Origin of the sequence: Hydrogenophaga bisanensis (assembly GCF_042665135.1) — a bacterium.
In the GTDB taxonomy this organism is placed as follows: Bacteria; Pseudomonadota; Gammaproteobacteria; order Burkholderiales; family Burkholderiaceae_C; genus Hydrogenophaga; species Hydrogenophaga bisanensis.
Genome location: NZ_JBHTBX010000015.1, coordinates 1 through 54,321 on the forward strand (window position 1 = coordinate 1; position 54,321 = coordinate 54,321).

Below are 54,321 nucleotides of genomic sequence, written 5' to 3' on the forward strand. Positions count from 1 at the left end.
TCCCTTCGACTACACGAAGGCTCGCATCGTCGTTCCACGTCTGGTTCCTGATGGCACCGACCATACGCACAGCCGTCTGGTTCGTGCATTCGTGGCCGAAAAGGGCGTTCGGGCCCGGGAGCATGCTGGGGTGCTGGTCTACTTCACCAGCAAGCGCCTCATGCAGGAGTGCTACGACTACCTCACTCCAGAGGAGAGGGAACTGGTCTTGCTACAGGGAGAATGGCAACCATCCGCCCTGATCGCAGAGCTCCGCCGTCGCGTTGACGAGGGGCGCAGGTCGGTGGTGTTTGGAATGGACAGCATCGGTGAGGGTGTGGACCTGCCTGGCCGCTACTGCACCCTCGTCCTCATCTCACGGCTGCCCTTTCCCTCACCGGATGATCCGGTGGTGGCCACCCACGCCGAGCACCTCGCTGCCAAGGGCCTGGACTCCTTCCAGCTGCTGACCCTGCCCAAGGCTGGTCTGAAGTTCGCCCAGGTGTGCGGCCGGCTCATGCGCAGAGAGGGTGACTCTGGCGACGTGGTCGTGCTTGACCGGCGAATCGTGAGCAAGCGCTATGGCTCGCGGATGCTCAAGGGAACCGAGTTCAAGAGCATTCAGGCCAGCTGAGGCTGCTGGGACTCAGAACCTTCTGTCTTCTGATCTGGAAGCCGATCCATTCCTGCTTCTCCGATGAAGGCTGAAGTTGGCTTGGAGCCACTGGCCGAGACCATCAGATGAGCACGAGCGCGGGTCATCGCCACGAAAAACAGCCTTCTCTCTTCCTGAACGCTCGATCCCTCATCGGGGAATGCCCCCTCCTCGGCGCCAACGATCCAGACATGGTCCCATTCAAGACCCTTGGATCCGTGTGCTGTCATCAGGTACACCTTGGGCGTCTTGGGATCACCACCCTCCTCCTTGCCTGTGCTTCGTTTGTTCTGCAACGCCTTCACCCTTGCTCGCAGAGCAGTGTTCCCCGGATCGGTCCCCAATGACTTTGCGAACACCTCTCGAGCGATGGTCAGCGTCTTGACCGATGCCTTGTTCTCGCTCACCGGCGCCTTCAAGACTTCCAGAACTCCGTCCAGTACGAACTTGACACCAGCGGCCAGGATCGTGCGCCACTCCTCACGACGACGGGCCAGCATGGCAATCAGCTTTTTGGTGGTGGCTGACAGGGCTGCCTGTTCGAGCTGCTTGCGTGTGAGCGTGGCCAGACCGCGTTTGCCGATCACCTTGTGCAGGGAGCTGAGCTCTTCCTCGGTGCAACCACACCACGCCAGCACCTGATCAAGGTCGCAGGCCTCATCGTCGGTAATCACCGAGATCAAGGCCATGATCACGCCCATCTCGGGACTGTTGACAATGCTGCCCCCCTCCGCCCGAACGAAGGGAATATCCTCTTTCAGACAGATGGCCTCGATCTCGTCAAGGCGCTTGTTCGTCCGCGCCAGAATGCCAACCGTGCGGTTCTGCTCCAGGGCCTCTGCAGCCCACTTGACGCATCTCTTGGCCTCGGCCAGCCTGTCTGAGTACCGATCCCAGTAGACAGACCCACCCGGGCCCTTGAAGGACACGAGGTCCTTGTCCATCCGGTCATCGTTGATGCGGATGAGTTGGCGGGCAGGGTTGAGTACCTCTGCATGGGAGCGGTAGTTGGTCCCCAAAATGATGCGCTGCGCCCCCAGTTCGCTGACAAAGTCCACCATACCCTTGTAGCCCAACGCGCGGCGAAATCCATAGATCGACTGGTCATCGTCACCCACGGCTGTGAGGACGGAGCCCCCTTTGGCGTGCAGCATCGCCCACTCGTACTGAGGCAGGTCGGTGTCCTGGAACTCATCGATCATCAGGTGCGCCGTCTGCAGCGGCGAGATCTTTCCGGACTTGATCGCACGGTTGGTCTCCAACAGGATGTCCTGAAAGTCGATCACGCCATGTCGCTGGAGCAAGGCGGTGTAGGTCTGCACCAGGGCATGCTCCTGTTCGTTGGCCGCCGCCCTGTGGCCCGCCTTGATGGCCTCAATGTCGGCCGTGGCCTGATCGACTTCGATACCCAACTCAGATTGCTTGATGCTTCGCTCGACAATGGACCGGCGCATCGATTCCTTGACGATCTCCCACTTACGGTCAAGCCGTGAGTACCCGGCCGCGAGGATGTCGCGTCCCATGCCGGTCTTGCTTCGCCCCGGAAAGGCCATGAGCATATCGATCGAGTGGAATGTCCCGACCAGCAGGCGCGTGATCTTGTCAGCGCCGGCCAGATCGATGATGCGATCACGCAACTCCAGCGCAGCGTCTCTGGTGAAGGTGACCGCGGTGACGGTCTGGCCTGTGGTCAACAGCCTTGCCGCCTTGACCGCCAGCGTCTTGGTTTTGCCCGACCCCGGTGCAGCCACCGCCAGGCAATGGGTATCGCACAAGGCGACTTCCTTCTGTTCTTGGTTCAGGGAGGCAATCTGGGCGTCGATCATCGTCTTCAAGTGGCGTCACACCATGAAAAAAGGCAGCCGGAGGGACTGCCTTGGGGAACATGCCGGCTGCTTCAGGCCGTCGCTTCGGCTGGCTCGGTCGCAGTGACTTGCTGCTCTTCGGCCTTGGCCTTGTTGATGCGCTTCTGGGCAGCTTCCGCCCGGCGACGGTTGAATGCCTTGACAGCCCGGATGCATTGGCGGTTGACCTGCATGAACAGGGTGCGTTCACGCACACGCATCGTATCGATCTGGCCCAGCGAAGCGCCGTCGTTGAACTCCAGGGACGCGAACTGCAGGATGGCCTCGTCCCACTGACGCAATGCCCGAACCAGGGTCATGGTGTCACGGGCCTTGACGGCAAATCCCGCTTCCAGCGTGGAGCTGGTGTAGGAAGGGGTAAGCCAGTCATCGCGATTGCCACGGGTCTTCTCCACCAGCAGCTGGCCCTGCTCCAGCGACTGCCGAGCTTCCAGCGCGTATTGCTCGATGAGCTCGCGAATACTCGCGCGTGTGGTCTCCACCTCGGAATCCGTCATGAAACGCGAGCCAAAGCGGTTGATCAGGTACAGCGTCCGGTCGGTCAGTCCCAGAAAGCGGGCTGCGGAACTGGCAATGTTCGGGTCATTGACCTTGAGGTCGACGTTGACGACGATGGCACTGGGATAGAGCCGCTCCAGTTCTGCCGTACCCATCTGGCGCTGACGCTTGGCAATCTGGCGCGAGACAGCAGCACGCTCTTCGGGAGTGAGTTCGGTACGCACCAAAGGAGCTTCCTCACCACCGTGCTCACCCGTAGCCTGGGCAGCCTCGGCGTACTTACTGGCCTCTGCGATGGCTGCGTCAGCCGCGTTGAGTTCGGCGTCCGCTGCCGCAAGGGCGGTTGTGTTGTCTTGGACTTGATCCTTGGCTGCTGCTTTGGGCATGAATGGCTCCGTTGTGTGGGAAGTTGCTGGGCTCATTCTGTGACCCTGGCCGCGCGCAGTGACTGCGAATGCGTGCCAGTTTGCCGAGTCTTTCGGATCTCCGCCAGGCGTCAAGGCGACCCGCCGAATCAGATTGAGAAACTAGGGTTTACCCTATGTTTGTGCATATTTGAATACCGATAACTTACAAAAAAGGGACCGGACAAATTTGTCCGGTCCTTAGTTGGCCGAGTTATCCACAGGCTGCAGGAAATACTGCTTGCCAAATCTCAACATTCAAAGTTGTGTCGGGCCTGTCGAATGTGATCATGGGGAATGACCCTTCCTCAGCACGACTACCTCCAGGAAATCGCCCTGGCGGCACGCAAGCACACTGCCTCGACAGCGCTGCACCATGCCCGCTCGCTCTTCAGAAAGGCCCTTCGCACACCGAGGCTTGCACCCGATGAAGGCCTGGGAGTTCGGCATCTTGTTGTGACCCGTGCCGGGCTTGACGACCACCTCGACACGATCACCCCTTCTGGCCTATTGCATTGAGCACGATGGACACACCGCCACCTTTGCACCCCTGCATCTTCTTCATCGGCCTGCATGGCGTGGGCAAGACAACCCTCGGCCGCCATCTCCATCAGCATCATGGATGGATGCACATCAGCCTGGGCGACCTCGGGCGCCTGGCTCGCTCGCGCAGACTGCCTCGCGAGCACAGTACCCGCTTCATGGGTCATCTGGCCGCACAGCTTCCCGGTGACCGCCTCAGTCGACCGCTGATCGAGTCCCTACTGGGCGAAATTGAGCGGCATCGACAAGCAGGTCCGGTATCGGTTGACGGCTTTCCGGCCGAGCCGTTTCACATGGGCCTGCTTCCCCCAGGCTCGCAAGTGTTCCACCTGGAGGTCCCTGATGCCCAACGAGAGGAGCGCTTGCTCGCTCGTGGAGAGCACACCGTTCGCCAGTGGACAGGCAAGCCGCAGGGCAGCAACCGCGACAAGGACCTCCCTCTTCTGCTGGAGCTTCACCGAGAGCTGATCACCTCCATAGACGCCAGCTTTCCGGTTGCGTCGGTGGCCAGCCTTGTACTCTCTCACCTACCCAGCAATCAAGTCGCCTGACAAAGGTCATTGCATCCATATCGGACGCCAGAAAAAAGTAAACCCCCGCTCAGCCCAAGAGGGCCGGCGGGGGTTGTTTTTTGGTCAGAGGATCTTCAGACGAAGAAGGTCTTGATCACCAGCGAAAGCACACCAGCCAGGACGGTGGCCTGCATCCACTTCAGCAGTTTGATTTCGGACCTCACATCGACCATGTCTAACTTCAGACTGGTGACATCGTCCTTGGTCGCGTACACACCCGAAGATGACTCAGCGAGAGCGACAGCCAGCGCCTCAGCTTCGGCTTTGGCATGCGCTTCGGGAACGCCTGCATGCTTCAGGCGCTCGACGAATCGCAAGGTGTCGAACTGTATTGCCATGCTCATCTTCAATCTTCCGTTTTTGCATGGTAGCAGGAAGCTACCGTTTGTGTATCTTCAGCGCCCCAACCTGTTTCCAGATTGGGGGCCTTCCTTGCTTCGAGGCCTCAGCCCGCATTCTCCAGCGCAGCGTGCATCAACTCAGTGGCCACGGATGCTCCGTCAGCACACAGACCCTTGAGCTCGTCGATGTAGCGTGGGATCACACTGCCATCCTTTAGCGCTCCGACCTTGAGCTTCATGTACCGCAGCACCAGTTCCTGCTCCAGGTTCAGCCTGAGCACTTCGCAGTTGAACTGCAGCCACTTGCCAGTCATTGCGCCCAGACGCGTCACCATCCCCGACCAGGTCTCGATCACCTTTGACGGCTCCTGCTCCCATCCCTGGCCGAAGCGGGCGTTGGCCCACTGCGTCAGGTCGGCTGCATAGCCACCATCGCGGGCATGGTCGAGCATGCTCTGGAGCGACGTGCCTTGCTGCCCATGGGCGCCTTCTTGACGATGCGTCGTGACCGAAGCCGACTGTTGGCCGGTTGCTTCAATGACCTGAACCGGACTGCTCGACACCGAAGGGGTCGCATCGACCACCATGCTGGCGTCATTGCTGGTGCTCTCGATCCAAGCCGTGGGCACCACCGCCTGAGTCGATCCGGCTGCGGGTGCTGTGGCCGCAGCAGGCAGCAACATGGCTTCCTGCTGCTTGAGCCACATCACCTTGGGCAACTCGATCTCCATGTCCAGCTGGGGAACCCACTGCTCACCGAGCTTCGCCTGCCCGTTCTCATCGAAGTAGGGGCGAGTCACCTTGGCCTTGCTGATCCAGAAGACTGGCCGACCATCAGGGGTGAAGTTCGGCAAGCGACCTCGGCAGGTCTTCATGGCCTGGCTGAGGCGCAAGTAGATCTGAGATGCGGCTTCCGTGGAACCGGTGTGCAGCTCGAAGACACCAGCGCCGGCAATGCCGGGGATGTAGAAGCGCAGCGTGCCGCTGAACTTGCACATGCCAAAGCTGTACTCCTCGCATTCCTCCGGCACGCAAGGACCACGCACCACCGGCTTGCGAGGCACGTGCTGCACAACCTTGCGCTTGGTCTGCTCGGTACGTACCACCTCAGGGAGGTAGACGCAGACTCTGCTGCCATCAGGCTCGTAGCGGGAACGATAGCGAACCGTCTCCGGACCTCCACCCTGCACTGTCAGGCCGCCACCCACGAGTGTGTCGAGGTCGTAGTCCTGGACGTCGGGAAAGACCACTGGGAAGCGATACAGCTTGGGAGCTGTATCGCGGCCCTTGATCTCGCCGTAGAGGTCCAGGATGTGCTTTGCCGTGGCCATGCCGCCCGTCGTCATGTCCCAGGGATGGGCATGAAATTCCTGCGTATTGCGCGGGTAGAACGGGTTGCTGATGCTGCAGCTCTTGTAGATCTCCTTCTCAGCCTCTCGGAAGCTGATCAGGCCATTGAGAGCCTTCTGGTACAGCGCAGCGGCTGTGGGGTTCTCTGCAGCTTTCTTGCTGATCGCCTTGGTACCGACGCGGATCTTGCCACCCACGCTGAACTGGACATCACGGGTTGCCACCCGGTCAGCCAAAAACGAATTTGCCATTTCCTATCTCCTTCGAAGCAGGTTCCCGCTCCTTTGGTTGTCAATGCAGACATTGCACAGACCTTCGTTGCCATATTCACGGCGTATGAAGACTGCTGGCCACGGGAGATGAACGTCGCCATTGAGATCGCCTCGACTGTGATCTTGCACGTCAACGCGATTTCAATGACCTCTGCCCGTCCGGTTTTCGAACTTGCAAGTGACTTTGGTGCTGCTAGCCTGAGTTCATGGGAAAAGACGCACACGCCCCAATCCTCCAGAGCTTGGCCCTGCCTACTCTGTCGCATGTCCTGCTTTGCCTGCCTCATCAGTATGTGGACCGCAAGCGGGCGTTCGACAGCCTTTCCCAGGCGCCGCTGAACAGACCGGTGATGCTTCGCGTCCACTTCCGTTCGTTTCGGGCACTGGATCGGGAGGGCAACGCCACACGCAACCGCTTTCCCACATCCATCGAATGGCAGCTCTCTTCCCGATAGCAGCTCAGTGAGTACCCGGATGTTCGGCATGACCGTAGACCAGGCCGAGACTATCGAGGGAAAGAACGGCACGATCGAAGCTCAGATCATCCAGAGTATGGGCGGACGCTATCTCCGGGGTGCTCGACCACAGCGCATGACCCGTCGTGTCGATGCGCTCTACACGGGCATCCCCGGAAAGCTCTCGGGCGAGCTGATCGCCGCCGGCATCGAGGAGCAATGGTCCAGTGAGCAGGCAATCAGTGAAGCCGCCGAGGCCTTGATGCTCTCCCCTGTCATCCGTCAGTCGCTGGCGGCCCGCTCGCGCAGCCCTGTGGCCCTGCTGCGTGCCATTCACCGGCCCGATACCGTTGAGCAGGGTGAGCGCGCTTTGGCATTCGCCCGACAGTGCGCGATCGACGAAGTGCGCCATGGTGCGCGAGCGAGCGTGAAGGCCACAATGGGCCCGGCCCGCTTCAGCATCGACACGCCATTGATCGAGGCGGTTGCGGCACAGCCGGAGACGCTCAGCGAATCCCAGCGCCAAGCCCTGAATACCATCCGCAAGGCGATCAACCTCCAGCAGAGCGCCAGGGTCCTGCTCAACGGCGATGTCGGCAGCGGCAAAACACTGGTCTTCTGTCTGGCTGCCGTGGCTGTGGCGAGGGCCTCAAAAGGACTTGCCGCCATCCTGGTACCCAACGAGATCGTTGCGCGTCAAATCCATGAGCTGACCGCCGCGCGCTTTCCCGATCTCAAGCCCCAGCTGTGCACGGCTGAAGCTGGGGACATTGATCCAGAGGCCCGCCTGCTGGTGGGCACCCAGGCGCTACTGCACCGTGAGCTGACGCAGCCCTTGAGCATCCTTGTGATCGACGAGCAACACAAGTTCTCGGTTGACCAGCGCATGCAGCTCGTTGGCGAAAGCACCCATGTAATTGAGGCAAGTGCGACACCAATACCGCGTTCTCTGGCGCTGGCACTTTTTGACGGCTGGACTCAAGCTCGGATCGCAGGCTCACCGGTGGAGAAGTCAATCCAGACGCACATCCTGCGCGAGAGCGAGCGCAACGCGGCCATCGATCTGGTGCGTCATCACCTCCAGGAAGGACGACGCTGCATCTTTCTCTACCCCCGGGTCAAAGGGAAGGGATCGGTCACTGAGAGAGCCAAGGCGTTGAACGAGCGCTTCCCCAACAGGGTAGCGGTCATCCACGGCAAGCTAAAACCGGCAGAGAAAGAGGCAGCCTTGCAGCAGTTCCGTTCGGGTCAGGCGCCGATCGCCGTCGCGTCAACGGCGGTTGAAGTGGGCGTCGATGTACCCGACGTAGGCATGATGGTCATCAGCGAGGCCGAGCGATTTGGTCTGACGCAGCTGCACCAGTTGCGTGGCCGTCTCGTTCGTAACGGCGGACGAGGTGACTTCGTGATGATGACGGCAGAGACGACCAAGCGGGCAACGCTGGAGCGGCTGCAGGCATTGCGCAAGCATTCCAACGGGTTTGATCTCGCAGAGGCGGACCTGAAACTGCGCGGCTTTGGCGATGTCTTGGGCGACATGCAAACCGGCAAGGCCCTGGGGACCTTCAAGCTGACCCGTCTGGTCGCTGAAGACTTCCTCTGATCTTTGAGCAGTGGCCCTTCCGCAACAGCGGTTTGATGGGACGAATCGATTGTATCGATCTGCTGGCGCTTGTACAGCGCGGAAATGCCGCAGACCCAGCCCATGCTTTCGCATGAGACTGGGCCTCTGGAGGGTTACGCGGCCAGCCGGAGCATCGCATCGATCTTGTCGATGATCTGCGTCGGCTGCGTGGCTGCCAGGTCGGGGTTCGCTTGCGCACCCGATCCACCCTTGCAGGCAGACCAGAAGCACATTCCTTCTCCAGTCCTCAACCGTGCAACGGTGAAGCCACGGTAGAGGAAGCGCACAGGGATACCGTGCCGGAGCTCGTTCCTGGAAGTGATTTCAATGGTCGGTTTGAACATGGTCTGCATCTCCTACTTTCCGCAGTTGCGGTGTTGAAAAGGCGATGTGTGGGCTTTCTGCTGCACTGGTGACAGCGCAGTAGGAAGCCCGCATTGAAGCGGGCTGGGGTTGTGCCTATCGGGATGCCTGTCGGAACTCCCAGGGCGCAATGGCCTTGAGATCACTCCAGACGCCCCTCCTGGCGTTCTTTGCCTGTTGCTGCAATTGGTACAGGGACTTGTCGGTGACATACTGGTCATAGACCCATGCCATACCGGCTTGAACCATGTGACTTTGAGCGTCCACGCCCGCGCAACTTACGCGGGCGATGGTGCGGCCGTAGCGATCTTCACCCTCGACATCGAGCACTGCGGACTTGCCAAAGCAGATCCGCCCCAGCTCCTGCTTGGCTCTGTTTCCAAAAGCCTGTGTCGACTCGGGAGCGTCGATCTGGGAAAGACGCACCTTCACCTGCTGGCGGTCCGAGGTGAGGACCTTGAGCGTGTCTCCGTCACTGATGCCAATCACCTTGCCGGCCAACTGGCCGGCCATGGAAGGCGCGGACAGCAGCGCGCAGAGGATCAGTGTCAGTGCTTTCATGGTGGTTGTGATGCGCATATCTTCAGGCCGCAAGGGCAAGTTGTTGTCGAGGAATGAACACCGGTGGCGCAATCTCGTCAGTGGCTTTGTTCACCTGGAGGCTCCAGGTCAGCAACCGAGTGACGCAGCCCGGGTCCATGAGGCTCCCAGCGTAAAGCAGCAAATCGGTCTCCAGCGTCTTGAGTGAGTGATAGACACCCACCTTTTTCGCCAGAGCGGTCATGCAGCTTCGCCGGATGCCTCCTGCGCGAACATTGGCAGCGATGGCCAGAAAGAGCCGCTGGCGGCGAACCGACGGAGTTTGCAGACGTCGCTTCATCTGTGCCTCCGTGGTCAAACCGCGACCTCGGTCAGAAGACCGAGCTCCATCTTGGCCTGATCGTCCCACCGCGCCAGCGCGGCTTTCGGATCGGCCTCGACCTTATAGGCCCAGGCACTGGCCTGCTCACAGACAGGGTTGAACGCCACTTCCACCTCGCGGTAGGTACCGAACTCGTGGGGGTTGCAGCAGATTCGAACCCCCGCGTGATCGACGCCCGCCGGAACGGGGTAGTGACGCAGGATCTGGCGCTTGAAGGCCTCGGTTTCATTTCGCGAGCGAAGGGGGTACTCGCTGCACCCGACCATCGCACAATCTTCGTTCCACGGCGCAGGGCCAATGGTCAGACTGTCAAGTTTCATGCTTTGCTCCTATCCCGCATACAGCGGTTGTTGATGAGGAGCACGTCGTTCAAAACGACTTTCGTATGCGAGTCCGGTGACCCCATGCGAAAGCGCTCTGATGCGCAAAAGGAGCCCCCTCCCATGCCATTGGCACAGAAGGGGGTTTGAAATTACTCAGCGCAGGCCAGGGCGCTGGCATCGTCGGTGTTGATCTCCAGCATGCTGTCGATCTCTGCCTGACGCTCCAGCAAGGCTTGCAGCTTTTCCTCGTGAGCGAAGGGCCTTTCGGCCTGCTGCCTTTCGACCAGGCTCGCCTGCAGGTCCCTCAGCCTGGTCTCGGTCTTTGTCAGCTGGTAGGTGATCTCCTCCTCAAACCACGATGGCTTGAAGCACTCGATCAGGTCCTCCAGATTCCTTGGCAGCGACCTGAGCCTCATGGTGAAGGCTTGACCATCCAGCCTCACCTGCTCAAAGGGGCCAGCGCTCCAGCTCTCCTCAATCTCGATCGCCACGTTGCCCATCTCAAGCAGGACACGCGGTTCATGAGCGCTGCGCCGATCTCTGTGGTCCTTGAAGAACTTGCGAATCTTCTGGCCCCGCTTGAGGACAGCTTCTGCGCATGCATCAAAGTCGGCGTACCGCTTTCCATCGACCACATACCCACGGCCATCCACCTTTGCGCTTTCGCGCAGGGCTTTGACGTTGTGCAGATGATCGCGGGCGGATGCAATTGCTGCCTCCAGATGGACCACCTCTCTTCGGTTTTTGTACTGATCGCTGTCATGGACCGACTTGAGCGCCTGCAGTCTTGCGACCTCGGCGTCCACGCCAGCCTTTTCGATCACCATGGGATTTCCGCTGGCCAGCGCCTTGACCTCTGCAAACGACAGTGCTTGCATGGAGACGTCCTCCACCGTGCGCACACTACCGTTGTTCTCCATCACTTGCGCAATGAAGCTTGCCTTGCGCTCCAGCCCCTGCCACATGTAGACGTCGAAAGTGGACTCAGTTGCATACCGGTAGATCCACACCTCTTCGTTCATGTTGCCTTGCCGGATGATGCGCCCGTCGCGCTGCTCGACGTCTCGCGGCCTCCAGGGTGCGTCCAGATCGTGCTTGGCGACCAGTCGGTCCTGCACGTTGGTCCCAAACCCCATCAGCTCTGTAGACCCAATCAGGACCCGCTTCTTGCCCGCCCGCACCATGCGATGCAGCTGGGCCTTCTGCCTGTCCGTCTTGAAGTCTTGTGCGAACGCGATTTCTTCTGCCGGAACACCCTTGGCGATCAGTGCAGCCTTGATGTGCTCATAGACCGAGAAGCTGTTGCCTGGCACGCTCAGGTCACAGAACACCAGTTGCGTCAGACGCTCCTGGATGCTTTGCTCCCAATGTGCGTACACACGCTCGATGCATGCCTCGACCTTGGTACCCGGCTCAGCCGCCAGCGTGGGGTTCACACATCGCATATCCAGCGCAGCCTTTCGGCCATCGTTGGTGATGCACAGCATGTTGTCCACTTCCGGTTTGACTTCACCCGTTCTTACCCTCTCGGCTCTTTCCACCAGCGACCGCACGTAACGCCGCTGACCTTCTGTCGGTGGCACGGTGACCACCGTGTGCCTTCCCCCCACCAGCTTGGGCTCGGGAAGGTTCAGTTGCTTCTTGGTACGGATCTCGGCGACTTCGCGGAAGATTCTCATCAGCTCGGGCACGTTCACGAAGCTCGCAAAGCGGGTGTGCAATCGGTAGCCAGAGCCCTCAGGCTTGACTTCCACACACGTCACCTCACGGGCAAAGTTCGCCGCCCAGGCGTCAAAGCTGTCGATGGCCAATTCGCGCAGTCTTGCCTCCTGGAGGTAGGTCTGCATGATGAACATCTCGCCCAGGGTGTTTGAGATCGGTGTCGCCGTGGCAAAACATAGGCCGTAGCCGTCGTTTCCTCTCTTCTCAAAAATCACCCGGGACTTCAGGTACAGGTCCAGCGCCCGCGATGAGCAGCTGCTGGAGATGCCCGGGATTCGCTTCTTCTTGGTGAAGAAAAATAGGGCCTTGAACAGGTCGGCTTCATCGACGAGCACCGTGTCAATACCGAGCTTCTCGAACCCCAGCACACCCGAGTCCTTCTCATCGCTGATCAGGCTCTCCAGCTTCGTCTCGACCATCTTCGCCGCCCGCGATGCTTCACGCACCACGTTCTGATCCGTGACGCCCATGACCGCCTCGCGCGCCTTTCGCTTTTGCTCGCTGATGAACTCCTTGACCACCTCGTCGCTCAGGCCAATGCGACCAAACGTCGAGTGCGTGACGATCACGCAGTCCCAGTCGTTCGTTGCGATACGCATCAGCAGCTCGCGCCTCGCATCACCCACCAGGTCGTCCTTGCTTGCCGCCAGGACCTTCGCTCGGGGGAACGCACGCAGGTACTCAGACGAGAAGTTAAACAGCATGTGGTTTGGAACAACCAGCATCGGCTTCTTGGCAATTCCCAGCCGCTTGAGCTCTTGCGCCACACAAATCTGGATCAGCGTCTTGCCACCACCGACCGCCAGGGCGTACAGCGTGTTGCCGCTGACGATGCCCCGCCAGATCGAGTCCTTCTGAGCATCACGCAGCGTGATTGCCGCGCTCAGCCCAGGAATGACAAGATGGCGGCCGTCATAGCTGCGGTTGACATGCCCGTTGTAGAGCATGTTGTACTTCTCCTGCAGCGCTTGAACCCGGTCCTTGTCGGACATGAGCCAGTCAACGAACGACTTCTCGATGGTGCGCGCCATTTCCTGCGCGGCCAGCGACTCGTCCTTGTTGATCACCCGGCGCTCTTTTCCTTCCACTTCTATCGTGTCATACACCTCCGGTGTTTGTTGGTTCAGCAAGTTCCCCAGGATGTCCCAGAAGTTCTTGCGTGATGTCCCCCACTTGGTAGTGAAGGTCTCGTGCTTGGGATAGCCGAAGCTGACGACCCATGAGGCGGTTTCCACCACCTGTGTCACCTCCAAGGAGGTATGGGGAAAGCCCGAGTACTCGTTGAGGTAGCGACGTCCGATCTTGAACGTCTCCTCCAGCCACTGGCGAATGTGCTCCTCACCAATCCACGACACGCCCAGCTTGATGCCGACTTGCTCCAGTGGAATGTTGGGAGGCACTACCGCCTTGAGGGCGACCACGTTTCTCCCATAGATCTGGTCGCCCTTGGCTGCTGCTTCGGCGATCCTGAGCTTTTCCCTCACGGGCCCACTCAGGTACTCCATCGAGTCCACCCACTTGCCGCTTCGCGGATCCTGGTAGATCCGGTCACTGGCCAGCAGTCGCTCAATTACCTCCCCTTCGGGCACACCCATCGCTCCGGCCATCCACGACGTCTCCAGCCGCCCGAAGCGGTTGTAGGACAGCGCAATGGCGTCTTCGATGGTGTCCGCGCTGTCCTTGAGGACGGCGTTAGACACAGTGCTTTCCCGGAAGATGTCAGCTTTCAGAGCAGTTTCCTGCTCGTCGTCCCAGATCTCCAGTGACCACAGCAACGGCGCGTGGCTGTCGTTGCGGTACAGGCGCCGGTTGCCAGCATCCATGAGGAACCCATGGTGCTTGACGAAGCCGTCGTAGATCCGGTTGAGCTCAGCACGGTACTGCTCAGCTGCAGTGCTTTTGACCGAGTCGGCCTCCAGCAGTTGCAGCACACAGTCCCGGATGCGCGTCATTCCTTCGAGCCGCCGCAGCTGGTGAGCTGGGTAGTTCTCGGTGTCCGACACGCTGTTGTTGCCTTCAATGACCATCAGGCGCCCCTCCTCGTCGAAGAAGAACCCATGGGCCACGAAGCTCTTGATGGCCTTCGGATCAGCGATCTGCGCCCTTTGACCCTGAACCACATTGCGATCGCTGTCGAACACGCCCTGGATGCTGGCTTCCTCACAGAGTCCCGACAGCCGCTGCTGCCAGTCTTCATGTGCTTCAACACCCAGTCGCGATCCCCAGCGGTTGCTCGCCAGGGTGTACTTGCCAAGGACCCAGTGAGGGTTCTTCACGAAGATGGCGTTGACCTTGGAGGCTTCAGCCCAGTACGTGTAGTTGGCAGTGCAATTGGCCCTGTCCGCATTGGCCTTGTTGGGCAGCTCAAAGGTCTTGTCCCAGGGACCGACCTCGACCACCTTGTCGCGCCGCTGCAGGATGAGAACATCGGCAACCACGTCCGTGCCACCGAGCCTCGCGAACGCGGCCGAGGGCAGCCGGATGGCCATCTTCAGCTCAGCTCGTGAGCACAGGTGAGCCAGGAAATCCCGTGCGCCGTTCTCCAGCGTTGAGCTGGTGGTGATCAGCGCCACAATCCCCCCCGGTCGCACCAGTTCGATGGACTTGATCAGGAAGTAGTTGTGGATGTTCAGCTTGAGCTTGTCCAATCGAGCATCGCTCACCCGGTAGTTGCCGAATGGCGCATTGCCGATCACCAGATCAAAGGCGCCGTTTTCACGAATGCCCAGATCCTGAAGACCGATGGGCATGACGGTGGTCTGCCGGTCGGCATAGAGCTCATCTGCCAGCGCTGCCGTGATGGGATCGGGGTCGATCATCACCACGCGGCTGTCGTGCCGCAGATCCTCGGGCATGGCACCAATGAAGTTGCCTGTTCCGCAAGATGGCTCCAGCACCCGTCCACCTTTGAAGCCCATGCGTTGGACGATGCTCCAGATGGCCCGCACCACGAAGGGTTCCGTGTAGTAGGCAGAGAGCACCGATTCCTGCGCACCGTCGTACTCTGCCGGCGTCAGCAGCTCCCGTAGGCGCTCCTGTGCTTGCTGGTACTTGGTGTTGGTTGCGAAGACGTTGGAGAGCCCCCCCCAGCCGCTGTAGGCGACCATGGCACGCCGCTCCTCGTCTGTGGCGACCATCCGTCCTTCTGCACGCATGGTGCGCAGGGTTTCGATCGCCTTGATGTTGGCGTCGATCTTGGCGCCGTCGCTGCTCAGGTGGGCCAGCATCTCGTCCTGGAGGACAAAGAGGTTGCGCCTGGGCGTACGTGGGTGAACCACGTCTTCGACGGCGACCTGGATCTCGCTCTTGCAGGCCGGCACCTCTTGAACGGGCTCCTCCAGGACTGCGAGGTCCAGGAAGTCGAACAAGGAAGCTTGGCGTGCGTCGATTTTCAGTTTCATGTCGTTTTCCTTTCCCGAAGTCGGGTGGTTGTGAAAACGACGGCGCAGAGCCATGCATCAGGGTTCAAGCCCTCATGAATGGGTCCGGGTGGTGGTTGTGAAAGATGGTCACCGAACACGCACACCCTCATCGGATGTGCGTGCCAGGCGACTGCCCTCAGGTGGGTCCTGCCGATTCACCAAAAGCGCCCTTGGGCATCTCCCAGTTATCACCGACATAGATTTCCATCGTCATCTCCCGCGCGTTGGCTGCATCGATCCACTTCTGCTCGCACTCATAGGGTGTTCCCATGTCGGCCATCTGGCCGACCGAGTGCTTGCGCTGGATGGTCACGCCAAAGCGCTTCTCGTAGCTGTTGATGCTTTCGAAGGCTTGGGGTGCGACAAGCCTGATGGTTGCCCACTGGTTCTTGCTGCCAAAGATGCACTGCCTGCAGCTCAGACGTCCCCAGCCAAGGTGGTACCCAGGGTGGGCACGTATGCCATGACGCCGGATGATGTCCCAGACCTGTTCTTCCAGCCAGGCATGGATGGGGCGCCAATGGTCAATGTGCCGCTGGTGCTGGCGACCATGTCGCAGATCTGCGCGATGTGCCTCGCACGTCTTGTACTTGGCCCGTGCCGCACTCTCCTGGGCTCGCTCACCGGTTACTACCAGGGTTTTGCCTGATCGATACCGTTGGTCATGTCTCAGATACGTCGACCCAATGTCGATCTTGAGGTATGCCGAGCACCAGCGAGTCGACAGATCGGCACTGACCTGAGGGAACTTCAGGCGGGTTCCTTCAGGTCCCTGTCCACCATGAGCGACGTGGCCGCCTTTGCCGTCGGGGATCATCACCGCAGCCGTGGGACTGTTCTGACGCAGCATCTCTTGTTCAAAGCCGCCTACCCGCCAGCTCGTCTCAAGGGGCATGCCCAGATGGTCGGCCACCGCTTTGCAGTAAGCCTCCGTCACGGGCCAGTCCATGAGGTTCGAGCCTTCAGCGCCATCCACCAGGTGATGGTGCAGCACGATCTTCCGGGACGGTACACCGATCTCCAGGAGGTGCAGCACACAGGCCAGAGAGTCCTTTCCGCCTGAGAAGAACACGACGTAGCGGTCATAGCTCAGGGGATCGAAGGGGACCGCTGGTGACGGCTTGCTTTGCTCGTGGACGTATTCAGACGCCCACAAATCCTGTTGCACGTAGTCCATTGCTTTCTCCATTCCCCATGCGGGGTGTTCTGAAAGCGATGGCGTAGAGCCACTCTCATAGGGTCACGAACCACATGAGAGTGGCCCCGAGGGGCCAGTGGATGCAAGATCCTTCAAGCTCAGGATCGATCAGACCGGTGTCCCATGGTCATCCTTGTCCGCCAGGTAGATCCTGTCGCTGACCTTGAGCACACTCGCCTTGCCGCAGGACTGCATGAACGCATTGGCCTGGGCGGTTCCTTCGCGCGTGTTCGGGAAGTCGGCCAGCACTCCAAAACGCCTGCCATAGAGCGTGACGGTGCCTGGAGATGGAGTGTTCATGGCTCACTCCCTCCCAAAGGCGATCACACGCTGGCGACGCTCATGCCGGCGCTGCGCGGACAGCACGGGCGGCGTCTTCCACGGGAGCCAGTTCTCGACAATGCCGGCCCGGCGATTGATACGCTCGTGAATCGATCCCTGGGCGATGCTGGCCAGCCAACGGTAGCGGGCCGCGGTGTTGTAGACCATGCCCCTGCCGTCGAAGTGGCAGCGCTTGGGTGCACGAGCGAGGAAATCCCGAATCTCGTTGGTGTACATGCTCAGGCCTCCTCAATCCGCGTATCCGAGACGCAAACCGAGTTGATGAAGACCACTTGATCATGCTGCGAGAGGAGATCTGCACGGGCCTGCTCCGCCTGCTGCTCATTCATGCGATGACGCTGGACCTCCGCGTCCCACATCGCTTCTTCGAAGGCCGCAATCGCAGCGCGTCGATCCGGGAGGTGAAAGATCAGGATGCTGTCTTCCTCATCACCCGGGATTCGGCCAGTGATGGCCCAGTACCGGTTAGCAGGTATCTGCTCGCTGTGTGGTGTGTTCATGTGCTTGCCTTTCCCTCATTCGAGGTGGTTAAAAAGGCAGGAGGCCAAAGCCACACGGATGAACGCCCCTGCGTCCAGTCGTCTGGTCTTGCGCCAGTTGGAAGACCCGCCAGCGTGCGCTGGCAGGTTTCGGGATTGCACAGATAGGCGCCGTGATCAGGCATCGTCACCGGTCTGTGACCGGTAAAGCGCCTCGGCTGTGATGCACAGCAGTTCGTGGTCTTCCACCGTTGCCTCATCGAGCGGTCGATATCCCACGACCGACTCGTAGAGCTCATTCAAGCCCTGGCGCCCAACAACCGTGTGCTCAGAGAGCACTTGGTCATTGAAGTCCAGAACCGTTATGCGGATGTGATCCGTAGCGAAGTCGGCAATCTGCAGGTCGTTCCGATGTGGCGCGCTCACCTGGATGTCGCCCAACGGCAGCTTGACCGGGCAGACGAGTGGACCCTTAGGCTGACCATGCTCATCCACAGATGGTTGCAGCGTGATTCCACCCTCCCCGATGCGGGCAAGACGATAGTGCTGATCCATCAGCCCACTCACGCCGGCACTCGCCGCTGCACTTCAGCACCGATGCGTTCCATGATCGCCATGTGCCCAAGACTGGCCACGTCGATGAACTTCCAGTAGGTGCGACCCAGTCTCGCGTAGATCGTGGTCATTCGGCCGCTGTAGCGCTCCGAGAACGCAAAGCTCTCACCCGCCGGTGTGCGCACCCAGTTGTCTGGTGGCAGCATCTCGAGGGCGTCGTTGAACTGATCTTCGCTGATCATTTCCGGCGCCGTGCGAAGGTGTGCTTCCTGCTGCTCGATGACAGCGTCAAAGTCGCGCAACTCGATCTTGGGATAGCGCTGGCGAATTTCCTCGATCGTCTGCCCGCTGTAGAGCCCCTTGCCATCAGTGGTCATCTGGTCGATGACTTCCGGGTAGCCAGCGTCGTTGACATTGACGAACACCTGTTGCTTGAGTTCCATGTCCTGTTCTCCTTGGTGATGCCGAAATCTCGGCGTTGATGAAGGAGAAGCCAGTCGGCTTTCTTCAGCGGGTTCGCTCAAGAAAGCCTCCTGTGAGGGAGGCGTGAAGGGCTGACCAGCGGTTACCCGGTTGCCAGCGCGAGCTGATAGACCGGTGAAACGTGCTGAGTCTGGCCAGATGCCTGGTGATACCAGTTCAACAAGCTGATGCCAATGCGCTCGAACAGTGCCTTGACTGGCGTGAACAGAACGCTTTGCCCCAGCAGTTGGTGTGCCTTGCTCTGAGACATACCTTCGATCAGGTGCTCAGGGATCTCCTTGATCCTGGCGTGCTCGTTGGCGGTGAACAGCCGGTAGACCCCCTCGCGCTCTGGATGAGCCAGCAAGGGGTCGGTGCTGCCGCCCTTGGCATAGCCTTTTCGCAGAACCGGCACCTGGCTATCGCCGGGCTGGACGATCTGCATGGCGAACCCGTTCCCCTTTTCCTGGTCGCGCTCCTGTTTGACCTTGAGGTAGTTGAAGTCGCGCCAAGCAGGATCGTCTGAAGGTACCGGCTCCATGATCTCGGCCAGCGTTCGCACGGCAGTGCAGACGGGCGCGAGGTTCTCCAGCTCGATACCGACCCCTTGCGTGGCAGCCACGAGGAACCAGCGCTTGCGATGCTCAAGAACACCGAAGCTCTTGCCATCGAGCACCACCTCCTTGACCGCGTAGCCGCAGTCGCGCAGGTGCTGGCGCATGATCTGCGCCGATGCGCTTTGCTGGTACTCGGTGACGCATTCCACCACCACGATCGATGGTTGACTGCGCTGGACCACCATCAGAAAGCTGGCGACCAGATGCCCGACCTCCGGATGCTCCTCCATCATGCCCAGCTTGCGCTTGGACACGCCGGCACGCGACGCACCAGAACACGGGATACCCACTGCAAGGATGTCCACCTGAGGAATCTTGGACATGAGCCATTCATCCTGGACAACCTCCTGCATTGGCGCCCCCAGGCCTACCGTCTTGCCGTGCCAGACCTCGTTGTGCTCGGCCGCGTGCTCCAGCAAGTCGGTGTCAATCTCGTTGGCCATGGCCAGCTGAGAATCGATGCCTGCCTGCTTGAGCCCGGTATGAGCGGCGTTGTCCAGAATGCCGCCCCCGTGAGACAGGGAAGCCGTCGTCAGCTTCCCCTGGCTCAGGTTCTCACGCAAGCGTGCAAGCCGCCGTTGCGCGTTGAGTTCCGATGCCATGGGCATCATGCAGATCATGTTGTCCTGAATCACCAACCGCACGGCTGCCAACCCGTCCAACGGATCGAGAGCTGCCTTGCTGTTGATGTCGATGACGGGGAGGACCTGGCCATTGGCTTCCTTGCGGCTGACCCTGTACTGGCCCTGAGCATCGACGCGGAGGACCACCCGGCGGTTCTCGTGGTCGGTGTGTCGGGAGTACGAGGCTCCCGCCTCAAAGCCGGCATCTGCCAGCACCTTGGTGTCAAGGTAAATACGCGGCGAACCTCGGTGAATAGTGAGGCTGCGGACGATGTATCGCCTGATCATGTTGCTCTCCTTTCTGCATCAGCAGTGTTTGAAAGGAGAGAGCCCAAATGGGCATACCTGAGCCTTGGCGTGACTCAGGTTTACCCACTATGTCAGGGAAGCGCAAAAGCCCGCGATGACCGGCCTTGTTGGCCGCGCAGGCTGAGTGCTGAGTTTGTGTTCCCCGTCCATTCCGCAATTGCGACTGCGGACGGGTACGGCTCCGGCTCGATGAGCGAAACCTAAAGGGATTTTGGCAGAAACCTGGGCGCCTTTGCAAGCCCGAAAAGTAACTTGAATGCAGACTTGGGGACACGAGACGCTTTGTCCGCGCAGGAAGGCATATCAGCGCCCGCTCCAGGAGCGCAACCGTCCATCATCGACATGGACAAATCTGCGGTCGACATAGAGTCCAACCCCACCGCCGCGGAGGTACTTGGCTGCTTCAGACATGATGGCCGGCGACATACCGGGCATCCGACCGTCCCAAGCCCTACCCTCGATATGCAAGCTCGCTCTGGCGGCACCTTCGAGGCGACTGTTATGCCTGGCGGTGCGATGTCCAGACGTGGTCTCCAAGGGGGCCTCTACGCCATGCACCCGCGCAATCCCCTGCACACCGCACAGGATATCCAGCAGGACAGGCGACATCTGGACGGCCACGTCCTCGCGGACATCTCTCAGGATCCGGCAGATCTGGAGGTACGGCTCCAGCAACAACTTCCCATCCGCGAAATAGACGCCCCGAAATTCCTCAACACCACGCGCGGTCTTGCGCTGCAACCAGATCTGCCGCGGCATCGACCAGAAGTCGGGGGCCGCCTGAGCCAACGCGCTCGTTGCCAACAACCCCGGAACGCAGGCTGCACCGGTCATCTTCAGGAAAGCACGCCTGCTGCTCTGCCAGGTAGGCGATTGCGACTCATTGGAGAGCTCCTTTCCAACCTCGACAGCTTCTGGCATTGCCCAGAATCTCATCACAACGACTCCTTCCTCAGTGTTTCAGAGCAACCAGCAGATGATCAGCCACTCTCAGGATCCATTGACCAGTACACAACAAGCTGTCACTTGGCACTCGGACCCTGTTGTCAATCGACTTCTGGCTACCACCATCGAACGGGACTGGGGCGCCCTTGGCCAGAGCTTCCGACCGCCAAGGCAGCTTCGGCTCAGGAGGGATGGCCTGCCCTGTCCAGATGCTCAGCTCAAGTGTCTGCCCTCATCGGTTCGCGTCGCGCACGAATGCGACATCTGTTTCGGGTGAATTTGATGGCTGCATTGAATCTGCTCAACCTGGCTGAAGATGGCCACTTCTGTCTCGAACTGCGAACAAAGGGTTCGATGACGCTATGGCTTGCGGACCATCACACGAGCACAGCCGCTGGCGGTAAGGATCTGGTCTTCACGCCTGCAGAAGCTGCGCCAAACACGGCGGTTCTTGTCGACAACCAGTTGCAGGTCTACGCACTGTCGGATATGCGCTGGTACCACGCAAGGCTATTCAGTGTGGCGATCAACATTGACCGCTTCTTACTCAACACATCGCGGCCGAATCGCGCTGGAATTGCGCGCGTGCTCCCGTTTCAGCTCTGCCTGGCCAACGGATCGATGACTTGGTCTCCACAGCGTTGCCCGTCCGCAATTCCCCCTCTGGCGCCGACTCGGCACATCGGCACAGCAGCGCTTCAAAAGTACCTGGACAGTGCCATGGTGATGAGGAACATGTACGACCGCACAGAGTGGCAGATGCTCGCACGTCCGTCCTCACTGGGTCGCTCCCTCATGGTGAAAGCAGCATGAGTGAACTGCTCACACAGGACTTGGGGGGAACGCCCCTGTGGAACTGGCTGCTGCAAGCCATCGGACTGGCATCTTCATATGCCGGCGCCGAGCTCAATGCTCGGATGAAGGTCTCAGGTTTCTACATCTGGATAGGCAGCAACGTCTGCCTGGGGATACTTCACGCGACCTCTGGCCTGTGGGGACTGCTTGTGCTGGACCTGTTGTTCTTCAAGGTCAACTGTCAGGGAATTGCCCGCTGGAGGGAGCGGTCATCACAGCAGAAGACTCTGCAGCGTCTGGAACCGAACGCTTGAAGTTGGCCAGACGGCTGTTCCCCAGCCATCGACCGAGCTGGCGATAGGCGGAAATGTAGGATGTGAGCGTTCCTTCCTTGTATCCCTCATCCAACAGTGCCTGAACCAAGGCGCTCACATGCACCACATCGAGCCTGGCCACATCATCGAGATGGTAGCCAAGGGCCCAGATACGCTCAGCACCACGAACCAGTGTCCTCTCAAGGGACTCCTGCCGTTTGGCATTGATCTGGCGACCAATCCGCTGCTTGACCCTCCGCTTGATCAGTCGGCCGATCGAGCCAAGGAATCTTTCCCGGCGCTGGGCCGGGTTAGCCGCCAGATTGATATTCACACCGACTTTCGTGAGTTCCTGGGCAAGACCAGGGGCAGCCTTCGCCAGCGCTTCTCGATCAGAAAACGCAGCTCTGACGAGTCAGCAATCTCACTCGCTGGAAACAAGAGATATGACCCGTCCAACCGGTACGTCACATCGTTTCCATCTGTATTGACCACCTGGTCGATGACCACGCCTTTTTCGGGGACCACATACAAATCTCCACGGTCATTGAGCCAGGCCGTGGAAATGTCCACCGGTGCAGTCAGGAACGTCGCACCTTGGTAGACCTGCTCATGCGTGGCGCAGCCGGCCGACGCCAGCACCGCGCATAGACCCACGGCTTTGAGGAACTCGCGTGTTCGGATCATCGATATCCCCTTTGCGACGCCAGGTACGGCTCCATTTCGACATCTCTGGTCAGAGTCAGGGTGAACGGCGTTCCGATCTCGACCATGCCAGTGGGCGGAATCTGGATGTTGCGAGCTATCGTCGCCTGAATGACCTGGGACAGGGCTGAGCCCATGATGTTGCCCGCGGTCTGGCTTCCGCCCTCGGATCCGGTCACGATGCTGATGTTGCGATCACGTTGTGGCAGCAAGTACGAGCTGGCACCGACCACCAGAGCGGTTCCAAACATCTCCAAGAAGTGGTTGTCGATCTCGGCAGGAATGCCAGCAGAGCCCTGCTCGCTCCCTGCAGGTGTGCCACTGAGGGCGAACGACTTTCCATTGGGCAAGCGCAACCGAGTGCATGCAGCCAGGATGACCTTCTGCCCCTGCATGAGATTCGAGTCGTAGCTGCAGGTAACTTCGCTACCGCGAGGGACAAGCAGGATTCGCTGCGAGACTGAGTCATAGACGTCAGAACTCACACGAGCAGTGATCGTGCCCGGAAGATCCGAGTTCAAGGAACGGGTCAACACAGTCCGGATGATCGTACCTTCATAGAGGGTAGGCGCCATGCGAGCTGCCTGCAACTGTGTGGCCTGCCCAATATCGCCATTGCCAGCGTACTGGGCAAGGAACATGCTGTGCTCAGCACTTCGGGCCTGTCCAGCTGACATGGAGGGTGATCCACCGAACAACTGGCCACCAGAGCCACCCATGCCAACCCCTGGGCCACCGCCGGCCACAGACTCAACCAACTTGGCATGCCGGGCAAGAGCCTCGTTCTTGGCTTTGCGCTGCTCTTCGAGTAGCGCTTGGATCGACTCACGATCGGAATTTGCCGTGGGCTGTGCGGTCTGCCTCTGATTGACCTGACCAGCAGTGCGCAGCTCAACGTCCGTTGCCGCCATAGGAGAGATCAATGCCAATTCAATGCGCTCATCCACTGGTGGCGCAGCAGGCTGTGCGATAGGGGTGGGAATCGGCGTCTCGGGATACTCAGGCAGTGCAACAGGCGGAGGCACCTGCTGCAACTTGTCCACCAGATCGCCGACGATGTCGGTCTGCTGTGGCTCTGGGACCTCCTGCTTGACCTTCTGGCCGGAACTGGGCCAAAGTAAGAAGGCGGTCAGTCCAATGGCCATGACGCCGACTGCGATGTTGCGCAAGTTTCGAGCCGGCATGCCCGTCTGAAGGCGCGCGTCCTCAATGTCAGTGTCGGCCTCGAAAGTCGCTCCTGCTCGTCCCGGTTCAACGATACCGTCGTCGTCGTCCAGGGGATTCGTTTGCGCAGAGGGCATGCGCTTGCGTGTGCTCATGGCTCAGTCCTTGGTCACACGAACTTGGACGCGCTTGCCGATCTGCAGAACCCACGTCGGATGAACCCGATCGATGATGACCACATCCCGATCACGAATGCTCTTGCGGTCGGCAACCGTATAGTTCACCGGCATCAAGCTCTCGCTGCCACGCTCGTTGGCTTCAACCATAAAGACCGCCGGGAGGTCCTGGATCCCTGGAGGCATCCGCATCCACGTCCGGACACCATCGGTGTAAGCGTGAAGACGCTGTAAGTCGGGATCACTGCTGTGCACCTTGTAGAAGTGCAGCTGTGAGGGATCCAGAGCGTCCGCACTGAGGTTGTGAGATGCCTGCTCTTTTGCTGCCGCCTCGACTGCTGCAACCTCCGCCCTGACCTTGCTGTCTGTTCGAATGCGGAACTCCTCTTCCTGGTCTGAGTAGGAAAAGACTGCTTTTTGGATTCGCTCGGACGGCTTGGAGGTCGCACTGAGTTCGAATTGGTAGGTGCGCTTGTCCGTCACCAAACTCAAAGAGGTGACCGTATCAGCCACGGTGGCCTTGATGTACAGGTTCTTCTCGTTTCCTTCGATCCGCCAACGAACCTTGTCACCGATGCGAGGAACTTCAATCAGCTCCTCATCTGGTGCCAATGCAATGTGGGTATGCATGCCCACCGTGACATTGAGCCGATAGACGACGTCAGGGGTATAGGCAAACGTCACCACGCGGCTGTCGAGGTTCCCAGGAGTCGGCACGGTGATGGAGGCCACCTTCTGTGCGTGGGCAGTACACGAGAATGCGACCATAGCCGCAACCAGGGCATAGCGGATGTTTTTCACTTGTTGTCCTCGGAAATGCTGAAGTTCATGGCGGCGAGTCCTGCCGGATTACGGAAGACGTCATCGCGAGTCCTGTGGCCAACATTGGCCAGAGTGATCGTCATTGCGTAGGTCTTTACGATCGGCGCAACATTGGCGGCCGGCCGGGATGTCAGCTCATATCTGATCAGGTACGTGTTGTCCGCGACCTTGTTGACCGTGTAGCGCTTGTACTCACGCACAAACAAAGGAAAGCGCGAGAGCATCTGCGGCGGGTTGTTGTCTGCCTTCTGCAGGTAGTCCTTGACCTGATCAACGGCCACTCCCACGGAAAGCGCCTGCAGCCGCTCAACGTTGCGTTGCCAGATCGCTGGCGTGATCTCAGTCAGTAAGGCCGCATAACTGGATGCCCACGCCATTTTGGTGTCCTCGTCAGCCTGGAACGTCTGCGCTTCGCCAACGACCTGGAGAGAACCACTCGTGTCTTTGGCAACCTGCAGGACATGCACCTTCTGCTGCATGATCACGGCTACAAGCGCGCTGCACACCAGCGCCGATACGGTGATGCTCGCCAGTGCCGTGAGCTTCCAGGCGCCCTTCTCCACTGCAACCGCCGAGCCACGCGCGAAGTAGGCGCGCAAGGCCGCCTCCTCCATGGGTCCGGGGACATGATCTGTGCTGGGCTTTTTGACTGGCATGTCTCGATTCTCTGGATGCTTTGGCCATGACGCCTAACGAATAAACGCTCTCTACGGCGTTCATTCACTCGACGTACTGCAGGATTGATCGTTGGATGTGAGCAGGTCTCACCACATCTGGACGTACTCGCTCGGCACAATCTGAGATGCCGAACCTTCATCGCCGGTCCTATGCTGTTTGGTTTGAGGTTCCAAACGTGCACTCACCCTCCCTACCGATGCAGGCCCCTCGTTTCGTTGAGCGGCCTTCTGATAGACGGAAGGGTCGAAACGTGAACCCACGGCAGCAGCAGACGCTTCTGGGGCCTGGGTCGTAGGCACCACCACCTGGACGGGTGCGGGAGCGTTCATACGGCAGATTGAATTCGCCCGCTCGACGCCAAGTGTGTTCTGCCAGATCAATGCTGCCTGGTATTGACCGTCAGCAGCCAGCACACATTCAATCTTGCTCTGCGCCATGGTCAGTGTTGGCAACGCCACGGTAGCAGCAACGAGAAACAACATCTTCATATGCAAACCTCTCATCATCTATGTAGAAACTCAGGCCGATTCCATGGAACTCACACGCCAGCCAAGGGACAATCTCATCTGGTCATGAAGTTGGATACGGCGCTCGAAACACTCTTGACCTTGCTCACGCCAGTGCTTGCGCCGTTGTAGGCGGTCTTGACGTGGTTGGCTGGGTTGGCAGCAGCACCGATCGCCTTTGTGTTGATAGCGGACCCTGCCCCGGTTCGACCCGGAAAGATCGCATCGGTAATGTTCGGGATGGCCTCGAACAGCTTGCTCAAACCGGCTGCGATCATGGCAATGCCTAGAGCCACAGCCGAGGACTTGCCACCACCCAGGGCCGTGAAGGCGGTCTCAAAAACCCCCGTGAGTAACTTCATGACCACAACGGAGGTAACAGTCAGGAATGAGGCGCCAACCAGGAAGTTCAGCCACTGAGAGAACCACTGCCGCGTATACGCGCTGGCCAACGTAGCGCACATGACCGGTCCGACCACTATGCCGACCCCTACGAAGATCGGGCCCATGATGAAGACACCCATCATGGATGAAGCTGCCTGGATCAAGAACCAGGCTGCTACGAGGAGGATGAGCATCGCAAAGATTGCGTCACCCAGCATGCTCATGAAAGACCACGACCACTCCGCTTGATCAGCGATTGCCTTGAAAATCTTGCCAACCGGGTCAAAGATTGACTTGATAAAGTTGACGAATGTCTCGCCAACGTTGAGCCCAACAGCGTTCAACACAGCCATAGCCAAGTCGTAGACTGTATTGGCAAGAAGTGCAAAGCTCTTGATCAGCGCTGCCGCAATGACACCAAAGAGCAGCGCCTCAAAGGCAGCGGTTACCACCGACTTCTTCTCCAGCATGGCCAGCATGACACCCCAGATCAGACTCAACAGGGTCAAGACGCCTGCCAACGTCATGGCGATACCCGTAACGTTCCCTGAGAGCGCCAGCGCCGCTGCCTTGACCTTGTCGGCAAAGTTTTTTCCGACCACCGCATTGACCACGTCTTTCAACGTCGTGGAGATCAGGACAAGGATTTCTGACTGGTCTTCTGCGAAGGCCGACAGCGGCAGCAAGAGCAGAACGCACGCAATGAGAATGAGGGGGGTACCCTTGGCAAAGCTTCGCATCACTTGCCCAGGCTGTTGAGGATCTTGAGGTCGTTCTGGAAGTCTTTCATCTTCTGCTCAGCCGACTTCCGCCATCCTTCTTCCTGCTTCGCTCTCTCGTCGTATTGGCGCTGGCGCTCCTTACCCATGTCTCGAGCAGAGGCTGACATCATGGCGAGCACGGCTTGCTGCTGCTGAATGAGCACACCCACTGAATTCGCAGTCGCTTGCACGGCCTGCGTGACCCCGGAAATCATCGGCATGCCCGCGGTAATCGACTGATGAGCCTCGAACGCCTTTGCCACTTGATCCTCAGCTAGCTTCGCTGAGTCGTAGAGGTGCTTGGCCGCGTCGTCCCCTACCTTCCTGCGACGATCGATGTCCTCAAGAAACGACATGAAGGAGGTGTATCGACTCGTCGCGAAGGCGCTGCCCATGTGGTCATAGGTTGACTTCGCATCGCGAAGGGCACCGTTGAGCTTCTGGGCAGCCTTGATGATGTCGATGAGCTGAGACAGCTCTTTGGACTTGCTCAACTGGTCGATGAGCGGGAAGTCGTTCATCGTCTGCTTGATGTCCTCCATCAACTGCTTGCCTTCGATCACGGTCGATGTGGTCGACTCAATCGCGGTAATCAGATTCTGGGAAAGGTTGGAGACGTCGATGACGGGGATACCCGCGGCTCTTGCGACCAGACCTACGCTGCTTGCGTAGATGGCGACCGCTGCTGAGAGGAAGTGGCGACGCGTGCTCATGTCAGATCCTTGTGGCTTGCTTGATGTACTCCGACCTCCAGTTGGGATCACCAGAGGACATGACCTTGTCCAGCAGTTCCTGATACTTCGGCTCCGACCGGATCAAGGCCAACGTATCCTGGCCGAAGTTCGTCCGCAAAACGCGACAAATGCTGCCCGCAATTCGCAAGTAATCGCGTTGAGGCCTCAGCCCTTTGATCATGCTGACCTGGTCATCTGTGAGACCAAAAATTTGCCTGTAGAGCGCGCGGTGGCTCTCCAGCTTGGGGTTGGCACCCAGAAGAATGTTGGGAATGTTGTCGGTAAGAGTGGCGCGGACCGCTTCACTGTCGACTCCCGTCACCGACTCCGGAGACTGCACCGTGAGCCAAACAAAGGCGTTCTTCTTTCGGAAGGTCTTGAGCCACTCATCGATCCCGGCAAGGAACGCTGGGTTGGACAGTGCGAAGCTGGCTTCCTCCACATAGATGAAGGTAGGCTTCCCGGTGAGCATGCGTGAGATGGACGAGAAGGCGTGATCGAGAAACGCACGGCCGAGCCTGTCCACCTTCATGATCTCTTTCATCTCGATGCAGGTCCACCGCGACAGCGAGAAGTGGTCTTCGTTGCTACCGAAGTAGCCATAGGGCCCGTTCTCCACCCACTCATGCAGCTTGACCTGGATGTCAGAACTCAGCAATGACCAAACCGTGTTGAGACTGACTTCCTGGTGTTCCGAGTCGGCCACCGCCTTGATCTTCTCGAAGATGTCTGCACGATCCAGCGCCGTCAGGCGCTCCCCGCCTTCCTCAACCCGACGGATGATGAATTCGCGTGCCTGGATCTGCTCTAACTCGCTTTCGCGGATATGCGCCAAGGGATTGAGCTTCATCCCCCGACGCAGGTCCATGTGCGTACCACCCACCAGGTTGGTGATGATCCGACACGAGTGGTCGCGGTCGAAAATCACGACCTGTGCATCGGGATAGCGTGAGAACTGGGCCAGGCAGTAGTTCACGAAGGTTGTCTTGCCACCGCCGGTTGGCATCACCAGCAGAGAGTGGCCCACCTGTTTGACAAACGGGTCGAAGTGCACTTCGGTACCAAAGCGCGATGTGAACGTGGCCAGCGGCGGTGTCGGTCGTGAGTAGATGGCACTCAGATGCTCTGAGACAGGGCTGCCGGGGTAGATCCCAACCGTGGGCAGCATGTGGCTGATGATCTGGTTGTTGGCCAGCATCAGGCGCTTGTTGTGTGCCCACTGTCCGGGCAGCGTCGAGAGCATCGCCGCCTTGAGGCCGAGGCGCTCACGAATCTGGGGCAGCCCACCGATCTCCCGCAATACGCTGGAGGTGACTTGCTGGACATGCTGAGCCGTCTCACCGTAGAAGGTGATTGACACAGAATGCATGGCAAAGCCAAGCTGCTCGGCCGTTTGTCGCCGCATGGCCTCCACACACTCCGCGTAGAGGTCCGCCTTGCCGGGGTCCACCTCGGGCTCAACCCCGCGCAGAAAGGCCGCCACACGCTGTGAGAGCGTGCTTTGCGTCATCCGGTAATAGCGACCGTGCTCATCGACGATTGCACGAGCATGGTCATAGCTCATGCAGTGCAGCACGTGCGTCAAGCGAAACTCTGCCTGCGTGGCCAGCAGCTTCACCATTGTTTCGGTGTTGCCGGGATAGCCACTGAGCGAAACGATCGTCCCGTACAAAGCCCGATTCGGACCCTGGACGGCGAAGACCTCTCGGCCAATCTTCACGTCCGATGTGGCCAGGGTTCCATCGAGCATGCTGCTGGGACTGGGTTCGACTCGGCTGGTGTGGCCCAAGGTCGGTGATGCCATGCGGAGCAAGGCGGTGTCCATGTCCCAGCCGCTGAGCCGTTTGAACGTCGAGATCGTGTGCGTGGAGACGAAAGAGGCAATCGTCTCCTGGGCGATCTCGATGTTCGAATCCAACTGCCGAGCATCGTGCAGCACCGCAGAGCGAACATTGCTGGCAGGGTTCAGGCTGGACAGCACAGCCAGACTGAAGTTGACGCCCTCTTCGCTCATCTTGCGCCGAACGTTCTCCATGAACGCATAGACGCCGGTATCGCCCGTGAAAAGGATGAACGCATAGGTCTTGAGGGTGTAGACCTGCTTGCTCTGGTAGGTCTTGTCCTGCATCGCATTGAGGATGCTCACGACCTCATTGCTCTCAAGACCATCCCAGCGATCCACCTCCTCCTTCAGGCGCTTATCGGTGACGAACCAGATGTAGAAGCGCTCGTCGAACTTGTCCATGGACTGCTGCATCTCCTTGATGCTTTGCTGCAGTCGATGAACGCTGTCTTCGTCGATGTCCACACCGCCGAACTCAAAGGCTGCCAGCAGGCTGCCGTCCTTGCACAAGACGAGATCGGGGGTGACGTGCACCATCCACGGAATCTGCTCGGAGAGTTTTCCGTCATCGCCCTTGAGAGGGCTTCGCGCACGCAGCCTGGAGAAAGTGGAGATGGTCACGATGGTCAGTTCAGCGGTACGCCATTGCCAAATCCGCGCGGACGTGACATCCACACTTCCCCATGAGAAGGAGTGCCGGCGTGGAGGTTGTTCGGCACGATTTCGTGCACGAGGTACAGAGCCATGATCTGGTGGTCCTTGCGAAAGAACCAGGTCAGGCCACCGTGGATGACGGCAGCAATCGGTATGGCCACAAGTCCCCAGGGCATGCCGATGACGACACCCACCAAGGCGGTCAGGGCCCAGATCATCGTGGCCGTCTTTGCCCCGACACCCGCGGCCAGACGGGGCCTGCGAAGCGCCGGGTAGTCGGCAATCTCTGCTTCGTTCTCTTGCACGGCTGATCAGAGCGAGCAGTTGGTCGTCAGGCCCGTGAGGGTGATCAGGTATGGGCCTGCCACCATGATCACGCAGCCGATGATGATGTACATGATGATGTCACCCACCACGCTCGACTTCATGAAGAAGGAGTTGAGGACGAACAGGATCAAGCCGATGATGGCGGCTACAGTCGCGATCTGCTTGAGGAAGCCTGCGAACTTGCACAGACCCTGTGCCGCAGCTCCACCGTCTTGGGCGAATGCAGCTGGCATGTAGAAAGCCGCAAGCACCAGCATCGGTACCAGGAACCAACGCATGACCCGCGCCCAGCTGAGGCCCTCCTCAGTTTTCACGGAAGTCATATTCAAGCTCGTATTCACCATTGTTTGCTCCTTTGACGGTGAGGATTTCGGAAACGCGACGGAAGCTCTTCGCACTGCCGTCCGGCTGGGCGACGTAGGAGCGAGAGCAGAAAACAACCAGGTTGATGCAGGCGGCGATGTAGCGCTGCGATGCCAGAGGCGACATCTGCACGCCGGATGGAAGGGACATCTGAAAGAGCAGCTCAAGCGTGCTCAATGCCCCTGTTGCAGAAGACGCATGCAGGGTGGTGACCGATCCGTTGTGACCTGATGACAACGCCCGCAGAAGGTCATAGGTGTCATCTCCACGGGTCTCGGAGAGGATGAGGCGGTCGTAACGCTCGCGCATGGCGTGCTGCACGAGGATCTTGGCAGTCAGGCCGGATTCCGGAGCTGCCAAGTAGCAGTTCTTGTGCTCGACACGCAGCGCCATCTCGCGGGCGTCCTCGATCAGGCCGATGCGCTCGTTGCTGGGCAGATGCATCAGGACCGCATTGGCCAGTGTTGTCTTGCCACCCGAGGTAGGGCCAGCAAATACGCAGTTCTGCCGTTCATGGACGATCTTGCGCACCAGCAGATCGGCCGTTTCGCGGGAGAGCATTTGCCAGTCGATCAGCTGATCAAGGGTGGGGCGCTCTTCCGGATCCAGGTGCTTTCGAATGGCGAGGGTGGTACCCCTGGAGTCCACCCCTTTGATGGCACCGGCGAAACGCAGCGCACCCACGCCGGTCGAAACCACTGCGTCCTTCGTGCCAGCCTTGACGTCCTTGCCGGTAGATCTGCCCTCTGCACCGGTGTACTTGGCCACCGCCATGATCGCCAACTGGCGATCTGTCTCTCCCAGGACGATGTCAGAACGCTCAATGGCACCCCGCCGTTCAATCCACACACGCCCATCCGCCGTCACCATGATTTCAGTGACGGTCTTGTCTTCCATGATCCCGGCAATCGGTTTCAGGGAATTGGCAATGATCGATTGGAGTCGGCCTGCATCAAGCATGCGCTCGATGATCAGACTTCATACTGCGCTAGGAAGCGCGAAACCTTGCACCGAAATCGCGTCTTTCAGATAGAGGTGAGGAGTCTTCACACGCCCCGAGCGGACAAGAGCTCAGCCTGCAACTTTGTCGCCGCAACAGCAGAACTTTGCCAAAGTAGTACTGATAGGCTACATAAAGTGGCACCGGACAAATTTGTCCGGTCCAGGTCGATATCGGGCCTGTGGATAACTCTGAAAGACCATGGCTACCCGCCTAACCGGGCCTCGCCTGCAGACCGCTAGCGCGCATGAATCGGAGATTGAATTGGTGCATCCAAGCGCACTGATTCGAATTTGCGTCAGTCCAATTTCAGTGGAAACTCATTTCCATTACCAAGGATGCAATCCAAATGAACCACGCCATTTCACCAATCCCGGGCCTGCGACGAGCCCTCAACGATTCCGAGGCCCGCGCATACACAGCAGTCGTCGAGACCTTTGGGCTTCAGTTCCCGGAGGGACGGATCCTGTCCAACGTCATCCTGCCCACAGGCACCGTTCGAGGCCCGGAGACCAGCGAGTACGACATCATCTTCGTCTGCAGGACCGGCATCATCGTCTTCGAGGTCAAGGGCTGGAGCAACGGCCGTTTGCGCTCGAAGAAGACCGAGGGTGGCAATGGTGTGCACGAATGGTGGATCGAGCGCACCGATGGAACCATCGACCCGGTTCGAGACCCTGTGGATCAGGGGGGGTTCAAGGTTCGCTATCTCCTGGAAGAGCTCAAGGGCATCCACGCCACTCAGTACACAGTATTGACCGAAGAAACCTTGGAGCTGGACCAGACGGTCAACTCCCACGTGGTCCAGCTGCGTGACTTGCCCTATCTGGCAAGGGTGACCAAGGCCACAGCGAAGAAGTTCTATGGCACCACGCTGCTGAGTGAGAACATGGTCAACGCCATCGCAGATGCCATCAGCGAACTCTCGCAGCGTCACACACCGCAACAGCACCTGGAGTCGATCAACCAGTGGGTCGCCTCCAAGCCGAGCGAGCAGAACCCCGGGGCCGACAGGCCTGTCTCTCCCATCCCGCAATCTCACTGAAGGAGCCTCCACATGACCGCCGTCTCCCCGGCCTACCCGACCGAAGACCTCCATGCCGACGTCCTTGTCGAAACCTCGGCTGAACCGAACCCTCCTCTCGCACCGGTTCCATCCATCTTGCGCGTGGCACCGGTGCGTGAAGCATCCGTTCTCCAACCGCCAGCTTCTCTGACCAAAGCGGATCACTCACGCGGACGCATCCCGGCAGGTGTCTCGTTCAAAGGAACGATCACCGGCACCAGCGGATACGTCGTGCAAGGCCGCTTCGAGGGAACGATTTCACTCGCCGGTGCGGACCTCTGCATCGAACAAGATGCCGACGTTGACGGCAAGATCGAAGCGCAGAACGCGATCATCGCCGGCCGGGTCAAAGGTGAGATCGACTGCCAGAAGGGGTGCGTGACCTTTGGCCCCACCGCCCAGTGCTCGGCGTCCCTGACTTACGAACAAATCGTGGTCGAACGCGGCGCCAAACTCAATGCCCAACTTCGTACTGCAGGAGCCTAAGCGATGACACCCACCATCAACACACAGAAGCTCTACGACAATGCCGAATGTCTGGTTCCTCTGGGCACCGTGATGAAGGGTGACGTCAACGCACCTGAGCCCATGGTCTTTGTCGTCAACGGCCACTTCGAGGGCTCTATCAATCTTGGCAGTGGCGGAGCGATCGTGATCGCCCCGACAGCGACGGTGGTGGCAGAGTCGATCGAAGCTGACGACATCCTCATTGAGGGCGAGATCTCCGGCCGCTTGCATGCCCGCAACGCACTGGTCCTGGCCGACACAGGCAAGGTCAAAGGTGAAGCGCGCTATGGCAAGACTCTGACCGTCCAGCCCAAGGCGAAGATCAACGGCCAACTCATCGACACATCCTGGACAGACTGAACACGCGTCTCACAAACGAGAAAGGGCCCCCTGGAAAACCAGGGGGCCCTTTTGTTTGGGTCAGTGTTTCTCTGCCCTGTTACAGGCTTCAATCAGGATCGAGATACCGTTCCAAGGCATGTTCATCGCAATAGGTCTGTTGCCAGGACGGGTCGCGCTCCCGAAGGAGCGGATCAGCCTGACACAGCTTTTCAATGGCCATGCTCTGCGGCCATGCCAAGGGCTCTGGAATGCCATCGACCACCACAAGGCGCTCGCCAAGCGCAGCTTCGATGCTCTTGCACAGTTTGTGGTCGAGCACGATGTCCTCTGCCAGAGCCCGCGCGCTGAAGTACGGCAGCTTGTACATCTTCGAGATGGTCGGCATTCCTGAGCGAAAGGACTCGACCACGTCCCTGATCAGCTCGTCGTCTTGCTGCTCCATGTTGACCCCCTCAAATCCGCGCCGGCTGCACCAGCGCCAACCAGGAACTGTCAACGACACCCTCGGCAGAGAGGCAACGGGCATACAGCAGGCTTGACTCGGAGGGACCCTTGCGCAGCACCATCTGTTCGGTGGGAACGCTGCGTGCCACTTCCTCGATGAATGCGCCACTGAAGGAGGCTTCCCAGGCTCGACGCTCACAAGGCAGCTTCAACGCCTTGAGCTCATCGCTCAGGGGGATTTCCACTTTGTGCTCGCAATCCTCAGAAAGCAAGGTCAGCATTTCATCAGCGACACGCATGCGCAGGTATCGCTGTTCCGAGATGGCCAGAATCCGCTGTACAGCAAGGGCCAGCTCCTTGGCTGAAACAGGCCAGTCAGCCGTCTTCGACGCCGTCTCTCCCTTGTAGAAGGCTGCGCAGTCGGGGTACTGGCCGAGGACCAGGCAGGTCACCCAGCAAAGTTTGTCCGTCTTCCACACAAGCTTGAGCGAGGCACCGCTTCCAATGCGGTAGATATCCACCGCATCGCCGGGCTGCAGGACCATGTCCACTGCCTGCGCGGCAGCGGTGGGCAAAATCGCACCAAAGTCAGCGAGTTCACAGGCAATGCTGGTGTCCACGCGGTTGAGCATGAAGCCGTTGGTGCCCGTCATGGACAGCGAGCCGTTTCGGTTCTCGATGTACACACCACAGAGGTACTGCCTGACGTCGTTGTGCGCCGCATAGAACTGCGGACTGGCGAAAGCCTTGATCAGATCCGAGCCCGTGGCCTTGGCCACCAACTCGTGACCCTTGCAGGTACTCGCCGCAGCAAACAGATCGTCGCTGGAGTTCGCTGCCTCCTGGAACTTGAGTTTGATGGTCGCCCCCCCGAACTTCAGGCGAAGACCGCCTTCGACCCGTGAGATTGCAACTTGGGCATCGGATGCAAGCGCGCCAAAGAGTGCGTTGGTCACGGCGCCATTGAGCGTGCCCGTGGCCTCCTTGTCGATGAATCCTTCAGCATCGACCTTCAGACGGACACAGCCCATGAAAGACTCGGCCTTGATGTGCAGCTGATCGCCGCTGACATGCAGGTCACAGGTTTTTGCGCTGACGGCCGACAGCGCTGCTTTGATGGCCTGCTTGAGCTGGCCAACGGTGGTTTTGATGGTCATGGATTACTCCTTGAAAAGTCTTCCCCAACACGGGGACTTGACGAAAGGAGTGGCCACGAAGGCACATGAGGACAAGCGGTTTGGCGTGCCCTCATCTACCCTCTGGACAGATGGTTCGTTGCAAGAAGCACCCACCTCCGACACAAGGTCGGAGATGGGGTACTGGTTCATGCGGGAACCGCTAGTTGCCGCTGAGACTTCAGGAGTCGAAACTGCGAGAGCTCGCCAGCGTTCCACAGTTCATCCCAGTCGATCCCTTGTACCTGGGGAATCTTCACGACAGCCGTCAGCCCTGCTTGCACCGCACGCTGCTTGAGCAGCATCGCGTTGTGAAAGCCTGGACGAACACCGGTCTTCGGATTCACAGGATCGTGATCGCCGCAGATGATCAACACCTTGGTCCCGACCGGCCAGCGAAACGCCGCCAGGTTGTAGCAGTTGCCACCGGCATAGACCGGGTACTGGCTGCGATGAGCCGCGACCCAGGCCAGACCGTTTTCAATGCCTTCTGTGACGATGGCCACGGGTCCATGACCCTTGTTGAGCTTGATCGAGTGTCCACTGATCTTCTCGACGACCGCTGTCATCATTTTCTTGGCCTGACCCGGGCTGACCGCGGCCTTGCCGCCCTTGCCGTCAAGGTAGGTGCGGTGGATGGTCACGATTTCATCAGGGTTAGAGGCGTCGTTGACCAGGCTGACCAACGCGGGCAGATGACTGACCCTGCCCAGATCCTCGTCCATGTGATAGAGACTCGGATGAAAGCGAAACGCCTTGGTCAGCCACTGGGGATCGAGATCCCTCACGCGGTTTTGCAGGTAGCGCAAGGCTGGTGTCCCAGCGATGCAGCTGCCGCCTTCCCACACGTTGCGCAGTGCGATACGTGCTTTCTCGATGTCTTCAGGCGTCTTGGTGGGGACCTCAGGAGGTGGACCCTTGCGGGTGAACTTCTGGGGGGCACCACCTGGTCCGAAGATCAGCTCGCGCAGTTCGATGATGGCCTTGGCGTCACTGATGCCATGCACCGCCGCGATCAGCCTCACACCATCACCAGCACCGCAGTTGCAGACCCACGTGCCGCGCCCTTTCTCGTTCGTGAAGCGAAAGCGGGACTTACCCCCACAGATCGGACAGGGCCCACGACGCTTCGGATTGGCGATCAGCTTTTCTTCAATCCCCAGGCGAGGGAGGACGTGCATCCACTCGATCGAGGACAGATCCAGATGTTCCTTGGTTTCCATGTTGTGATTCCTTCCCAAAAGAGGGGTTGATGAATCACTGAAGACAACGCTTTCTCATGGGGACTTGTGGCCATCATGAGAAAGCCCTGTCGGGCTTTGGGTTGATCGCAGAGACTGCTTCAACCCACAGGGGATGGTAGGCCTTAGAACGGGATCGAATCGTCGAAATCCTCGAATCCACCAGGATTGGCTGCCGCCGGTGCTGCAGCGGGTGCTGCAGGACGGGACTGCTGTTCCTGTGCGGGACGCGACTGCTGGCTTTGGCGCGACTGGTAGGAGCCAGAGCCACCACCCTGGCGGGAACCACCACCACTGCTTTCACCCTGACCACCGAGCAGCTGCAGTTCGGTCGCCACGATGTCCACCGTAGGCTTCTCTACCCCAGACTGATCGGTGTACTTGCCGTACTTCAGGCGCCCCTCGATGTAGGCCGAGCGGCCCTTCTTGAGGTACTCACCCGCGATCTCGGCCAGGCGGTCGTAGAAGGTCACGCGGTGCCACTGGGTGTCCTCGACGGTTTCACCAGTGTTGCGGTCCTTGCGACGGCTGGATGTCGCGATGCTCACATTGGCCACGGCCTGCCCGTTGGGCAGATAGCGGACTTCGGGATCGCGGCCACAGTTGCCGACCAAAATGACTTTGTTGACAGATGCCATGTGTTTTCTCCTAAGTGCATGGTGCCCGCTGCTGCGGGCTGTTTGAAACGAAATGAAGTGGCCCCAGGCCACTGTTTTGGGAACGCTGCTGATCCTGGGACTGCTCAAGCAGTCTGGATGTCGAAGACGTTCTTGTGCTGCTTGGTCTCCTGACCACCGTTGTCGACAGTGAACTCCTCACGACTCTGGGTGATGAGGACCCTGTCCCCCTTGCTCAATCCCATCGTTGCAGCCTTCTCCCTGAGATCGACCCCCGAGAACGTGACCATCTGACCGCCGTCCTCTCGGACAGTGACCGAATAGGTCGTGTACTTGGGCCGGCCTTTGGGGTGCACGGTGTTCTCTCCAACAAAGTCGATCACGCCCTGGGCGGACTTGACGATCATGGCGGGAGAAACTGCCTGTGAAGGAGCGTCGGTCGACTCTCTGACGGCCGGCTGCGGCGGAGCGAACAACGTCTTGCTTGCAGCCGTTGCCTCCTCTCGGACGGCCACACCCTTGGCACATGCCCGCTCCACCTTGCCCGAAAGGAACTCAGCACGGGTGTGGGCAATGGCACTGTCGAGCGTGTACTCCAGGCCAGCCTTACGCATCTGCTCGGGCCTCAGCGGCTTGAGCATGACCCGCGTGAAGGCGGCTTCCGAGCGCTGCCAGGGAAGGGGGGTGGTGGGCACCTTCAGGACCCTCTCGATGCGGTCTCCGTAGAGGTACACATTGAGCAGGTGATCCTTGATCGGCGCCTGCTTGCAGGCCTCAGATACCTCGTACGAGGCCGCTTGCAGGTGCTTGACCTCACTGGCCTGCAACCTGTCTATCACCGGCGCGGACTTTTCGATCTTGACGTCCTCGTGACACATGCTCGATCCGAACGCTACGGCAGCGCGCTTCCATGCCATCCGTCCATCGTCCCGACCGGTGAGTTTCCCGGCAATTGCCAGGGGAACGCCGATGAAGGAGAACAGCACATACCCGAGGGTGATGCTGATGATCTTGTTCATACTCAGTTTCCTATGGTGTGGCCCGTGGTAGGGCAAGAATGAAACGGCCCCTGAGAGAGGCCTTTGCTTCAGTGCAGGTCAAGCACGATGTACTTGCCCAGTCGCTGTCTCAGGTGCGCCGTCTTCTCAGGGAATCGCGAGCGAATGGTCTGAGACAGGCGTCTCAGTTCGTCGCCAAACTCGTTGCTGATGGCACTCCTGATGTCCTCCGCGTCTAGCCCCACCACGTCGCACGCGGTGTCAAAGGGGATGTAGGGAGGGCTCTCGTACAGGTCGTAGACCCACATCAGGTCTTCCCAGGCTTCACGACGCGCTGCGCAAAAGAGGAAGTGGTCTTCCGTCTTGAGCAGCCGCCGAAGGCGCATGAGGTTGTATGCAAGCTGCTCCAGAAGCTCACCGCCATGAATGACTTCATTGACGATCTCTTCTGCCTCAGCCTCCGTGAAGGGTTGCGACGGCTCGATGAGCCGACCCTCCAAGGTCTTTACGTTGTTTCCGAATAGGTCTTCCACATCGATCGCTCCTAGTAGATGCCGCAGAGGCGGCGTTGAGAAAGCGACCAGGCCAACAGATGCCTTTCTGATGCCCTCATGGAGCACATCAGAAAGGCTGCTACGCAGCCTTGGGTTCACATGGCCCGAATTCCCCTTCCGATGCTCAAGAGCAAATGGAAGCAGAATTTCAAGCCTTTCCAGGTCCAGCGGAGAAGGAACCGAATGGACACCACGAGGAGTCCAGTCGCGAACAGCAAAACAACCAAGGTGTCGTTGGCGATGTTCTCTTCCCTGATGACTTCATTGACTTTCATGGTCTACCTTTCGACGGTGTTACCGCAATCGCGGAGTGGAGGAACCGTCTGGCACTCAGATGCCTTTCTGATGCGCTCCTCAAGCACATGAGAAAGGCTGCTACGCAGCCTTGGGGTTTGGGTTAAAGAATGGTCACGTCAATGACCGCATCGCACATGTGCAGCAGCTCTGGCGTCTGGGTGATCAGGAACTCACGTTCATAACCACCCTTCTCCAGCACCGTGCGTTTCATCGCCATGTACTGGCGCTTTCTCTCCGGATCCAGCGGTCCGTCCGACTCATCACTGAACAGCGTCTGGAAGTGAATGTCACTCGTCCTGGCCATGTACAAGGACAAAGCCCTGACCAGACACTCGTTGATCCACACCTTCTCGCCGCCGCTCATGAGTTCCAGCAACTTGGTCTCTCCGCGCAAGGTGTCTTCCACCATGACGTTGAAGGTCTCGCGTTGCAGCCCGGCCGCCGTTTGCTCTTGCGTCTGGATTGAGATCACAAAGCGGCCACCGTAGCAGTCCTCCAGCAACGCATTGGCCAGCGAGGAGATCGCCGGTCCTGCATCGTCGATGGACATGGCAATCACACCATCTGATCCCAGCGCCTTGGACAAGAGCATCCACATGGCCATCTCTTGCGAGATCTCCCGAGCACGTCTGTCATGCGCCTGTGCTTCCTCAAGCCGCTTGTCGCAGACATCGATTTCGACCTTCAGGGCATTGATCTGGCGCTCTTTTTCGGCAAGCTTTCTGGAGCATTCGGTTTTGCTCTCTTGCGCCTGTATCAGCTGACGCTGCACCTGGCCTTGAGCGGCCTCGTCCACCAGCGCGGGCAGGCCTCGCTTGAGTTGCATGAGGTTGCTCATCGCCTTCTGGTTCAGCTCTTCCTGCGAGTCCTTCTCCTGCTGGTGACGGCCATGCAGAGCTTCCACTTGACCTTGCAGCTCCCCATGTCGTGTGCGGCTGCGCTGCAGCTGCTCGGACGCGGAGGTGAGGTCAGCACGCACCGAGGCGATTTCCGCCTTGGCACGCTCGACCTGATCGCGCAGCGCCAACACCTCGCGGCATGAGGCCAGCTCCTGATCAAGCTTGGCCAGATCCGCCTGTGCCTGAGCTACCTTGACGCTCGTCTCCTGCAGGGCTTCGAGCACCCGTAGGCTCACTGACTTGTTTTCGAGCTTGAGGCGATACACCGAGCGTGCGTTGGCAAGCTGGGCCTGCTGTTGCGGCAGCTCCTGTGCTGCCTCGTTGGCCTGGCAAAGAAGCTTGCACTGCCCTGCCAAATCGGACCCCTTGCAGGGCACCTCATCGAGCAGAGCCGCAGTTCTTTGAGACAACAGCAGAGCGGCTTTGAGGTGCTCGCCATCGCTGGCCAACTTGGTCAGGCTCTCGGTCAGCTGCTGAACCTCTTGCGTGATCGTTGCGACCTGCTTGATGTCCGGCGCCTTGTCCTCGATGAACATGCGCAGCTTGCGCTGCTGCTCACGAAGCTCTTCCGAGCGCTTGGTTGCCCGATCAATGTCGTCCACCCGGGCGAGCAGAGCGTCAAGACCCTCCTGGCGATGGCGCAGCTGCTGCATCATCGTCTGGGCCATCTGCACAGCTTCCTGGGCGTCAAGCTTGGCACGCTCGATAGCGAGTACCTCTTGCGCCTGACGCTCTGCCAGTGAACTGGACTGGCGTCGAGCTTCGGCCTGGGCTGCAGCGATTTGCTCATCGATGGTCTCATGCTGTGCCCGGATGGACACCTGCTTTTCCAGCGCAGCAGCAACCGTGGCCTGCTCTGCGATCAAGCGTGTGATCTCTGCAGACCAATTTGCCAGCTCCGCTTCCAGCACGCGCTCCTCGTCCTGAGCCCTTTGGAGACTGGACAGAAGCACGTCACGGCTGCTGAGGCTGCCCCGGATTCGCATGGACAGCTCCTGCTCAGCGACCAGATGCGGCTTGAGAGCCTTGTAGACCTCGTTGGCTTTGCCCGAAAGCGCAGCCACTTCATCCATTCGCAGCATCTGTGCCAGCAGCTTCTTGATCTCGGATGCACTCATCTTGGAGATCGGCGTCTTGCCCTGTGCACTGAACTGTGCCGCAAAGAAGACCTCGGGTTTGCCCAGCACACGCTCCAGACATTGATCGTAGTTCTCAGCTTTGCCGTCTGAGGTCAGACCCGTTGCGGGGTCCGTCCAGGGCTGAGTTGACCCGTCCGGCTGGACAACGAACAGATAGGCCTCCATTCGCTTGGTCTTTGCAGTGGCCCGCATCCTCAGGGTGCTGAGGTAGCGAACACCTGCATGCTCCCAGATCAGCTCCTTGGCAGCCTCACCCGCGTCCATGTGGTCGTAGTAGGAGAACGAGCCAGGGGAGCCGCCGTTGGCATGGGAAGGCATGACACGGTAGGGGTGAAGGTTGTCGATGATGGTGGTCTTACCGGAACCATTGGGCCCGGCAAGCGCCACCAACTGGGCTTGAGCTGGGACCACAGAGGCCAGATCCAGAGTAAGAGTCTCTTTCGATCGGCTCGATGAGATGCCAGCGAAGCCCGTGAGGGTCAATTTGATGGGTTTCATGGTTTTTCTCCTTAAAGCGTTTCCCCAAGGGGGGAGGGTTGAAGGAGAAGCACCAGCAGATGGGCTGTCTGCAGGGATGGCCCTGTAGACAACCCACCCCTTGCGGAGTGGATTGAGGCTCAGACGTTGGTCACCGGTGGTCGGTCAGAAGGCCTCGCACAGGTAAGTCTCCGCCTTGGCCTTGAGATCTGCGCCGGGGCCGAACCACGCACTGTCCAGGCGATTCTCCTGAGCCCGTGCACGAACGTGGTGATCCGTGTATTCGGTCACCGCATTCAGCAGTCCCCAGGCCGTTCCCTGAACACCTGGCATCGTCGATCCTTTGCCCGCTCCGTTGAAGAGGCTCATGATCTTGACGAAGCCGCGGGTCTCCTGGATCTGCGTCTCGCCAGACGGCGTCGGCAGGATGTCCACGAGTACGCTGCGCGCGTCGCTGTCGGTCATCTTCACCTTGGTGAGGTGACGCATGCGGCCCAGGAAGTCGTCGAATGCGCGTGCACCGACCAGTCCCATACTCTCCTTGACCGCGTTCGGATCAAACACGGTGTTGTGGCGGACCTTGACCTCCTGGCCACGCTCGTGGTGCAGGGCAATCGCCTGGGTGTTCCAGCAGACCACACGCGTCGAGACGAACTTGGCTGTCGTGGCCAAGGAACCATCGCAGCTGGTGATCAGCAGCAGGTAGGCCTTGAGCCGGTCATTGCCGAGCACGTCGTCTTCGATGTTGGTTCGCGCCAGCGCCCAGATGCGCTTGCCGCCCTTGAGAGCGCCCAGCGTGTCGATTTCGAAGCCTTCACGATCCACGAGGGATCGGAAAAATTCGATCATCTCCACGGGTTGCACCGTCTTGTAGCGGTTGCTGACGACCGACATTCGCGCTTTGGTATCGCTGCGGTAGATGACCTTGAAGTCGGGGAAGTCGTTCAGCCCTTCTTCATCGGTGAACTGCACGGGAGCTTCCTTGTAGCGCCAGTTCAGGTGGGCCTGCTCCAGCCAGGTCTCCAGGGGAGCACCGGCTTGAACTTGCTGTCCCAGACCGTGCCAGGGCTTCTCTCCGGCATAGGCCATTTCGGCTTTGTTCAGATCGAAGAGGGAGAGGTGATGTGCCATGTTAAGCGTCCTTTCAGAGGTGCCACAGATGCGGCGTGTTGAGAAAGGGGGGCGCTTGGCTTACCGGTGAGCCGCACAAGCTGTGCCATCACGGTCCACTGGTAAGCCCACCCCCGAGGGGGGTGAGTTACGTGAGGATCAGGAGATCAGTTCAGGGGGTGCAAGAGTTTGCACGGGTGCAAGCTTGAGCACCTCCTGGACGACTTCGTCCACGGGTTGTGACTGGATGAGTTCCAGGCGCGCACGCAATGCGTCCACGCCGTCTGTCTCGGTCACTTTTGCCCAAGTGGCAAGCTTCTCTCCCAAAGGCTGGGTGGAGATCCCTTGAGCGCGCTGTCGCTGCACCGTCAGGGTCTTGCCTTCAATTTGCACGTCGGCTGCTTTTTCCAGAATAGACCTGATAGCAGCTCGGTCTACATTTTGCCTGGATTCTTCATCAATGCAATAGCGAATCCGAACAAAAGCGCCTTCGCACTCAGAAATCCGCTGCCGCAGATCATCCAGGTCGGGAGCGCCCTCGTAGACGAGATCCACATTTCGCCGTGAAGGGGTTGGGCAGGTTTTCAGCAACGCTCCTGCTGCATCAAGGCTCCAGAGCAGCCAGTACTTGTCGCCGATCTCTCCGTGGTGAAAGCGGCCAATGGAGCCCGCGTAGGCAACCACCTGATGAAAGCCCAGTGTTTCCTGTTCCCAGCTTTGCTGCTTGTGGATGTGGCCGAGAGCCACACCATCGGCTTTGGCTGCGAACAGGGACCCCAGCCCCAGCTCGTGGTCGGTTCCGGCCATAGGCACACCGGACTCGCTGATGCTGTTGAACACCGTCCCGTGGCTGATGACCATGGACGGGATTCCCCGCTGGCGCAGAGCATCGTTGACAGGACCCCAGCGCTCAAGGACGCCCGAGATGATCTGCCGGGCATGTACAGCCGCCTCATCAACCCGGTTGTCCACCAGCGCAGCGATGGCCGCCTTGTTCAGTGTGGGCAAGGCGTGCACCACCAGACGGTAGGAACCCCCATCCTGCATGGGCACGAAGGCATCAGCCGACAGCCCGAACGAGCCGATGCGATCGGCGACCGTCACCGGGTACTTACCGCCGACCAGCGCCAGCAAGCGAAGGAAACCCGGCGGCTCGTGGCTGAAGGTGCCTTGCAACATCAACACGGGACAGTGGTCACTCAGTCTCTTGATCTGGGCCGCCAGCGCTCGCGTGGCGGGAGCATGGGCGTCCAATGCATGGTCAGTGGTATCACCAGTGATGATGACGCAGTCCACGTTGGTGTTGAGCGCCTCAGTCACCGCGGCGGTGAAGCAGCGATCGGCCTCCTGAAGGTTGCCTGCACTGTAGTGAAGATCACTCATGTGCGCGATTTTCAAAGTCATAGCTTTTCTCCTTTTTCGGCATCAAGCCGGTTTGTTCAAAAGGAGACAGGCCGGTAGGCTTTCTGCTGGGTTGACCCAGTAGAAAGCCCGCCGAAGCGGGCCTCTGGTCTTCTCTGTTACGCGGTGAGCGCGTCGTTGTCATGGGCCCATGTGCCCGCGATGGACTCGGACATTTCGGCTCCCCGGGCATAGATGTCGGCCACGACACCTTCATCGGTTCCACGGATGCGAACACTGAAACCCTTGACACCCAGCCACGCGGCGCCATCGGTGAGTTCGTAGTTGCCGTCCACCAGTGGCGTGTCCATCTCGGGTTCGAGTCCGAAATCCTTGGTGATCTGCTCGATGCTCAAGCTGCAGCTGGACACCCGCACATCCAGATGCTTGAGAACCGCTTCGCAGATCACATGGGACTCGTAGATGGTCAGCTGAGGGATGTCCGTAGAGACGTCCTCACCGTCGCCGTCGACCCATTCACTTCCATGAAACATGCTCGCCTTGAGCAGGCCTTCGTTTTTTATCGTCCTGACCAGGCGAAGAACCTTCTTGGCCATCTCCTGGTCGATGAGCACGGTGCAAGTCTCAGGCGCCTGATCGCAGTCGACCGAAGTGACATCGAGCTTGTATTCCTTGTATTCCATTGAGTGCCTTTCCCGCACTAGGCGGTGTTGATGAGAAGGCACAGCCGGTAGGCTTTCTGCTGGGTGAGCCCAGTAGAAAACCCGCCGAAGCGGGTTGAAAGTGAGACATCAGACGAACAGGCTTGCCTGGGTCGGGTTCAGCGTGGCGCATCGCTGCCTGAGGCTATCGGCGTCTTGCTGTCCGTGCAGGCCCATCCGCTGGAGCCATTGCGATCGTCGGATCATGTTGTCAACGCCACTGCTCTGGCCACTGCCTAACGTCACCACGCCGTAGCGCAAGTAAATGCTGGCAGCCGACGTCCAGTCGACGTCCTCTCGGTGGTAGCGCCGTATGGCGTCCTCCGCCTCGAAGTCCAGGAACATGCAGGCACCCTCCTCGTCCACCGTGAACTCAGGCAACTCGTCCAGTTCAAGGAAGACATTGCCTTGAGTACCCATACGAAGACTTGGCCCACAGCTTTCGCTGAACATTTCCCAAACCGGATCCCTGAGGCCCGGCGGCTGCAAGGCTGAGGAGCCCTCGTCCCAGTCCCTTCCGACATAGATCCGGCCCACTTCAGGGACCGGACTTGGCCGAACCGGCTTGATCAGAACGGGCGCTTCTTGCTTGTTGCCACTCTCGTGTTCGAGATAGACCTTGATCGCATGGAACGGCGGATGCCAGGCGCGTACCGACCAATAGAAGTCGATGGCGAAGAGCTCCCTCATTCCAATGGCGTTGACCCTCACGGGCGACCCCATCGCGTTGGCCTGGTCCTGTGCTGTCAGCAAGTAGCGCAAGAGCCGCTCACACATCTGGGGACTGAACTGATCGGCCTTGACGAGCATGTAGCCGTCATCGTCGATTGTTCGCCCCAGGTAGTTGCGCAAGCTCCAGTCCCACTGCGAGTTGACGACGAAGTTGCGAAAACGCAGAAGCGGCTCCAGGTACCCGTACTGAGCGGGGTCGCTCTGGATCATGTTTTCCACACTGGTGTCGTTCTGGACGGCTCCGCAGACCCAGCAGCCAGAGCGGGCACCGCAAGGGCTACCCTGTCCCTGACGCATGTCGGCAACCACAACGCATTCCCCGCCCGCAGCTGCCGAGTAGAACTCGATCAGATCGGCAAAGTCTGAGTAGCTTTCATGCAGGCCCGCTGCGCACTCTCCCAGGTATTCCCACACCTGATCCGTGCTCCAGTGGAGGATGGGACTGAGCCGGGCGTCACCGTCCGGTCCAAACCACAGATCATCGGCTCGCTCTTTTCGCTTGGCGGTGTTGATCATTCGCGCCTGTGATTCGGATGAGCGTGTACCGATCACGGTGACCAAAGGCTTGTCATAGGCCTGAGACAGAGTGCGCACGTGGCGGCCTACTCGCTGACTCACGGAGATCTTCCAGTCAGTCGTGCAGTCGCGACGCCCAACAGGAAACGGCGGCAGTGCCCTGCCCCCAATCACCCGCGGCGCGTAGGTTGCCGAGAGCGTTGGCTTGCCCACGAACACCTTCAGTGCAATACCACGGCCTTCGGCAAACGTGCGGATCTTCTGCAATTCCTGGTCCGCCAGCGCACGTACAACAGGGTTTTCGACCCCGGTGTCAGCGCTGCAGACAAAGATCGGAGCGCAGCTTTCACCGGCAGCATGCAGACGACTAGCGGCCGTCAGCAGCAGGTTGGCGCAGCAACTGGAATCCTTGCCGCCACTGAACTGAAGCTGCACTGGATGACCATCGCGCAAGATCTTCATAAGCGTAGTCACTGCATCCTGCACACAGTCCTGTTGCCCTGCCCCTGTTTGAGTATTGGCACCCTGGTCTTGGTCGATGACCTCGAAGAGATCAGCGGCCAGCATGGCGTGCTCCTTGCGCGGCGCAGCTTCCCACAAACATCGTCCCAGTCAAACCACTGGCGGTCTGAACACGGTAGATGCCGCGACCCACACGACACAGGTCATATCGCTCAGTGCGACCAGCGGATGCCGCTGCTGCTTTCTGGCGCCACGACTTCAGCATCGTCGAGGCTCTTGCACGATTCATGGTCATGTCGCGGATGGCTGGCTGGCCATCCCATGACCAAAAGAAATCGGTCGTTTTCATGGCGAGTCCTTTCTGAGTTGCCGTAGTAACGGCGTTGAAAAAAGGACTTGCCCCTGCCCCCTGCGGAAGGTGGACAGAGGCAAGTCATCTTTCGATGACTCGCGCTTTACTCAGGGAATGAAACGGTCGGTCTGGTCCAGGTTGACCCAAGCCACGTTCCCACGGACATCCAAGCCAAGGCTCAGATCGATCCAGTAGTTCCAACCGGTCTGATCACTGAGGTGTCGTTTGCACACCTGCTCCAGTGCCTGCTGGTCCACCTGCCGGGAGATGAAGAACCGTTGCCGATCGGAATCTCTCACCAGGTAGTACCCACGGCGCTGGCCGGGTATGACCTCGGTGCTGATCACTGCACCATCTCCAAAGCGAATACGCATGATTGCCTCCTGCGCTTCAGATCAGGGCGGGCTGCTCGTCAAGCATCAGCACCTGGATGCGCTGAGTCTCGACTGCATGGCCATCCATCAGGTAGCGCAGCTCGCTAGAGCGTTCGAAGGAGATGTTTGCCAGCAAGTCGTGCGAGACGGTGAGGTCATTGCGCGCTTGTCCGGTCAAGCTCGTGGACACCGCCTCGAACTGCTCACGCAGCCAGCGGTTTTCCAGCGGACTCTGCAGCCTGAACTGCACGTCATCGGGCAGGTCTCTCACGCTCTGGCGAGCGGCCTTGAGTGCATCGAAAGCAGCTTTGATGAAGAAGATGTCTTCCTCGGCATGCTTCTTTGCGCTGAGCCTGATGATCGCCACGTCCATTTCGTAGTCATCCCTGCCGACGAATACCACCCGGCCATCGACCAGGAGCACGTGGGCGAACGTCTTTTCGGACGAGCCTGCGTAACCGATGTGGATGCGGGTCTTGTAGAGCTCAATCCTGGGCTTGCCCTTCAAGGTGCTGCCGTAGGGCGGCTCTGAAGGTCCTTCAGCGGTATTGCAGCGTCCCAAGGTTGAGTGAAAGACCTTCCACACGTTGATGCCTCTGGCCTCACCCCAAGAGCCATCCTTGAAGCGCATGTGGTTGATCATCATGTTGAGCACGTCAAAGTCCTTCACAGGGTCCAACGTGATGTAGCCTTCGCCGCCATCTTCCTTGGGGACACTCAGACGCTGCGCGAGGTCGCTGCGGCCCATCGCCTCAAGTGCTTGGATCGCTTCGGATCGATTGTCGTCCGTGATAGCTGCAGAGAACCCCTGCTTGACGTTGTCCAGGACCACTCGGTCCAGCGCGAGAAGCGACGGCTGCTCGATCACGGCCAGCATGTCAGAGACGAACTTCACGGGCGATCTGCCATTGACCTTGAGCATCCCGCCAGGGATGGATTCGGCCAACAGGTAGATCCGCTCGATCATCTCCTTCTTGCGACCGAATTTCATGGCGCACCAGGATGCGGCCTTTGGGCCGTCCTTGATGCAGTGCGTGTTCTCCGTCCACACGTATGCCACCTCTCCCGAGGCGGTGATGAAGGACAGCGCCTTTGCTTGATTGAAGACGGTTGCTCCCATGGATTCCTTTCGTTCCCGCATATGCGGTGGTTGATGAAAGGATGGGCCGGTAGGCTTTCTGCTGGGTGGGCCCAGTAGAAAGCCCGCCGAAGCGGGCTCATTGGTCTGACAGTTGGATCAGGCGTAGGACCGACGGAAGAAGCCCATCTGACTTCTGACCATCTTCAGTTGTGTCCTCTTGAGCACGGTGTCCACCACGGCATGCAGATCATCGGCACTGAGGCAATGGTCTGACTGGCCGCCAAGGAGCCGCAATGGCCCACTGCCTGTCACCTCCATGAGGGACGAGAGCCTATGGCGGGAGATGAGTATCCCCATCGACCATGGCATCTGTCGGCTGCGTTCCGGCAGGTGGTAGAACTCGACCAGTGGCTCGTCCGTGCTGTTGGGCACCGGGCGATGCTTGCCATAGAGCTGGCCTGGCTCAACGATGCGAATCTGATACCTGCCCAAGATCAGGTCAGCCTCTTCAGGCAAGCTCATGGACATCCTCCTTGAGCAATTCCAGGCGCTTGTTCAGAGCATTCGCATCCAAGTACAGCGGAAACTGTCCATAGGCGTCTCCGGAGAACGTGTCGCCCCAGGGCAACTTGACCTCGAAGGCCCCCCATTCGTCGACGACAAACCTGGCATCGGGCTCGACGCTGTCAACCAGGTACATGAACAGGGCGCAGTAGCGCTCTTGCACACCATCCGGGACAACTCGTAGCTCACTCATGGCCTTGGATGAGATGAAAAGGGCCACCGGGTGGCGGGCCAGCTTCAACTTGCTCCAGGCCAGCATCGCCTTGCGCTTGAGCTGCACGTCGGCCACAAAGAAGGCGAGTACCACGGCGATCAAGGCGAACTCCTGTTCCGGCGCCATCTTGTCCCAGCGCTCGAAGCGGGCAACGTTCCAGTGGTTGGGAGACACATGGTCTCGTGTGTTCAGCATGTCATTCCTTTCGTTCCGCATCGCGCGGGGTTGAGAAAGGACTGCCGGTCAGGCTTCTTTGAGCGGCCAGCCGGCCACTCAAAGAAGCCCACCGAAGTGGGCTGAGGTGATGACCCGAGGCACAAGGCCCCGGATCTATCACGGCTGTGTGGTCGAGCGGTTCACAGCATCAGGGGGGCAACGCGGCCCCCGCCGATCACCATGACACGCTGACCCAGCGAGAAGCGCACACCGTCAACGCTGCTTTGAGCGATGGCAATGACACCCTTTCCGCCTTCGAGTTGCACGACGATTTCCTGACCGGCATAGGTGGATGCCAGTGACTTACCGACGAAGCCCCCGGCCAAAGCAGAGACACCAGCAACCAGAAGGCGACCGGTCTTGCTCATGCCTGCCAGAGATCCCACGCCGTAGCCTGCCACAGCACCTGCCCCACCGCCAACGGTGGTGGCTGCGGTTGCCGTTTGGTCGACCAACTCGATGTCGCGCACCGAAAGGATCACGCCAAAGCGAACACTTTGCGGCTTTTGGGCCGTGGTGTACGCCGTCGACGTGCCTTGCTTGCTGACAAACGGTAAGCCTGTTGCAGTACATCCTCCGAGGAAGAGCGCTGCGAACAGACCGATGACCAGCACGATGCTGCGAACGATGGGCTCGACACGGTTCAGATTGAAAGCTTTCATGATGGACCTCTCAGAGTTTCCGCATGCGCGGTGTTGATGAAGCGGTCCACCCATCGGGTGTTCTCATGCAGACAGGTTGCATGCATGAGAACACCCTCTCCCGAGGGAGAAGGTGCGGGTCTGCCTGGTGGCCCGTTCGCATCTCGGACGCTTGGGGACACAGGGCTACCTTTGTGGATTGGCGATCAGCTGGGCTTCACCTCCATACGCTCGACAGTGGTCTCGACAATGCTCGTGCCATCGGGCGATGTGCCCGGGTCGAACACTGCAATGAGACATTCATCCACGTTGGCGGCGCTTTCGCTTTCACCGATCATTTCCTTGGCTTGCGTCTCGCAGAGACCATCCCGAAGGAAGGACTCCATCGCGGCGCGATACAAGGCTTTTTCGTCGTGAACCTCGACGTTGATACGCACGAGAAAGCTCACAGTTGCCATGGTGGCTCCTTTCATTTCCGCATCTGCGGTGTTGATGAAGGTTGCCGTGACGTGTACGGATGAGCACGCGCGTGCGCACTCGTACACCCCACTGGGTCAGCGCCATGTCAATAGGTAAGCAGCACAAGTCCATACGCCCAGCGTGGAGCGGGGACGAGCGCTACAGGTTTACGGTTCGCCGCCGTGAAAGGCGAGCGATGTGCTTGCTGTGTTCTCTGGCCTTCTTCATCCCGCAATGGCGGTTTCGCGAAGAAGCACCACCTGACTGACGGCACGCGAAAGCCAGGTGAGGAAATTCTAGTCCCAAATCTCTTGGCTGCACAGCCACTTTGCCTGAGAACTTCGTGGGCTCAGTAACGAGGTGTCCTGTAGGGATTGCCAGGATCTGACGGGCTGCCGTACGGACGCATCGTGTCGGTGTTCAGACCCCGACTTGTGTCTCGGTCCAGAGCCTTTCCTCCTCCTGGAGCAATCGACTGACCCCCGCCCGGTCCGATGGATTGCCCGCCACCCGGGCCAATCGACAAACCACCTCCAGGGCCAATGGACTGGCCACCCCCTGGACCAATGGACTTGCCGCCGCCTGGACCTATAGAGTCACAGCCTCCCGGGCCGATGGAGCCCGGGACGCAGTTTCTCCACGCTTGGGCATTCACGCTCAAAGCGGTGAGCAGCAGGCCTGCAACGAAGATGCTACGCATTGGGATACTCCTGTTGCCAAGAAGTGGCCCCTCATTCAACCACAGCACGTGCGGCCTTGATAGCCCGTTGGCGAAACGGGCTGCCCACCTCAGGCATAGGCTGGCTTCAAGGGCGATTCCATGGGTTCGCCCCGCATCAGCTTCGCCATGGATCTGGCGCGATCGACAAGAGCGCACCCACCGGCATCCATCGCAGAAGTGCTTGTGTAGGTTGAAATGAACCCAGCCAAGCGCTCGATCATCTCGGCCGCCGACTCCACAGAGGCATCAGGTTCGACAGCATGTGTCTCACCAAATCCTGCTGCATCCAGCGCCTTCGCCGCAGAGATCGCCAACATGGCGCGGTGCGTATGGCGTTCGGCTTTTTGGAGCTCTTCCATGGACCACTGCCGCAGGGATTCTGCTGCCGAGCGGCCACACTGCAGGCGCACATCGATGCTCACGTGGCCAAAGTTGATGCAGGCGTAGGCGCTTGCTGCGCCGACGATAGTCTTTACGTGAAGGTTGGAGATCATGGTTTTCCTTTTCGTCTTTGCCGAAGGGTCGGCGGTTGGTGAAAAGGAATGCCTCAACGGCTGGCCACTGGCTAGCTGCCACTGGTCAACGGTCGGCGACATGATCGGCCGCAAGGAAGAAAGGCCCGGGTCGCATGCGCTTCCCGGGCCTTCCATTGTTCCTGTGTGTGTTCACTGGCCTGTTTTGCTGTCCGTGGTCTTGGTGTCGAGCTTACGCCCGATCCAATAGACCAAGGGGATTGCAACGGCCGACAAGATCAGATAGATCCGTGCGACCGGATCATCCAGCGCGAACATCTGGCTGAGGATCTCTTTCATGACTTCCATGTTCCTAGTGTATGCGTCTGCTACTCGCTGAGCAACAGACTGATTTACTTGAATTTTTCCTTGTCCTCAATCTGCTTGATGCGACGTTCGGCTCTGTAGATACCGGACGCAGCAACAAACATCCAGGCGACGCCAATCAGGAGTTGTCCTGGGGCGTTTTCGGACTTGAAGAGAACGACACCCAAGCCAAAGCCAACCATCAGCAGTGCTTGCAGCACATGCACCACAGTCTTGAGCATCGGGACATCGTCCTGAAGCCGTTCAACTGCTCGCTTTAGCGAACTCACAAGCTTCCTCACTTTTTGGATGGCCCAGACAACCGCAGCTGCATAGGCAACCACCAGGCACACTCCAGACAGCACCACGGCCGTCAATACCACTGTCAATATCAACATATTTCTCTCTCCTTATAGTTTTTGTTGATGATCCCGTCGACAACCCACTGTCCACGGGCGAGGCTTCAACGCAATCAACCTCGCATTTCTTCCTTCGTTTCTCTCGAATTCGTTCCTGCATACGCAGCGTTGAAATCCAAGGAGCAGGTCACCCCTGTCCATATGTATAGACACGGGTGACACGCCTTCTCGGTGTGATGGGCCTGTGGGGAGCGAGGACGCAGTGCTTCCTGGTGGAAGGCTCAGCCAATGACGAGGCCCAAAGAAAAACCCCCGATGGGTTTTGGCATCGGGGGTTTGCGTTAGTTGGGGACTTCGGCCATCCTCTCGGGCGCATGCTGCACCCAGAATGGATCGGGATTCCAGCCCTGATCTGTTTCGATCTCGATCACAAATCCAAGATCGTGATCTTCACGTGTGGAGTAGTTCTTGAACTCCCCAGCAGCGACGCCCGCTTTGGCCACGGCCATCATGACGATTTTGTCGGCTTCGTCATCAAGCCGCTGTGCTTCACGATCGTGGTGAGCGATGTCGGCGACGTTGGTGTGCGCCACATCCGCAGCCTGCGCACGATGCCACTTCGCCCTCTTTCTGAGCCCGGTGACCCAAGGGTCACTTGAGGCGTGTTCTTCTGCTTCTCGGTACCAGTTCATACACAAAAATCCTTTCTCCCTCACAAGAAGAAATCAAAGGAGAACGCCGGCGGGCTTTCGGCTGGGATCGCCCAGTCGAAAAACAGCAGGTGATAAAGATGAGGGCTCGCGCACGGCCAACCACGAATAAGGCCTCATCCCCCCTTGAGCCGTGGTTGCGGACTCAAGGGGGGACTACTGTGGCGACATACGTCAACCACACAACATGGGGTGGTACACCAGACAGCCCCTCCAGGGACTGTGCATACAGGTGCACGACCCTGACGGACCATTGATCCACTTCACCGACTAAGGCAAAGCTGGACTGGCAGGTTCACCAGTTGGCTGACAAGCCAAATACCCATGTTGGGCGCCGTCGAGCTGGGATGTCACTTCCAGCAAGGCAACAGTGAAGTTGCGTTTCCATCGACCAACACGAAGCAAAGAGCACGCTTGAGTTGTTGGTCAGTCCATCCCGCAGAAGCGGTTCATTGGATGGCTCCATTGTGGGACCTGGATCAGCGCTTGTGCAAGTTGAATGCAGCGCGTTTTAGGCACTCATTCCCAACTTTTGCAGCTCGTTCACACAGAACAATTTGGTGACATTGATGAGCCGCTTGACACATGACCACAGAAGACAGCACCGCACCGGCCACCCTCAACGCCGATGACGAGCTCGACATGGAGCTCGAGAGGACCGTTGACCCAGTCATCGTTCAGATGAAAAACGAAGACCGGATCACAAAGCTGCGGGCAAAGCTCCGTGCCGAGGCCACGATCACGATGCGGACCTCCCCCATCTCGCGCGTGCTGCGCCGTGACTGGAACATCGTCAGCGCCAAGCTCTTTCTCAACAGCATCGAGACAGACTATCAGCAGCAGATCCGGCGGGACCTGGACGAGCTGCACTGGCAGGTGGATGACCTTTTGGAGCAGCTCAAGGTCATGCCGATCGGTAAGCTCGACACCAGCTGGATGGTCCCGCGTCAACTCGATGTCAAGGTGATCCATCCCCTGACGGCGTCCTGGCTACGCGCCTTCCGCAATTTCGACAGGTGCTTCGAGATCCTGATCAATGCCGAGCGCAGTCAGCTGATCACACGCAAGCAGCGCTTTGCTTTTTCCGCACCGGTGCAGCTGGCCTAC

General features: G+C 59.2%; 60 protein-coding genes (1 of these 60 only partly in view). 8 read left to right on the forward strand and 52 right to left on the reverse strand.

The features are described from left to right. A partial coding sequence (locus ACFQNJ_RS16930; RefSeq protein ID WP_382259666.1) for a helicase C-terminal domain-containing protein occupies positions 1 to 613 on the forward strand: 613 nt, incomplete at its 5' end. Here the strand turns inward: ACFQNJ_RS16930 and ACFQNJ_RS16935 are convergent. Together ACFQNJ_RS16935 and ACFQNJ_RS16940 are read right to left on the reverse strand one after the other, a co-directional pair. Next, positions 601 to 2,460, reverse strand: a complete 1,860-nt coding sequence (locus tag ACFQNJ_RS16935; protein WP_382259815.1) for an ATP-dependent helicase — start codon at positions 2,458 to 2,460, stop codon at positions 601 to 603. The genes ACFQNJ_RS16930 and ACFQNJ_RS16935 overlap by 13 nt on opposite strands. A 71-nt stretch (positions 2,461 to 2,531) precedes the next feature. Beyond that, positions 2,532 to 3,383, reverse strand: coding sequence for a hypothetical protein (locus ACFQNJ_RS16940; RefSeq protein ID WP_382259668.1), 852 nt, complete (start codon positions 3,381 to 3,383; stop codon positions 2,532 to 2,534). A 542-nt stretch (positions 3,384 to 3,925) separates the two neighbouring features. On the opposite strand from ACFQNJ_RS16940, the gene ACFQNJ_RS16945 reads away from it, so the two are divergent. Continuing rightward, a complete protein-coding gene (locus tag ACFQNJ_RS16945; RefSeq protein ID WP_382259670.1) occupies positions 3,926 to 4,495 on the forward strand; it encodes an AAA family ATPase in 570 nt (189 codons plus the stop codon). A gap of 95 nt (positions 4,496 to 4,590) precedes the next feature. On the opposite strand, the gene ACFQNJ_RS16950 is transcribed toward ACFQNJ_RS16945, so the two are convergent. Both ACFQNJ_RS16950 and ACFQNJ_RS16955 read right to left on the reverse strand, forming a co-directional pair. Next, complete coding sequence (locus tag ACFQNJ_RS16950; RefSeq protein ID WP_382259672.1) at positions 4,591 to 4,860, reverse strand: DUF1640 domain-containing protein; 270 nt, start codon at positions 4,858 to 4,860, stop codon at positions 4,591 to 4,593. A 101-nt stretch (positions 4,861 to 4,961) separates the two neighbouring features. Then, complete coding sequence (locus ACFQNJ_RS16955) at positions 4,962 to 6,458, reverse strand: recombination directionality factor (RefSeq protein WP_382259674.1); 1,497 nt, start codon at positions 6,456 to 6,458, stop codon at positions 4,962 to 4,964. A 495-nt stretch (positions 6,459 to 6,953) separates the two neighbouring features. Between ACFQNJ_RS16955 and ACFQNJ_RS16960 the strand changes: the two genes are divergently transcribed. Beyond that, entirely contained in the window at positions 6,954 to 8,537 is a 1,584-nt protein-coding gene (locus ACFQNJ_RS16960) for a helicase-related protein (RefSeq protein WP_382259676.1), read from the forward strand. 134 nt (positions 8,538 to 8,671) lie between these two features. Here ACFQNJ_RS16960 and ACFQNJ_RS16965 read toward each other — a convergent pair whose 3' ends face one another. The 13 genes from ACFQNJ_RS16965 to ACFQNJ_RS17025 form a co-directional block, all read right to left on the reverse strand. Further along, positions 8,672 to 8,902 carry a hypothetical protein gene (locus ACFQNJ_RS16965; protein WP_382259678.1) on the reverse strand — a complete coding sequence of 77 codons (231 nt, stop codon included), beginning with the start codon at positions 8,900 to 8,902 and terminating at the stop codon, positions 8,672 to 8,674. A 115-nt stretch (positions 8,903 to 9,017) separates the two neighbouring features. Beyond that, positions 9,018 to 9,482: a thermonuclease family protein gene (locus ACFQNJ_RS16970; protein ID WP_382259680.1), complete on the reverse strand. Its 465-nt coding sequence runs from the start codon at positions 9,480 to 9,482 to the stop codon at positions 9,018 to 9,020. 22 nt (positions 9,483 to 9,504) lie between these two features. Then, positions 9,505 to 9,801 (reverse strand): hypothetical protein, encoded by a 297-nt coding sequence (locus ACFQNJ_RS16975; RefSeq protein WP_382259682.1) that lies wholly within the window; start codon positions 9,799 to 9,801, stop codon positions 9,505 to 9,507. A 14-nt stretch (positions 9,802 to 9,815) separates the two neighbouring features. Further along, positions 9,816 to 10,163, reverse strand: a complete 348-nt coding sequence (locus tag ACFQNJ_RS16980) for a hypothetical protein (RefSeq protein ID WP_382259683.1) — start codon at positions 10,161 to 10,163, stop codon at positions 9,816 to 9,818. Positions 10,164 to 10,315: 152 nt separating this feature from the next. Beyond that, complete coding sequence (locus tag ACFQNJ_RS16985; RefSeq protein WP_382259684.1) at positions 10,316 to 15,289, reverse strand: Eco57I restriction-modification methylase domain-containing protein; 4,974 nt, start codon at positions 15,287 to 15,289, stop codon at positions 10,316 to 10,318. Between the two features lie 157 nt (positions 15,290 to 15,446). Next, complete coding sequence (locus tag ACFQNJ_RS16990; RefSeq protein WP_382259686.1) at positions 15,447 to 16,487, reverse strand: phosphoadenosine phosphosulfate reductase domain-containing protein; 1,041 nt, start codon at positions 16,485 to 16,487, stop codon at positions 15,447 to 15,449. Positions 16,488 to 16,616: 129 nt separating this feature from the next. Next, on the reverse strand, positions 16,617 to 16,808 hold the full coding sequence (locus ACFQNJ_RS16995; RefSeq protein ID WP_382259688.1) for a hypothetical protein: 192 nt from the start codon (positions 16,806 to 16,808) through the stop codon (positions 16,617 to 16,619). Positions 16,809 to 16,811: 3 nt separating this feature from the next. Further along, the gene (locus tag ACFQNJ_RS17000) at positions 16,812 to 17,066 is read right to left on the reverse strand and encodes a hypothetical protein (protein ID WP_382259690.1); all 255 of its coding nucleotides are present in this window, start codon (positions 17,064 to 17,066) and stop codon (positions 16,812 to 16,814) included. Positions 17,067 to 17,068: 2 nt separating this feature from the next. Then, complete coding sequence (locus tag ACFQNJ_RS17005; RefSeq protein ID WP_382259692.1) at positions 17,069 to 17,350, reverse strand: hypothetical protein; 282 nt, start codon at positions 17,348 to 17,350, stop codon at positions 17,069 to 17,071. Between the two features lie 156 nt (positions 17,351 to 17,506). After that, entirely contained in the window at positions 17,507 to 17,884 is a 378-nt protein-coding gene (locus ACFQNJ_RS17010) for a hypothetical protein (protein ID WP_382259694.1), read from the reverse strand. A gap of 8 nt (positions 17,885 to 17,892) precedes the next feature. Further along, complete coding sequence (locus tag ACFQNJ_RS17015; RefSeq protein ID WP_382259696.1) at positions 17,893 to 18,327, reverse strand: hypothetical protein; 435 nt, start codon at positions 18,325 to 18,327, stop codon at positions 17,893 to 17,895. A 122-nt stretch (positions 18,328 to 18,449) separates the two neighbouring features. Further along, entirely contained in the window at positions 18,450 to 19,874 is a 1,425-nt protein-coding gene (locus ACFQNJ_RS17020; RefSeq protein WP_382259698.1) for a DNA cytosine methyltransferase, read from the reverse strand. Positions 19,875 to 20,198: 324 nt separating this feature from the next. Then, on the reverse strand, positions 20,199 to 20,831 hold the full coding sequence (locus tag ACFQNJ_RS17025) for a YcbK family protein (RefSeq protein WP_382259700.1): 633 nt from the start codon (positions 20,829 to 20,831) through the stop codon (positions 20,199 to 20,201). A 291-nt stretch (positions 20,832 to 21,122) separates the two neighbouring features. On the opposite strand from ACFQNJ_RS17025, the gene ACFQNJ_RS17030 reads away from it, so the two are divergent. Next, positions 21,123 to 21,653 carry a hypothetical protein gene (locus ACFQNJ_RS17030; RefSeq protein ID WP_382259817.1) on the forward strand — a complete coding sequence of 177 codons (531 nt, stop codon included), beginning with the start codon at positions 21,123 to 21,125 and terminating at the stop codon, positions 21,651 to 21,653. A gap of 216 nt (positions 21,654 to 21,869) precedes the next feature. Here the strand turns inward: ACFQNJ_RS17030 and ACFQNJ_RS17035 are convergent, their stop codons facing one another. The 12 genes from ACFQNJ_RS17035 to ACFQNJ_RS17090 all read right to left on the reverse strand — a co-directional run bounded on the left by ACFQNJ_RS17035 (position 21,870) and on the right by ACFQNJ_RS17090 (position 32,026). After that, positions 21,870 to 22,283, reverse strand: a complete 414-nt coding sequence (locus ACFQNJ_RS17035) for a hypothetical protein (protein WP_382259701.1) — start codon at positions 22,281 to 22,283, stop codon at positions 21,870 to 21,872. Then, positions 22,280 to 22,636: a hypothetical protein gene (locus ACFQNJ_RS17040; protein ID WP_382259703.1), complete on the reverse strand. Its 357-nt coding sequence runs from the start codon at positions 22,634 to 22,636 to the stop codon at positions 22,280 to 22,282. The genes ACFQNJ_RS17035 and ACFQNJ_RS17040 overlap by 4 nt, the downstream gene beginning before the upstream one ends. Beyond that, a complete protein-coding gene (locus tag ACFQNJ_RS17045) occupies positions 22,633 to 23,973 on the reverse strand; it encodes a TraB/TrbI/VirB10 family type IV secretion system protein (protein WP_382259705.1) in 1,341 nt (446 codons plus the stop codon). Before ACFQNJ_RS17045 ends, ACFQNJ_RS17040 begins: the two co-directional genes overlap by 4 nt. Positions 23,974 to 23,976: 3 nt before the next feature. Further along, positions 23,977 to 24,795, reverse strand: a complete 819-nt coding sequence (locus ACFQNJ_RS17050) for a TrbG/VirB9 family P-type conjugative transfer protein (RefSeq protein ID WP_382259707.1) — start codon at positions 24,793 to 24,795, stop codon at positions 23,977 to 23,979. Continuing rightward, a complete protein-coding gene (locus ACFQNJ_RS17055) occupies positions 24,792 to 25,472 on the reverse strand; it encodes a VirB8 family type IV secretion system protein (protein WP_382259709.1) in 681 nt (226 codons plus the stop codon). Before ACFQNJ_RS17055 ends, ACFQNJ_RS17050 begins: the two co-directional genes overlap by 4 nt. Positions 25,473 to 25,580: 108 nt before the next feature. Beyond that, positions 25,581 to 25,982 (reverse strand): hypothetical protein, encoded by a 402-nt coding sequence (locus tag ACFQNJ_RS17060; protein WP_382259711.1) that lies wholly within the window; start codon positions 25,980 to 25,982, stop codon positions 25,581 to 25,583. A 74-nt stretch (positions 25,983 to 26,056) separates the two neighbouring features. Beyond that, positions 26,057 to 27,124, reverse strand: a complete 1,068-nt coding sequence (locus ACFQNJ_RS17065; RefSeq protein WP_382259713.1) for a type IV secretion system protein — start codon at positions 27,122 to 27,124, stop codon at positions 26,057 to 26,059. Continuing rightward, positions 27,124 to 27,858: a hypothetical protein gene (locus ACFQNJ_RS17070; RefSeq protein ID WP_382259715.1), complete on the reverse strand. Its 735-nt coding sequence runs from the start codon at positions 27,856 to 27,858 to the stop codon at positions 27,124 to 27,126. The genes ACFQNJ_RS17065 and ACFQNJ_RS17070 overlap by 1 nt, the downstream gene beginning before the upstream one ends. Before the next feature lies 1 nt (position 27,859). After that, positions 27,860 to 30,187, reverse strand: a complete 2,328-nt coding sequence (locus ACFQNJ_RS17075) for a VirB4 family type IV secretion system protein (protein ID WP_382259717.1) — start codon at positions 30,185 to 30,187, stop codon at positions 27,860 to 27,862. A gap of 161 nt (positions 30,188 to 30,348) precedes the next feature. After that, positions 30,349 to 30,681 (reverse strand): VirB3 family type IV secretion system protein, encoded by a 333-nt coding sequence (locus ACFQNJ_RS17080; protein WP_382259718.1) that lies wholly within the window; start codon positions 30,679 to 30,681, stop codon positions 30,349 to 30,351. Between the two features lie 6 nt (positions 30,682 to 30,687). After that, a complete protein-coding gene (locus ACFQNJ_RS17085) occupies positions 30,688 to 31,026 on the reverse strand; it encodes a TrbC/VirB2 family protein (RefSeq protein WP_382259819.1) in 339 nt (112 codons plus the stop codon). Further along, positions 31,007 to 32,026 (reverse strand): ATPase, T2SS/T4P/T4SS family, encoded by a 1,020-nt coding sequence (locus ACFQNJ_RS17090; RefSeq protein WP_382259720.1) that lies wholly within the window; start codon positions 32,024 to 32,026, stop codon positions 31,007 to 31,009. Before ACFQNJ_RS17090 ends, ACFQNJ_RS17085 begins: the two co-directional genes overlap by 20 nt. A 389-nt stretch (positions 32,027 to 32,415) precedes the next feature. Here ACFQNJ_RS17090 and ACFQNJ_RS17095 point away from each other — a divergent pair, with 389 nt between their 5' ends. Genes ACFQNJ_RS17095 through ACFQNJ_RS17105 form a run of 3 tightly spaced genes read left to right on the forward strand, consistent with a single transcriptional unit; the run spans position 32,416 to position 33,999 of the window. After that, on the forward strand, positions 32,416 to 33,111 hold the full coding sequence (locus tag ACFQNJ_RS17095; RefSeq protein WP_382259722.1) for a nuclease-related domain-containing protein: 696 nt from the start codon (positions 32,416 to 32,418) through the stop codon (positions 33,109 to 33,111). Between the two features lie 12 nt (positions 33,112 to 33,123). Then, positions 33,124 to 33,618: a bactofilin family protein gene (locus ACFQNJ_RS17100; protein ID WP_382259724.1), complete on the forward strand. Its 495-nt coding sequence runs from the start codon at positions 33,124 to 33,126 to the stop codon at positions 33,616 to 33,618. A gap of 3 nt (positions 33,619 to 33,621) precedes the next feature. Next, complete coding sequence (locus ACFQNJ_RS17105; protein WP_382259726.1) at positions 33,622 to 33,999, forward strand: bactofilin family protein; 378 nt, start codon at positions 33,622 to 33,624, stop codon at positions 33,997 to 33,999. Between the two features lie 88 nt (positions 34,000 to 34,087). Here the strand turns inward: ACFQNJ_RS17105 and ACFQNJ_RS17110 are convergent, their stop codons facing one another. From ACFQNJ_RS17110 to ACFQNJ_RS17220, 23 genes are all read right to left on the reverse strand, one after another. Continuing rightward, positions 34,088 to 34,423 (reverse strand): hypothetical protein, encoded by a 336-nt coding sequence (locus ACFQNJ_RS17110; RefSeq protein WP_382259728.1) that lies wholly within the window; start codon positions 34,421 to 34,423, stop codon positions 34,088 to 34,090. Positions 34,424 to 34,433: 10 nt separating this feature from the next. After that, entirely contained in the window at positions 34,434 to 35,582 is a 1,149-nt protein-coding gene (locus ACFQNJ_RS17115) for a DNA polymerase III subunit beta family protein (RefSeq protein WP_382259730.1), read from the reverse strand. 167 nt (positions 35,583 to 35,749) lie between these two features. Continuing rightward, positions 35,750 to 36,823, reverse strand: coding sequence for a DUF7146 domain-containing protein (locus ACFQNJ_RS17120; RefSeq protein ID WP_382259732.1), 1,074 nt, complete (start codon positions 36,821 to 36,823; stop codon positions 35,750 to 35,752). A 143-nt stretch (positions 36,824 to 36,966) separates the two neighbouring features. Further along, the gene (gene ssb / locus ACFQNJ_RS17125; protein ID WP_382259734.1) at positions 36,967 to 37,479 is read right to left on the reverse strand and encodes a single-stranded DNA-binding protein; all 513 of its coding nucleotides are present in this window, start codon (positions 37,477 to 37,479) and stop codon (positions 36,967 to 36,969) included. A gap of 104 nt (positions 37,480 to 37,583) precedes the next feature. Then, on the reverse strand, positions 37,584 to 38,477 hold the full coding sequence (locus ACFQNJ_RS17130; RefSeq protein WP_382259736.1) for a hypothetical protein: 894 nt from the start codon (positions 38,475 to 38,477) through the stop codon (positions 37,584 to 37,586). 68 nt (positions 38,478 to 38,545) lie between these two features. Further along, a complete protein-coding gene (locus ACFQNJ_RS17135; protein ID WP_382259738.1) occupies positions 38,546 to 38,989 on the reverse strand; it encodes a hypothetical protein in 444 nt (147 codons plus the stop codon). Between the two features lie 116 nt (positions 38,990 to 39,105). After that, the gene (locus ACFQNJ_RS17140) at positions 39,106 to 39,285 is read right to left on the reverse strand and encodes a hypothetical protein (RefSeq protein WP_382259740.1); all 180 of its coding nucleotides are present in this window, start codon (positions 39,283 to 39,285) and stop codon (positions 39,106 to 39,108) included. Positions 39,286 to 39,407: 122 nt separating this feature from the next. Next, a complete protein-coding gene (locus tag ACFQNJ_RS17145; protein WP_382259742.1) occupies positions 39,408 to 41,843 on the reverse strand; it encodes a hypothetical protein in 2,436 nt (811 codons plus the stop codon). Positions 41,844 to 41,987: 144 nt separating this feature from the next. Then, on the reverse strand, positions 41,988 to 42,953 hold the full coding sequence (locus ACFQNJ_RS17150) for a DUF932 domain-containing protein (RefSeq protein WP_382259744.1): 966 nt from the start codon (positions 42,951 to 42,953) through the stop codon (positions 41,988 to 41,990). Between the two features lie 138 nt (positions 42,954 to 43,091). Then, positions 43,092 to 44,336 carry a metallophosphoesterase family protein gene (locus ACFQNJ_RS17155; protein WP_382259746.1) on the reverse strand — a complete coding sequence of 415 codons (1,245 nt, stop codon included), beginning with the start codon at positions 44,334 to 44,336 and terminating at the stop codon, positions 43,092 to 43,094. A gap of 116 nt (positions 44,337 to 44,452) precedes the next feature. After that, the gene (locus ACFQNJ_RS17160) at positions 44,453 to 44,977 is read right to left on the reverse strand and encodes a hypothetical protein (protein ID WP_382259748.1); all 525 of its coding nucleotides are present in this window, start codon (positions 44,975 to 44,977) and stop codon (positions 44,453 to 44,455) included. Positions 44,978 to 45,085: 108 nt separating this feature from the next. Continuing rightward, on the reverse strand, positions 45,086 to 46,810 hold the full coding sequence (locus tag ACFQNJ_RS17165; RefSeq protein WP_382259750.1) for a phosphoadenosine phosphosulfate reductase domain-containing protein: 1,725 nt from the start codon (positions 46,808 to 46,810) through the stop codon (positions 45,086 to 45,088). After that, a complete protein-coding gene (locus ACFQNJ_RS17170) occupies positions 46,797 to 47,054 on the reverse strand; it encodes a hypothetical protein (RefSeq protein ID WP_382259752.1) in 258 nt (85 codons plus the stop codon). Before ACFQNJ_RS17170 ends, ACFQNJ_RS17165 begins: the two co-directional genes overlap by 14 nt. Before the next feature lie 110 nt (positions 47,055 to 47,164). Next, complete coding sequence (locus tag ACFQNJ_RS17175) at positions 47,165 to 47,431, reverse strand: hypothetical protein (protein WP_382259753.1); 267 nt, start codon at positions 47,429 to 47,431, stop codon at positions 47,165 to 47,167. A gap of 16 nt (positions 47,432 to 47,447) precedes the next feature. Further along, a complete protein-coding gene (locus ACFQNJ_RS17180; protein ID WP_382259755.1) occupies positions 47,448 to 48,551 on the reverse strand; it encodes a hypothetical protein in 1,104 nt (367 codons plus the stop codon). Between the two features lie 117 nt (positions 48,552 to 48,668). Further along, on the reverse strand, positions 48,669 to 49,034 hold the full coding sequence (locus ACFQNJ_RS17185; RefSeq protein WP_382259757.1) for a hypothetical protein: 366 nt from the start codon (positions 49,032 to 49,034) through the stop codon (positions 48,669 to 48,671). Next, positions 49,021 to 49,485, reverse strand: a complete 465-nt coding sequence (locus ACFQNJ_RS17190; protein ID WP_382259759.1) for a hypothetical protein — start codon at positions 49,483 to 49,485, stop codon at positions 49,021 to 49,023. The genes ACFQNJ_RS17185 and ACFQNJ_RS17190 overlap by 14 nt, the downstream gene beginning before the upstream one ends. Before the next feature lie 161 nt (positions 49,486 to 49,646). Next, a complete protein-coding gene (locus ACFQNJ_RS17195) occupies positions 49,647 to 50,168 on the reverse strand; it encodes a hypothetical protein (RefSeq protein WP_382259761.1) in 522 nt (173 codons plus the stop codon). Between the two features lie 185 nt (positions 50,169 to 50,353). Further along, the gene (locus ACFQNJ_RS17200) at positions 50,354 to 50,605 is read right to left on the reverse strand and encodes a hypothetical protein (RefSeq protein ID WP_382259763.1); all 252 of its coding nucleotides are present in this window, start codon (positions 50,603 to 50,605) and stop codon (positions 50,354 to 50,356) included. A 790-nt stretch (positions 50,606 to 51,395) separates the two neighbouring features. Further along, entirely contained in the window at positions 51,396 to 51,821 is a 426-nt protein-coding gene (locus tag ACFQNJ_RS17205; protein WP_382259765.1) for a hypothetical protein, read from the reverse strand. A 171-nt stretch (positions 51,822 to 51,992) separates the two neighbouring features. Further along, positions 51,993 to 52,139 (reverse strand): hypothetical protein, encoded by a 147-nt coding sequence (locus ACFQNJ_RS17210; RefSeq protein WP_382259767.1) that lies wholly within the window; start codon positions 52,137 to 52,139, stop codon positions 51,993 to 51,995. 53 nt (positions 52,140 to 52,192) lie between these two features. Beyond that, entirely contained in the window at positions 52,193 to 52,543 is a 351-nt protein-coding gene (locus tag ACFQNJ_RS17215; RefSeq protein WP_382259769.1) for a hypothetical protein, read from the reverse strand. Positions 52,544 to 52,845: 302 nt separating this feature from the next. Beyond that, a complete protein-coding gene (locus ACFQNJ_RS17220; RefSeq protein ID WP_382259771.1) occupies positions 52,846 to 53,196 on the reverse strand; it encodes a hypothetical protein in 351 nt (116 codons plus the stop codon). 603 nt (positions 53,197 to 53,799) lie between these two features. On the opposite strand from ACFQNJ_RS17220, the gene ACFQNJ_RS17225 reads away from it, so the two are divergent. Then, positions 53,800 to 54,321, forward strand: the 5' portion of a protein-coding gene (locus tag ACFQNJ_RS17225; RefSeq protein ID WP_382259773.1) for a hypothetical protein. Its footprint extends 93 nt past the window's final position; the window shows 522 of its 615 coding nt (coding positions 1–522); its start codon is at positions 53,800 to 53,802; its stop codon lies off the right edge, out of view.

What these genes read in the sequence shown, in the direction of transcription:
- ACFQNJ_RS16935 (WP_382259815.1), bottom strand. Translation starts at nt 2,460, where the DNA reads ATGATCGACGCCCAGATTGCCTCCCTGAACCAAGAACAGAAGGAAGTC.
- ACFQNJ_RS16940 (WP_382259668.1), bottom strand. Translation starts at nt 3,383, where the DNA reads ATGCCCAAAGCAGCAGCCAAGGATCAAGTCCAAGACAACACAACCGCC.
- ACFQNJ_RS16945 (WP_382259670.1), top strand. Translation starts at nt 3,926, where the DNA reads ATGGACACACCGCCACCTTTGCACCCCTGCATCTTCTTCATCGGCCTG.
- ACFQNJ_RS16950 (WP_382259672.1), bottom strand. Translation starts at nt 4,860, where the DNA reads ATGAGCATGGCAATACAGTTCGACACCTTGCGATTCGTCGAGCGCCTG.
- ACFQNJ_RS16955 (WP_382259674.1), bottom strand. Translation starts at nt 6,458, where the DNA reads ATGGCAAATTCGTTTTTGGCTGACCGGGTGGCAACCCGTGATGTCCAG.
- ACFQNJ_RS16960 (WP_382259676.1), top strand. Translation starts at nt 6,954, where the DNA reads ATGTTCGGCATGACCGTAGACCAGGCCGAGACTATCGAGGGAAAGAAC.
- ACFQNJ_RS16965 (WP_382259678.1), bottom strand. Translation starts at nt 8,902, where the DNA reads ATGTTCAAACCGACCATTGAAATCACTTCCAGGAACGAGCTCCGGCAC.
- ACFQNJ_RS16970 (WP_382259680.1), bottom strand. Translation starts at nt 9,482, where the DNA reads ATGAAAGCACTGACACTGATCCTCTGCGCGCTGCTGTCCGCGCCTTCC.
- ACFQNJ_RS16975 (WP_382259682.1), bottom strand. Translation starts at nt 9,801, where the DNA reads ATGAAGCGACGTCTGCAAACTCCGTCGGTTCGCCGCCAGCGGCTCTTT.
- ACFQNJ_RS16980 (WP_382259683.1), bottom strand. Translation starts at nt 10,163, where the DNA reads ATGAAACTTGACAGTCTGACCATTGGCCCTGCGCCGTGGAACGAAGAT.
- ACFQNJ_RS16985 (WP_382259684.1), bottom strand. Translation starts at nt 15,289, where the DNA reads ATGAAACTGAAAATCGACGCACGCCAAGCTTCCTTGTTCGACTTCCTG.
- ACFQNJ_RS16990 (WP_382259686.1), bottom strand. Translation starts at nt 16,487, where the DNA reads ATGGACTACGTGCAACAGGATTTGTGGGCGTCTGAATACGTCCACGAG.
- ACFQNJ_RS16995 (WP_382259688.1), bottom strand. Translation starts at nt 16,808, where the DNA reads ATGAACACTCCATCTCCAGGCACCGTCACGCTCTATGGCAGGCGTTTT.
- ACFQNJ_RS17000 (WP_382259690.1), bottom strand. Translation starts at nt 17,066, where the DNA reads ATGTACACCAACGAGATTCGGGATTTCCTCGCTCGTGCACCCAAGCGC.
- ACFQNJ_RS17005 (WP_382259692.1), bottom strand. Translation starts at nt 17,350, where the DNA reads ATGAACACACCACACAGCGAGCAGATACCTGCTAACCGGTACTGGGCC.
- ACFQNJ_RS17010 (WP_382259694.1), bottom strand. Translation starts at nt 17,884, where the DNA reads ATGGATCAGCACTATCGTCTTGCCCGCATCGGGGAGGGTGGAATCACG.
- ACFQNJ_RS17015 (WP_382259696.1), bottom strand. Translation starts at nt 18,327, where the DNA reads ATGGAACTCAAGCAACAGGTGTTCGTCAATGTCAACGACGCTGGCTAC.
- ACFQNJ_RS17020 (WP_382259698.1), bottom strand. Translation starts at nt 19,874, where the DNA reads ATGATCAGGCGATACATCGTCCGCAGCCTCACTATTCACCGAGGTTCG.
- ACFQNJ_RS17025 (WP_382259700.1), bottom strand. Translation starts at nt 20,831, where the DNA reads ATGAGATTCTGGGCAATGCCAGAAGCTGTCGAGGTTGGAAAGGAGCTC.
- ACFQNJ_RS17030 (WP_382259817.1), top strand. Translation starts at nt 21,123, where the DNA reads ATGGCTGCATTGAATCTGCTCAACCTGGCTGAAGATGGCCACTTCTGT.
- ACFQNJ_RS17040 (WP_382259703.1), bottom strand. Translation starts at nt 22,636, where the DNA reads ATGATCCGAACACGCGAGTTCCTCAAAGCCGTGGGTCTATGCGCGGTG.
- ACFQNJ_RS17045 (WP_382259705.1), bottom strand. Translation starts at nt 23,973, where the DNA reads ATGAGCACACGCAAGCGCATGCCCTCTGCGCAAACGAATCCCCTGGAC.
- ACFQNJ_RS17055 (WP_382259709.1), bottom strand. Translation starts at nt 25,472, where the DNA reads ATGCCAGTCAAAAAGCCCAGCACAGATCATGTCCCCGGACCCATGGAG.
- ACFQNJ_RS17060 (WP_382259711.1), bottom strand. Translation starts at nt 25,982, where the DNA reads ATGAAGATGTTGTTTCTCGTTGCTGCTACCGTGGCGTTGCCAACACTG.
- ACFQNJ_RS17065 (WP_382259713.1), bottom strand. Translation starts at nt 27,124, where the DNA reads ATGCGAAGCTTTGCCAAGGGTACCCCCCTCATTCTCATTGCGTGCGTT.
- ACFQNJ_RS17070 (WP_382259715.1), bottom strand. Translation starts at nt 27,858, where the DNA reads ATGAGCACGCGTCGCCACTTCCTCTCAGCAGCGGTCGCCATCTACGCA.
- ACFQNJ_RS17085 (WP_382259819.1), bottom strand. Translation starts at nt 31,026, where the DNA reads ATGACTTCCGTGAAAACTGAGGAGGGCCTCAGCTGGGCGCGGGTCATG.
- ACFQNJ_RS17090 (WP_382259720.1), bottom strand. Translation starts at nt 32,026, where the DNA reads ATGCTTGATGCAGGCCGACTCCAATCGATCATTGCCAATTCCCTGAAA.
- ACFQNJ_RS17095 (WP_382259722.1), top strand. Translation starts at nt 32,416, where the DNA reads ATGAACCACGCCATTTCACCAATCCCGGGCCTGCGACGAGCCCTCAAC.
- ACFQNJ_RS17100 (WP_382259724.1), top strand. Translation starts at nt 33,124, where the DNA reads ATGACCGCCGTCTCCCCGGCCTACCCGACCGAAGACCTCCATGCCGAC.
- ACFQNJ_RS17105 (WP_382259726.1), top strand. Translation starts at nt 33,622, where the DNA reads ATGACACCCACCATCAACACACAGAAGCTCTACGACAATGCCGAATGT.
- ACFQNJ_RS17110 (WP_382259728.1), bottom strand. Translation starts at nt 34,423, where the DNA reads ATGGAGCAGCAAGACGACGAGCTGATCAGGGACGTGGTCGAGTCCTTT.
- ACFQNJ_RS17115 (WP_382259730.1), bottom strand. Translation starts at nt 35,582, where the DNA reads ATGACCATCAAAACCACCGTTGGCCAGCTCAAGCAGGCCATCAAAGCA.
- ACFQNJ_RS17120 (WP_382259732.1), bottom strand. Translation starts at nt 36,823, where the DNA reads ATGGAAACCAAGGAACATCTGGATCTGTCCTCGATCGAGTGGATGCAC.
- ssb (WP_382259734.1), bottom strand. Translation starts at nt 37,479, where the DNA reads ATGGCATCTGTCAACAAAGTCATTTTGGTCGGCAACTGTGGCCGCGAT.
- ACFQNJ_RS17130 (WP_382259736.1), bottom strand. Translation starts at nt 38,477, where the DNA reads ATGAACAAGATCATCAGCATCACCCTCGGGTATGTGCTGTTCTCCTTC.
- ACFQNJ_RS17140 (WP_382259740.1), bottom strand. Translation starts at nt 39,285, where the DNA reads ATGAAAGTCAATGAAGTCATCAGGGAAGAGAACATCGCCAACGACACC.
- ACFQNJ_RS17145 (WP_382259742.1), bottom strand. Translation starts at nt 41,843, where the DNA reads ATGAAACCCATCAAATTGACCCTCACGGGCTTCGCTGGCATCTCATCG.
- ACFQNJ_RS17150 (WP_382259744.1), bottom strand. Translation starts at nt 42,953, where the DNA reads ATGGCACATCACCTCTCCCTCTTCGATCTGAACAAAGCCGAAATGGCC.
- ACFQNJ_RS17155 (WP_382259746.1), bottom strand. Translation starts at nt 44,336, where the DNA reads ATGACTTTGAAAATCGCGCACATGAGTGATCTTCACTACAGTGCAGGC.
- ACFQNJ_RS17160 (WP_382259748.1), bottom strand. Translation starts at nt 44,977, where the DNA reads ATGGAATACAAGGAATACAAGCTCGATGTCACTTCGGTCGACTGCGAT.
- ACFQNJ_RS17165 (WP_382259750.1), bottom strand. Translation starts at nt 46,810, where the DNA reads ATGCTGGCCGCTGATCTCTTCGAGGTCATCGACCAAGACCAGGGTGCC.
- ACFQNJ_RS17170 (WP_382259752.1), bottom strand. Translation starts at nt 47,054, where the DNA reads ATGAAAACGACCGATTTCTTTTGGTCATGGGATGGCCAGCCAGCCATC.
- ACFQNJ_RS17175 (WP_382259753.1), bottom strand. Translation starts at nt 47,431, where the DNA reads ATGCGTATTCGCTTTGGAGATGGTGCAGTGATCAGCACCGAGGTCATA.
- ACFQNJ_RS17180 (WP_382259755.1), bottom strand. Translation starts at nt 48,551, where the DNA reads ATGGGAGCAACCGTCTTCAATCAAGCAAAGGCGCTGTCCTTCATCACC.
- ACFQNJ_RS17185 (WP_382259757.1), bottom strand. Translation starts at nt 49,034, where the DNA reads ATGAGCTTGCCTGAAGAGGCTGACCTGATCTTGGGCAGGTATCAGATT.
- ACFQNJ_RS17190 (WP_382259759.1), bottom strand. Translation starts at nt 49,485, where the DNA reads ATGCTGAACACACGAGACCATGTGTCTCCCAACCACTGGAACGTTGCC.
- ACFQNJ_RS17195 (WP_382259761.1), bottom strand. Translation starts at nt 50,168, where the DNA reads ATGAAAGCTTTCAATCTGAACCGTGTCGAGCCCATCGTTCGCAGCATC.
- ACFQNJ_RS17200 (WP_382259763.1), bottom strand. Translation starts at nt 50,605, where the DNA reads ATGGCAACTGTGAGCTTTCTCGTGCGTATCAACGTCGAGGTTCACGAC.
- ACFQNJ_RS17205 (WP_382259765.1), bottom strand. Translation starts at nt 51,821, where the DNA reads ATGATCTCCAACCTTCACGTAAAGACTATCGTCGGCGCAGCAAGCGCC.
- ACFQNJ_RS17210 (WP_382259767.1), bottom strand. Translation starts at nt 52,139, where the DNA reads ATGAAAGAGATCCTCAGCCAGATGTTCGCGCTGGATGATCCGGTCGCA.
- ACFQNJ_RS17215 (WP_382259769.1), bottom strand. Translation starts at nt 52,543, where the DNA reads ATGTTGATATTGACAGTGGTATTGACGGCCGTGGTGCTGTCTGGAGTG.
- ACFQNJ_RS17220 (WP_382259771.1), bottom strand. Translation starts at nt 53,196, where the DNA reads ATGAACTGGTACCGAGAAGCAGAAGAACACGCCTCAAGTGACCCTTGG.